This window comes from Pseudomonas sp. NFPP07, assembly GCF_900115645.1.
Taxonomy (GTDB): Bacteria; Pseudomonadota; Gammaproteobacteria; order Pseudomonadales; family Pseudomonadaceae; genus Aquipseudomonas; species Aquipseudomonas chlororaphis.
The window spans coordinates 471460-529130 of record NZ_FOXG01000005.1; the positions used below are offsets into that span (position 1 = coordinate 471460).

General features: G+C 60.2%; 44 protein-coding genes and 1 pseudogene (2 of these 45 only partly in view). 24 read left to right on the forward strand and 21 right to left on the reverse strand.

Features of this window, described 5'->3' with window-relative positions:
• The 6 genes from BM019_RS15625 to BM019_RS15650 form a co-directional block, all read right to left on the reverse strand.
• Nucleotides 1-431, reverse strand: the 5' portion of a protein-coding gene (locus tag BM019_RS15625) for a c-type cytochrome (protein WP_092418827.1). It extends 244 nt beyond the left edge of the window; the window shows 431 of its 675 coding nt (coding positions 1-431); it begins with the start codon at nt 429-431; the stop codon falls past the left edge of the window.
• On the reverse strand, nt 431-1918 hold the full coding sequence (locus tag BM019_RS15630; protein ID WP_092418828.1) for a flavin monoamine oxidase family protein: 1488 nt from the start codon (nt 1916-1918) through the stop codon (nt 431-433). The genes BM019_RS15625 and BM019_RS15630 overlap by 1 nt, the downstream gene beginning before the upstream one ends.
• 292 nt (nt 1919-2210) lie before the next feature.
• Nucleotides 2211-2909 (reverse strand): TetR/AcrR family transcriptional regulator, encoded by a 699-nt coding sequence (locus tag BM019_RS15635; protein ID WP_092418829.1) that lies wholly within the window; start codon nt 2907-2909, stop codon nt 2211-2213.
• A gap of 145 nt (nt 2910-3054) precedes the next feature.
• Nucleotides 3055-3354 carry an EthD family reductase gene (locus tag BM019_RS15640; protein WP_092418830.1) on the reverse strand — a complete coding sequence of 100 codons (300 nt, stop codon included), beginning with the start codon at nt 3352-3354 and terminating at the stop codon, nt 3055-3057.
• A gap of 103 nt (nt 3355-3457) precedes the next feature.
• Nucleotides 3458-3874: a RidA family protein gene (locus tag BM019_RS15645; RefSeq protein WP_092418831.1), complete on the reverse strand. Its 417-nt coding sequence runs from the start codon at nt 3872-3874 to the stop codon at nt 3458-3460.
• A 20-nt stretch (nt 3875-3894) separates the two neighbouring features.
• Nucleotides 3895-4728, reverse strand: coding sequence for a phytanoyl-CoA dioxygenase family protein (locus BM019_RS15650; RefSeq protein ID WP_092418832.1), 834 nt, complete (start codon nt 4726-4728; stop codon nt 3895-3897).
• Between the two features lie 358 nt (nt 4729-5086).
• On the opposite strand from BM019_RS15650, the gene BM019_RS15655 reads away from it, so the two are divergent.
• Entirely contained in the window at nt 5087-5794 is a 708-nt protein-coding gene (locus BM019_RS15655) for a response regulator (RefSeq protein WP_092418833.1), read from the forward strand.
• A 479-nt stretch (nt 5795-6273) separates the two neighbouring features.
• Nucleotides 6274-7011, forward strand: a complete 738-nt coding sequence (locus BM019_RS15665; protein ID WP_139217378.1) for a hypothetical protein — start codon at nt 6274-6276, stop codon at nt 7009-7011.
• Nucleotides 7012-7051: 40 nt separating this feature from the next.
• Here the strand turns inward: BM019_RS15665 and BM019_RS15670 are convergent, their stop codons facing one another.
• Nucleotides 7052-10018, reverse strand: a complete 2967-nt coding sequence (locus BM019_RS15670; RefSeq protein ID WP_092418836.1) for a DEAD/DEAH box helicase — start codon at nt 10016-10018, stop codon at nt 7052-7054.
• A gap of 90 nt (nt 10019-10108) precedes the next feature.
• Here BM019_RS15670 and BM019_RS15675 point away from each other — a divergent pair, with 90 nt between their 5' ends.
• Nucleotides 10109-10315 (forward strand): hypothetical protein, encoded by a 207-nt coding sequence (locus BM019_RS15675; RefSeq protein WP_239691078.1) that lies wholly within the window; start codon nt 10109-10111, stop codon nt 10313-10315.
• A 501-nt stretch (nt 10316-10816) separates the two neighbouring features.
• Here BM019_RS15675 and BM019_RS15680 read toward each other — a convergent pair.
• Nucleotides 10817-12382, reverse strand: coding sequence for a carbohydrate porin (locus BM019_RS15680; RefSeq protein ID WP_092418837.1), 1566 nt, complete (start codon nt 12380-12382; stop codon nt 10817-10819).
• A gap of 166 nt (nt 12383-12548) precedes the next feature.
• On the opposite strand from BM019_RS15680, the gene BM019_RS15685 reads away from it, so the two are divergent.
• From BM019_RS15685 to BM019_RS15710, 6 genes are all read left to right on the forward strand, one after another.
• A complete protein-coding gene (locus BM019_RS15685) occupies nt 12549-13823 on the forward strand; it encodes an ABC transporter substrate-binding protein (RefSeq protein ID WP_092418838.1) in 1275 nt (424 codons plus the stop codon).
• Nucleotides 13824-13844: 21 nt separating this feature from the next.
• Nucleotides 13845-14807, forward strand: a complete 963-nt coding sequence (locus tag BM019_RS15690; protein ID WP_092418839.1) for a carbohydrate ABC transporter permease — start codon at nt 13845-13847, stop codon at nt 14805-14807.
• A complete protein-coding gene (locus BM019_RS15695) occupies nt 14804-15646 on the forward strand; it encodes a carbohydrate ABC transporter permease (protein WP_062825894.1) in 843 nt (280 codons plus the stop codon). The genes BM019_RS15690 and BM019_RS15695 overlap by 4 nt, the downstream gene beginning before the upstream one ends.
• Nucleotides 15647-15673: 27 nt before the next feature.
• Entirely contained in the window at nt 15674-16819 is a 1146-nt protein-coding gene (ugpC, locus tag BM019_RS15700) for an ABC transporter ATP-binding protein (RefSeq protein ID WP_092418840.1), read from the forward strand.
• Complete coding sequence (locus BM019_RS15705; protein ID WP_092418841.1) at nt 16816-18318, forward strand: glycoside hydrolase family 32 protein; 1503 nt, start codon at nt 16816-16818, stop codon at nt 18316-18318. Before ugpC ends, BM019_RS15705 begins: the two co-directional genes overlap by 4 nt.
• A 76-nt stretch (nt 18319-18394) precedes the next feature.
• Nucleotides 18395-19387: a LacI family DNA-binding transcriptional regulator gene (locus BM019_RS15710; RefSeq protein ID WP_092418842.1), complete on the forward strand. Its 993-nt coding sequence runs from the start codon at nt 18395-18397 to the stop codon at nt 19385-19387.
• Nucleotides 19388-19808: 421 nt separating this feature from the next.
• On the opposite strand, the gene BM019_RS15715 is transcribed toward BM019_RS15710, so the two are convergent.
• Complete coding sequence (locus BM019_RS15715; RefSeq protein ID WP_062825898.1) at nt 19809-20771, reverse strand: bifunctional GNAT family N-acetyltransferase/nucleoside diphosphate kinase regulator; 963 nt, start codon at nt 20769-20771, stop codon at nt 19809-19811.
• A 290-nt stretch (nt 20772-21061) separates the two neighbouring features.
• Here BM019_RS15715 and BM019_RS15720 point away from each other — a divergent pair, with 290 nt between their 5' ends.
• From BM019_RS15720 to BM019_RS15745, 6 genes and pseudogenes are all read left to right on the forward strand, one after another.
• Entirely contained in the window at nt 21062-21997 is a 936-nt protein-coding gene (locus tag BM019_RS15720; RefSeq protein ID WP_062825899.1) for a LysR family transcriptional regulator, read from the forward strand.
• Nucleotides 21998-22170: 173 nt separating this feature from the next.
• Nucleotides 22171-23622 carry an FAD-dependent tricarballylate dehydrogenase TcuA gene (gene tcuA / locus BM019_RS15725; protein WP_009043930.1) on the forward strand — a complete coding sequence of 484 codons (1452 nt, stop codon included), beginning with the start codon at nt 22171-22173 and terminating at the stop codon, nt 23620-23622.
• On the forward strand, nt 23609-24766 hold the full coding sequence (gene tcuB / locus BM019_RS15730) for a tricarballylate utilization 4Fe-4S protein TcuB (RefSeq protein WP_009043931.1): 1158 nt from the start codon (nt 23609-23611) through the stop codon (nt 24764-24766). Before tcuA ends, tcuB begins: the two co-directional genes overlap by 14 nt.
• A gap of 486 nt (nt 24767-25252) precedes the next feature.
• A complete protein-coding gene (locus BM019_RS15735) occupies nt 25253-25822 on the forward strand; it encodes a type 1 glutamine amidotransferase family protein (protein WP_092418843.1) in 570 nt (189 codons plus the stop codon).
• Between the two features lie 144 nt (nt 25823-25966).
• A pseudogene (glyA, locus tag BM019_RS15740) lies at nt 25967-26434 on the forward strand (serine hydroxymethyltransferase); the annotation flags it as partial.
• A gap of 16 nt (nt 26435-26450) precedes the next feature.
• Nucleotides 26451-27029, forward strand: a complete 579-nt coding sequence (locus tag BM019_RS15745) for a condensation domain-containing protein (RefSeq protein ID WP_275668616.1) — start codon at nt 26451-26453, stop codon at nt 27027-27029.
• 142 nt (nt 27030-27171) lie between these two features.
• On the opposite strand, the gene pelG is transcribed toward BM019_RS15745, so the two are convergent.
• The 8 genes from pelG to BM019_RS15785 all read right to left on the reverse strand — a co-directional run bounded on the left by pelG (nt 27172) and on the right by BM019_RS15785 (nt 40353).
• Nucleotides 27172-28542: an exopolysaccharide Pel transporter PelG gene (gene pelG / locus BM019_RS15750; protein WP_092418844.1), complete on the reverse strand. Its 1371-nt coding sequence runs from the start codon at nt 28540-28542 to the stop codon at nt 27172-27174.
• A complete protein-coding gene (gene pelF / locus BM019_RS15755; RefSeq protein WP_092418845.1) occupies nt 28543-30075 on the reverse strand; it encodes a GT4 family glycosyltransferase PelF in 1533 nt (510 codons plus the stop codon). It abuts the gene before it with no gap.
• Nucleotides 30072-31061: a tetratricopeptide repeat protein gene (locus BM019_RS15760; RefSeq protein WP_092418846.1), complete on the reverse strand. Its 990-nt coding sequence runs from the start codon at nt 31059-31061 to the stop codon at nt 30072-30074. The genes pelF and BM019_RS15760 overlap by 4 nt, the downstream gene beginning before the upstream one ends.
• On the reverse strand, nt 31039-32409 hold the full coding sequence (locus tag BM019_RS15765; protein WP_092418847.1) for a PelD GGDEF domain-containing protein: 1371 nt from the start codon (nt 32407-32409) through the stop codon (nt 31039-31041). Before BM019_RS15765 ends, BM019_RS15760 begins: the two co-directional genes overlap by 23 nt.
• Before the next feature lie 5 nt (nt 32410-32414).
• The gene (locus BM019_RS15770) at nt 32415-32936 is read right to left on the reverse strand and encodes a penicillin-binding protein activator LpoB (protein WP_092418848.1); all 522 of its coding nucleotides are present in this window, start codon (nt 32934-32936) and stop codon (nt 32415-32417) included.
• Between the two features lie 28 nt (nt 32937-32964).
• Entirely contained in the window at nt 32965-36555 is a 3591-nt protein-coding gene (locus tag BM019_RS15775; protein ID WP_092418849.1) for a tetratricopeptide repeat protein, read from the reverse strand.
• A complete protein-coding gene (locus BM019_RS15780) occupies nt 36533-39343 on the reverse strand; it encodes a bifunctional glycoside hydrolase/polysaccharide deacetylase family protein (RefSeq protein WP_092418850.1) in 2811 nt (936 codons plus the stop codon). Before BM019_RS15780 ends, BM019_RS15775 begins: the two co-directional genes overlap by 23 nt.
• Before the next feature lie 77 nt (nt 39344-39420).
• Nucleotides 39421-40353 carry an NAD-dependent epimerase/dehydratase family protein gene (locus BM019_RS15785; RefSeq protein ID WP_092418851.1) on the reverse strand — a complete coding sequence of 311 codons (933 nt, stop codon included), beginning with the start codon at nt 40351-40353 and terminating at the stop codon, nt 39421-39423.
• Between the two features lie 536 nt (nt 40354-40889).
• Between BM019_RS15785 and BM019_RS15795 the strand changes: the two genes are divergently transcribed.
• The 4 genes from BM019_RS15795 to BM019_RS15810 all read left to right on the forward strand — a co-directional run bounded on the left by BM019_RS15795 (nt 40890) and on the right by BM019_RS15810 (nt 45649).
• On the forward strand, nt 40890-41729 hold the full coding sequence (locus BM019_RS15795; RefSeq protein ID WP_092418853.1) for a 5'-nucleotidase, lipoprotein e(P4) family: 840 nt from the start codon (nt 40890-40892) through the stop codon (nt 41727-41729).
• 721 nt (nt 41730-42450) lie between these two features.
• Nucleotides 42451-44088 carry a phospholipase gene (locus tag BM019_RS15800; protein ID WP_092418854.1) on the forward strand — a complete coding sequence of 546 codons (1638 nt, stop codon included), beginning with the start codon at nt 42451-42453 and terminating at the stop codon, nt 44086-44088.
• A 14-nt stretch (nt 44089-44102) separates the two neighbouring features.
• Entirely contained in the window at nt 44103-44303 is a 201-nt protein-coding gene (locus BM019_RS15805) for a hypothetical protein (protein ID WP_092418855.1), read from the forward strand.
• Entirely contained in the window at nt 44300-45649 is a 1350-nt protein-coding gene (locus BM019_RS15810; protein WP_092418856.1) for a vWA domain-containing protein, read from the forward strand. The genes BM019_RS15805 and BM019_RS15810 overlap by 4 nt, the downstream gene beginning before the upstream one ends.
• A 360-nt stretch (nt 45650-46009) precedes the next feature.
• Here the strand turns inward: BM019_RS15810 and BM019_RS15815 are convergent, their stop codons facing one another.
• On the reverse strand, nt 46010-47587 hold the full coding sequence (locus tag BM019_RS15815; RefSeq protein WP_092418877.1) for an alkaline phosphatase D family protein: 1578 nt from the start codon (nt 47585-47587) through the stop codon (nt 46010-46012).
• A complete protein-coding gene (locus tag BM019_RS15820) occupies nt 47584-48138 on the reverse strand; it encodes a GNAT family N-acetyltransferase (protein WP_092418878.1) in 555 nt (184 codons plus the stop codon). Before BM019_RS15820 ends, BM019_RS15815 begins: the two co-directional genes overlap by 4 nt.
• Before the next feature lie 188 nt (nt 48139-48326).
• On the opposite strand from BM019_RS15820, the gene BM019_RS15825 reads away from it, so the two are divergent.
• The 5 genes from BM019_RS15825 to BM019_RS15845 are packed head-to-tail and all read left to right on the forward strand — an operon-like array spanning nt 48327 to nt 53758.
• A complete protein-coding gene (locus tag BM019_RS15825) occupies nt 48327-48734 on the forward strand; it encodes an ExbD/TolR family protein (protein WP_007925526.1) in 408 nt (135 codons plus the stop codon).
• Between the two features lie 2 nt (nt 48735-48736).
• A complete protein-coding gene (locus BM019_RS15830; RefSeq protein ID WP_092418857.1) occupies nt 48737-49474 on the forward strand; it encodes an energy transducer TonB family protein in 738 nt (245 codons plus the stop codon).
• Between the two features lie 24 nt (nt 49475-49498).
• On the forward strand, nt 49499-51778 hold the full coding sequence (locus BM019_RS15835; RefSeq protein ID WP_092418858.1) for a TonB-dependent receptor: 2280 nt from the start codon (nt 49499-49501) through the stop codon (nt 51776-51778).
• A 39-nt stretch (nt 51779-51817) separates the two neighbouring features.
• A complete protein-coding gene (locus BM019_RS15840) occupies nt 51818-52468 on the forward strand; it encodes a MotA/TolQ/ExbB proton channel family protein (RefSeq protein ID WP_092418859.1) in 651 nt (216 codons plus the stop codon).
• A gap of 51 nt (nt 52469-52519) precedes the next feature.
• The gene (locus BM019_RS15845; protein WP_092418860.1) at nt 52520-53758 is read left to right on the forward strand and encodes a phospholipase D-like domain-containing protein; all 1239 of its coding nucleotides are present in this window, start codon (nt 52520-52522) and stop codon (nt 53756-53758) included.
• A gap of 49 nt (nt 53759-53807) precedes the next feature.
• Here the strand turns inward: BM019_RS15845 and BM019_RS15850 are convergent, their stop codons facing one another.
• Both BM019_RS15850 and BM019_RS15855 read right to left on the reverse strand, forming a co-directional pair.
• Complete coding sequence (locus BM019_RS15850; RefSeq protein WP_092418861.1) at nt 53808-55766, reverse strand: GMC family oxidoreductase; 1959 nt, start codon at nt 55764-55766, stop codon at nt 53808-53810.
• 10 nt (nt 55767-55776) lie between these two features.
• On the reverse strand, nt 55777-57671 hold the 3' portion of the coding sequence (locus tag BM019_RS15855; protein WP_092418862.1) for a hypothetical protein. It continues 613 nt past the right edge of the window; the window shows 1895 of its 2508 coding nt (coding positions 614-2508); its start codon lies beyond the right edge, outside the window; its stop codon occupies nt 55777-55779.

Consider the following 57671-nt stretch of genomic DNA (forward strand, 5'->3'; position numbering starts at 1 on the left):
TTGGCCTTTCCGCGTTGCTCGAGGGCCTGGTCGCTTGCCGGGGCCTCGGTCTGGCCGGCGGTCTGCCGGGAGAAATAATCCGCCAGGAACTTGATCTGCTCCTGCGTCAGATTCGCCGCAAGCGGGCTCATTTGCGCACTGTGCCGGCGCCCTTGCGCGAAGGCATGCAACTGCGCCTCGAGGTAGGCCGCGGATTGTCCGGCCAGGGAGGCATATTGGCTATTTGCCGGCTGGCCCCTCGCGCCATGGCACAGGGCGCAGGTGTCCTGAAGCTGCGGCCAGGCGCCGCCATTGGCCAGGTACTTGGCGTTGTGCTCGTCGAGGGTATTCATGAAGCGGTAGCCGGCCACCAGCTCCGGGCCGTAGAACGCACCAGCCCCAACCAATGCCGTGGCCGCCACCAGCGTCCCTATCACTATTACTCGTTTCATCAGGCGCTCCTCCGGTCTTGGACCAGGGCCTGGAGTGCTTCCAGCGCCGCCCGGTGGCCCGCACGGACCGCGCCGTCCATCGAGCCGGCCCAAAGATCCGCGGTTTCAGTGCCAGACCAGATCAAGCGCCCGGTCGCGGGGTTCAGGTGCTCGCCCCATCGCGTCCAGAAACCGGGCGGCATTGGCGAGATGCAGGTGAGGGTCCAGGGGTCGACCTTGCCCCAGTCCTGGTCGTGGAACTGGACGGGATGCAAGGCTTCGTCCCCCAGAGCCTGGGCATAGATGGCCGACAAGGTGTTCTGCGCGGTTTGCGGATCATGGGGCAGTTGCCCGGTCCTGACGAACCCGCTGAGCACGCCCAGGCTGCCATCCGGGGGCGAATTGTCATAGGCCAGGATCAGCGGCCCTTCGACCTGGATGATCTGGCCGTTCAGACCCTTGTCTCTCCAGAAGGGGCGTTCATAGACATGCACGGTCTTGCGCATGGGCGCGTGGGCCGGCCAGAGTCGCTGCAGTTGCGCACGCCCGGTGGGGAGGGGTGGGTCGAAGGTGATCTGGTTGCATAGGGCCGGGTTGACTGCCGCAATGACCTGCCGGGCGCGGATGATGCCCTGGTCCGTATGCAGTTCGACGACGTCGCGGTCCCAGCCAACGATCTTGCGCACCGGACAGGACAGCTTGAGCTTGTCCTCCAGGGCTTGCGCCATCTTGAGGCTGAGTATCTGGGAGCCACCGACAAAACGTGTCTCCTGGGCGCCACCCTTTATCCCCTCGAGTTTCTCGAGGCTGCAATCGGAAGCGTTGATGATCGACAGGTAGTGCAACAGCCCCATGCCGGCTGGGGGGGTGCCGAAGGTCAGGCTCACGGACATGTTGAACCCGATCTGGTCCTGGCTGCCGATGCCTTGCCTGGCCAGCCACTCGCCAACCGAAAGCTGGTCGAGGGCGGCGGCATTCGCTGCCTTCCAGGGCGCTTTACTGGGGACGCCCTTGGCCAGCTCGTTCAGCTTGCCGACCAGCTCGGGGTTGGAGTTCGGGCCGTCGGCGACGTCCTCTTCCACCTTGGTGTCATCCAGCAGATAGACGGTTTTGCCTTGGTAATAGGTGGGGAAGGTGCCGACCTCAAGCTGGCGTGCCAGGTCGGCGATGGCTGTTTGTCCTGGCCCGATCCACTGGCCGCCCGCTTCAGAGACCACGCCATTGCCGAGGTCATGGTTGTAGGTACGTCCGCCCACGCGATCGCGGGCCTCAAGCACGGCGAAAGACTCGCAGCCGGCGCTGAGCAGGTCCCGTGCCGAAGTCAGGCCCGCCAGGCCGCCACCGATGATCGCTACGTCCAATATGCCGTCGCGATTGTCTTGTAGCGCCTGCGCCGCGGCACGCGTGCTCAGCGCGAGCCCTCCAACCACTGCCGCGCTGCCAAGCGCTTGCAGCAGCAAGCGCCGTTGCGGTGATTGAAGGGATGATTCATTGTCGGTCGAATGCATTTTTGTCCCTGCCAGATCTGAGTTTTATTTTTAAAAACAGGTGTTATGCAAAATAACGCATAATCTGATCCGCGCAAAGGGGAAAATCGCTGCGAAGAGGGACAGGGCAAGGGGCGTCGGGCTATTGAAGCCTTGCCTGAAGAGGCGTGATGGAGCAGGGAGGAGGAGAGGGCCGCGACGACCTGGATGGCAGCGCTATTTCGTGGCGCAAAACATGCAAAAGGCCGCAAGCGTGGCGGCCTTGTGCTGGTTCTGAAGAAGCTCCGTTACCGATTCCGGCAACGCTACGGCCTTATTTCTTCCGGGGGCTTTTGCTGTTCGATGGCGCCGCCGGTGAGATCAGGGTGATGACCGCATCGAGCAGGGCCTGGCTTCTGGCCGGGGTGAACCTTTCGGGCTCGATCGGCAACATCATCATCCAGCCGTCGCTCATGGCGCTGATCTGATCGGCGAGTAGATCCGCTTCGATGTCGCTGCGGATCTTGCCTTGTTCCTGCCCTGTCTCCAGCATCGACGTGAGTACCTGGCGGAACAGTGCGTAGCGTTGCTTGATGATGCTCGCGAACGCTGGTTCGTGCCTGGCATGGGCCAGCAATTGGAACCAGGCGAGCCAGCCATTTGGTTCATCGACGCGCATCCAGCTCAGCCATTGTTCGATGAGTGACTTGATGTCGACCTGTTCCTGGTTGCCTTCCAGCAAGGTGTCGATCTGGTCGAACAGGCTCTGGGCGACAGCCGTGACCATCTCTTCCTTGTTGGCGAAGTAGTAGGTCACCGCACCCGTGGTGCATCCGGCGTGCTGCGCCACTTTGCGCATCGAAGCGCCGGCATAGCCTTCCTGGGCGATCACGGCGATCGCCGCTGTCAGCAACTCGGTTCTTTTCTCATCGCGGTTGCCGACGGGACGCCCGCGCCGTACGACAGGCTTGGCGTTGCTTGCGTCCGTTTGACGGCCGCTGCTCTTGGGTGGGGCGAGGTGAGAATCATGCATGGGAAATGGGCAACTTCGCTGGCTCGATTATCTGGAGCACCATCGGTTTGAAAGTGGTGCCTTCTGGCTGTGGAGCAGCATAGGGAATTTGTTCGCAGAAAGCACATGGGAAAGCAGCACAGCGGCCAGGGCTTGAGTCCGCCGACTATTCGTCATCCGCGCGGAAGATCGTCGGGGTGATATCGGTGAAGTTGGCGACATCGCCAATCACCCTGGCGGTCCCGGGCGAGGACAGCGCGGCATTGATATCGGCCTGCTCGCGAAAGCGCAGTATCACCATGGCCACCAGCGGCGTTGGCCCGGCTGCCGGGAACAGCACCTCTGCCGATTGCAGCCCGAATTCGCTCCAGGCAGCGCGTGCCAGCGGCAGGTGGGTTGCCAGATAGTAATCCCGGTCGAACCGCGCCCCTTTGGCAGCGGGATAACTCACGATCAGTGTCGCCATGTTGTAATCCTTGTTCCTGTAAATAAGCATTCTCGAAAGGGCGCGAAGATACTTCGCAGCCCCTTGGTATCTTGAGGCACCCGTGTGCCTCGACGTCCTCGGATCAATCCTGGCCGCAGCCGATGACCGCTACCGCGCGTATTTCCACGCGTAACGCGGGAAGGGCCAGTTGCGTCACGCCAACCGCGGTCCAGGCCGGATAACGATCGGGGAAGTACTGGTCCTTGACCTTGCCGAACGCATGGACCTCGCCCTGCAGATCGATATGGAAGGTCATCAGCTCGACCACATCGGCCAGGCTTGCGCCCGCTTCCTCGAGAATGCTGCTCAAGGCCTGGAACGCCAGGTGCGTTTGTGCCTCGATGCCTTCGGCCGGAGTCATGGTCGCGTCGACGCCAACCTGGCCGGACACCCAGATCATGTTCCCCACGCGGGTCGCCTGGGAAAAATGGAAGTTGTCGTATATGGCCTGGGTGTAGCCAGGGTTGATGGACTGTCGACGCAGGTCTTGGGTGGTCATGGACGATCTCCTTATTAGGCTTAGGCGAGTTGACGGAACGTAGTGTGGCGAAAGGAATCCCCGGCCTTCAGGTCTGCCAGCTCCTGAGTGAAGAGCACGCCTTGCTGCGGATAACCGGCAGCGCTGTGTTCCGGCAATGGGCGGAAGGTTGCGTCGTCGCCGAAGAAGCGGAAGACAAAGGTGTGACGATCGGGGAAGGTCTCATCGACCGGCGCGCCACCGTGCAGCGCGCCGGGATGGAGCACGACTATGTCTCCAGGCTCGGTCGCCCAGGAGAGGATTTCGTAAGCGTTGGGGTCGAGCTTGCGCTGGGCCTCGACATCGGGAAGCCGAGGCAAGGCATCGCCGCCATGCAGGGGCTGGGTCGGGTCGTTCGGATCGAGAAAGGTGGTGCCGTCGTAACGCGGCCCTTTGTGCGAACCGCGGACGATCTCCAGGGCGTTGCGCTTGGGCACCGACTCGAAACTGATCCAGGCATTGGCCCAATGCAGGCCAGCCCAAGGCAGGTAGGAAGTGTCCTGGTGCCAGAGCGTACGGGAGCCGTGGCCGCCCGCCTTGAGAAACACTTCCTCGGCGAAATACCAGACATGTTCAGAGCCCCAGAGCTGCGCAAACAGCTTGCCGAAGGGCAGGGCAGCGACCAATTCCTCGAGCCGGGACTTGGCCTTGGGGTTGGCATTGTCGACATGCGACTGCTGCTCGGTACCGTCGAACATCCTGAAAGCATGCGGGCCGTGATTCTCGACAGCCCAGTCGTAGGCTGCCCGACATTGGGCCAACTGTTCCTGGTTCAGGAAACCTTTGATCAGGACCGCTCCGTCCTCCAGGAACGCCTTGCGTACAGAGTCTTGCATGAGAGCTACCTCCTAGGAAATACCACTTGGCGTTCTGGATCCTAGCAAGCCGCTTTATTTTGCGCAACATGTGTTATTTTAATTTAAAAAGGCGTCGACAAGGCCAGATTTCCAGGCCTGGCTAATGCTTATCGAGTTCATCAGCCAGCTGACCTCTGGCGGTTCGGAGTACGAAACCTGCTGTGATGCTGAGCAGTAACGCAAGCGATGTCAGAGGGAAGGCGGGTTCGGCTGCAAGGTTCCGGAGACGACGCGAATTCGGAGCGGAGTAGCTGAGGGGAGTGGGCTGCATGCACTGGATGGAAGCGATAGCCCAGGCGGACAACCGTATTTTAATCAGGACTCTTACCCAGCTTTTATGGACAACTTAGATCTCATTAATGTCTTGCTCGTTGAAGACGATCGGAAGCTGGCGGCATTGATTGCACAGTTTTTGCTCCGGCATGGTTTTGAGGTGCAGGTGGTCCACCGGGGCGACCAGGCGCTGGCGGCATTTATCGAGTTCAAGCCGAACGTCGTGCTGCTTGATCAGATGCTTCCAGGCCAGAGTGGGCTGCAAGTGTGCCGTGAGATTCGCAATCTGTCCGATACTCCCATCGTCATCCTGACCGCAAAAGGGGATGACCGGGACCATGTTCTCGGCTTGGAGTCCGGTGCCGACGATTATGTGATCAAGCCTTTCAAACCCTCTGTGTTGCTGGCTCGGCTACGCGCTTTGCAACGCCGGCTGGCACAAAACTCAACGACACTCGATGTCCTGGAGTTCGGACGGTTATCGATCGACCGCGGTTGCCGGGTGGTAAGCCTGGCCGATGAAAAAATCAACCTGACCACCATGGAGTTCGAGTTGCTGTGGGTGCTGGCCAGTGCGGAGGGCAAGCTTCTTTCTCGCGACGACATCCTCAACCGTATTCGCGGGATCCCGTTCGATGGGTTCAACCGTAGTGTCGATGTCTACATCAGCAAGTTGCGCGGCAAACTCAATGACAACCCCCGGGACCCGGTATGCATCAAGACTATCTGGGGCAAGGGCTACGTTTTTAATCCACTTGCGTGGGAAGTCTAGATCGCGCTGGATTGAGATTGTTTCTACATCTATACACCAATTATGGCTCTTGGCTTGGCGAGAGAGACTCGGCCCAACACTGCTGGAAAGTGGAGAGTTGCTCGATGCGGGGGGGGGCTGAAGCAGCAGGGCTCGGCATGTTGTGTCGCAGAACCTCATCAATGATCACCTGCTTTCACGCATAACAGATCATGAGCATAATGAAGCACCCCAACGATGCAGCATGAGTTAGATCATGAGAGAAATTCAACGCTGGACAGTCAAGTGTCAAGACACTGCGGATGGAAGTGGTGACGTCATCGTCGACTTGCCATCGAAACTACTTGCAAGTTTGGGCTTAGGGCTTGGTGACGAGCTGACTATCGAGGTGATCGATAGCGCGATAGTCCTGAAGCCTAAGAGTAGTACATCCCCTGATGGCTTGGTGTAACAGAGCAGGTCTGTTTTCTGTTTGGTTATTCTAATGACAAGGAATTAGTTTGAGAAATTTTCTCACCCGGAACAAAATTTATTTTGAAACCTGTGTCTCTGTATTATTGGCAGCCATGGCAATCATTGTATCAATTAATGCAAATTATATTGCAAGTGCTCAGTTGTCCTTGGCAAATGACGCTCAACGAATTGCTACGATCCCTTATTTGCCGAATATAAAGGCGCGGATTAAATACTTATCTTCGGAGGGCGGGGCGCGAAAGGAAAGAATGGAAATTACTAACTCGGGGGATACGATGTACGAGCTACATGCTGACCCGATAGCTTTTTTAGAACTGCGAGAATGGCAGATCGTTCCAATGAACGCTACGTTTGACCAGACCGTTCATCTCAGAAAGGCCCTTGCTCCAGTGGAGAGTTATTTCCCCAGCGTGACCTGGGTTGATGGTGACGGTAAAGACTTACTACTGTCTCAAGATATAGCAAACACCAACCTAATGGATGATAGGCTGGATGCCTTTTCCAAAAAATATCACAGTGATAAAAAGATTGTTACGGGGAGGATCAAAAAGTATGTAGCTGTCTCCTACATAGACCGATTCAAAACGGAACATGTTGACTACTTTGAGTTCGTGTCGACAGGTGAAGGCGTGCTGATGGATAGTACTGAGGGCAATGAAATATTCAGCCGGCATGACGAGCTTCGACGGAGCAAAGATAAGCTCAGTTACACGAATTCTTCGCCAGATGATATTGATCGCCTTTGGATAAAGCTGAGAAAATAGATCAGTTGCTGGGCGCCTCTATCTCAAGGATCTCATGTCGCTATTCACTTACCAGCCAATAAGCCTTGGCCGCACCTTGGCGTGCGTAACCGATACAGAAGGCCATCAAATCACTAAGGCGCTCGTCAACCATGGTGCGACGTATTCCGGGCTGGACGCCGACAACTGTAAAAGTGAGCTTCGTTGCAGGTGTCGACTCTAAAAGCTGGAAGGTTTCCGCCTTGTCTCCTCTGACAAAATACGAGGGCGATGTGTGTCGCCGGTGCATGCGATCCTCCATGTGATGCACCAATGTCGAGACCTCGCAATAATAAGCGGACTTCACCAGTTGTCCGGCGACCTCATACACATCACCGACACGCCCTCCATTGGCCGGTCCTCCCGCACCTTTGCAGTGGTAAAGGGTTACATTCACGTCTAGGGCCTCATTGGCCGTGACACAGATGTAATCGGCAGCTTCACCCGATCGATGGTCGTAGTACAGGCACTGCAGATCAGGCAGCGTCAGGAGGTATTGCTCCAGATGCTCCTGTACCGTTGCATTGCCTTCCAGCTGCGCGCGGCGCTCCAAGGTTCGAGGCTCCTGATTGTTGGGCAGAAATTCGACCTCAATCGCGCAACCTGTCCAATCGATCGACTCGGCATCTCCTGGGGCGAGGGTAAGGGTTCGAAGCTGGGGGGCGGCGATCTTGTTCATCCCTTCAAAGGAAGACTTGTCGGCGGCATAAAAGATGGGAGGGTGCTCGCTTAGCCAATCGGCCAATGGCATCCACGCGTCATAACTGGACTCAACCATGATTGATGCTTGAGGATCCAGGCAATTGATGAGTTGGCCACCTTCGAGGCTGAACCTCATCCGGATCTGTCCCTCGGTGTGTACGATGGAAAAATCTAGCTGCCCAGCCTGAGTATTGCAGTCAAAGTCCTGGATATCCCATTCCACGAGCCTGGAAAGCAGGAGGCGTTGGTCCTGTGAACGTCGGAACTGGATTCGCGGATTGCTCTTGAGGCCTTGCCTAGGCCAATTTGCGGCAATCAGCGCGTCCGGCAGCTCACGAAGGGTTGTAGTAGTGCGGACTAAGTCCAGGTGAGAAGCGCTAAATTGAGCATCACCCGCGATGCGCCCGTTTAGCGTCTGAACCCAAGCGACAAAGTCCGGGACTGAAAGACGCTGGTTGCTCCAGATTCTTGAGCTGCTGCTTGCACCGATAGTTTCGCGAATTAGGCCGTTCATTCCGCTCCCGAAGTAGTGACCTTGGGCGTAAGCACGGCTATCACCTGCTGTCACAGCGCGCTCTGCTTGCGGGCCGGTCAGGGTTCTGTAGGTTTCGACCTGTGAATTGAACGTGGTGTTCTGCAGGCCGACAGCAAAGAACTTCATGCCTTCCAGTCCTGCACGCGCACGACTGGTTTCCTCGTAGCTCAGTCCGCGGCTAGCTGCCCGGCAAACGATCTCCATGATCGACAGGTACAGTTTTTCTGTTCTGAGCGTTGATCCGATATAGCAGTAGTTTGACTCAGGGAAATACATAAGCAGGAAGGCTTCGTGCCTTACGTCAGTCAACGTATTTGAAGTGGCCCAATTCGGAGGTGCTTCATCCGCCGTCAGTACGAGAGAGATCGTGCCATCTGGCGTTTCCCACTGTTTAACGATTCGAAGAAGACGACCCACCCTCTCGCCAAGAAGCCCGAAGTCCGGTTGACGGCTGCAGTGGAATACGCGGACGTGCGCATAGAGGTTGAAGGAAAGAGGGGAAACTGACTCGTAATCTGATTCGGTGATCCGACGTACCGGTAAGCTCTCGATGAGTTCTTGAGCCTCGACCGCCCCCTGGATCTGGGCGAGAGCGGCCTCATCAATCATTTGAGCTAGGTCGACACCCTCTTTGAGCAGAGTCGCCGTCGCTTCGCGAACCCTGAACGCCGGCGCTATCAATGTAGGGCGTCCGGTCGTGTCATCAATCCTCGCAAACCTGCCGATAAACTGGATGGTGGGCACCAAGGACTTGTGAGGTGCGTGCAGCGCAGCGACCTTGAGCTTTGGGAAGTCGTAACCTTCGCCGAACATGTCAATGCAAATGATTGCCTTGAGTTCGCCCGAGACAAGCTTCTCTTCGATCGCATCCTGCTGACGCTTGGTCAGTCTGCTGCTAATGGCTGCCACCGGTACACCCAACTGCTCATAGACTGGCACGAGCGCTTGTGCCGATGAAATTGTCGCGGCTCGAACAAAGAGCCGGTGGTCGAAGCCGTTGGCTAGATCTTCTTCCAGCTGTGCAACGGCAGTCTGCGCAATCACGCGATCGACATGGTCGTCATCAAGTTCGTTTTCGATCACGGCCTGCCGAAAAGTGATCGGGTCAAACGCACCTTCAGAGACCGCTCTCATCACGGGGTATCGGTAGACCAGTTTTCCTGGAATTACGCGGTTATCGCGCCTGAATGGAGTAGCCGTAAGGAAGATGAATTGAGCAGTGGCGTAGTGCTCCAAATAGGCCGCCCAGGAATCTGCGGGGGCGTGATGTGCCTCATCGAAGATCACCAAGTCGAACAGGTCAGACGCTGCTCCTTGGGCAACCATTGGTGACGAGCTGCCAGGGGTCGACACCACCACGTCGTAGTCTCGCAGCTGCTCCCAGCCCTCCGGCGTTAAGGGACGACCCGAATGAAGATGAACTGAGGGGAGGGGCCCATCTTCAGGAAGTGCACCGATGCGCCGGAGTGTCGAAAGGGCGGAAAAATGCGAATGCACCTGTTTGCGCAGCGCACTTGATGGCTCAACTATCAGAACTCGGTCTGCTCCGAGCAGAAGTGGTAGCGACATCATGAGCGATGTCTTTCCATAACCGGTAGGTAAACAGATGATTGCTGGATCAGCTTGAACCGAGAAGTGAGCCAGGGTCGCATGCATTGCGCCTAGCTGACCTGGTCTGAAGCCGTTGTTTGGGCTGTCCGACTGCTGAAAAAGTTTAAGGGTTCCAGCCTGTTCAACGAAAAATCCAGCCATGCTGTCCTTCCCTGGAAATTTAGCGCTAATCGTAATCTGCGGTGCACTTTAAACAAAAGTCGAAAGTGCAAATATTCATCGGTCGCCCAGATGCAGAACATTCTTCTGATTGAGCTCAAGAAAGGCGGCTTCAAACTCAATCGGCAGGAGGTCAATCAGGCTGACGGATACGTCCAGGACATTGCGGGTTCAGGCTTCGTCAACGGCTCGCCGTTCATTACGACCTGGGTCCTGGGGCGGTCGATCGCTGCCGGGATGAGCACCACTGAGCGCGATGGCTATTGTCTTCCTGCATGACCGCTAGGATGGAAAGAGCTTGACCTTTTAAAAAACGAAATATTGAGGTGTCCACGTTCCATGGAATGTGGACACCTCATCATAAGCTAGTCGCCCCATGTCAAGCGTTATCATGGACCGAACGTTGCGTCTCCAGCGCATGGTGAGAGGTTCAGTGCACCACAGTCGTTCGCAAATTTACTTGCGCAGCGGTGGCTTCGCATTGATCTGTAGCGCAAGTAAAATCAACTGAAGCGCTTATTTTCCAGGCTTTCGCACTTTAAGCTGAGCTTTCGCATTTTTAGTTGATCCCGACAACCAGAGCCCCCCAGTCCTGTATAGGATAGTACGCATAATGTATATTATGTTAAATCATGTATGTTCTGTTTGGTTGCTCCATCCTTCGGGCATCAGATCTGGATCAAAAAACAGATCGGCCTCATTTCCTCGTCAACCGACATCTCTATTTGCAACAACCGCCGGCAGCTACGCTGAAGGCGGTTGGCTGGACGCGTTCAAGTATTAAAACCAGGTTTCCATTTGTATCCCGTATTGCCACACTCCTCCGGCGTTGAAGTCCGTCTTGCCGAAGTTGTCTGTGGAACTGTATCTGTCCAGATCCGAAGACCAATTCATGAAGCTTGCGAACACTCGCAATTCGGGACGTGTGAGAAGGTCTCCAACGTCAGGCTTGAATGTCGGTGCGACTGTGAATTTCCAGAAGTTACCGTCGACCGCATTGCGCTGCAGGTAGCCCTTGGGGTCGAGATCCATGGTTTGCCAGCTCATTTCGTAGGCCATCTCGAAATTGCTGTTGATTGCATTGGCCAAACGCATGTTCAGGGTCATCCAGCGGTAATTGTCACCCTTGACGTATCTATCCTTGCTTTGTTCGGCCAACACGCTTGGGCCGATGCGCCAACCAGGCGCAATGGGAGTCTCGCCGTAAAGTGCCAGACGCAGAGCGCGGGAATCGTCAATCAGCTCACCATCCGAGCCGACATTCTTGACCTCTGCCCCCAGCCCTTGCCCGTAGAGCAGCGCCGTCTTGAAGAAGCCTTCCCTGCCGAAAAAGTTTTTCTGATGATTGGCGATCATGCTGTGCAAGCCGGAGTCCGCAGGCGTCAGCCTTGCTTCATTGCTGCGAGTGCCAATGTCATTTTTCTTTGAGCCAATGGCGTTGAACATCCACTGCCACTGACCACCGTCGAAGAACTGGTTCGAGGTCAGGATGTAGCTTTCCACATCGGCGTTGATACCGCCCTCACTGAAATCCCCGTAGTTACGCCCGATCAAAGAGTAATTCGAGCGCCAGTTCTTGTTCATCTGCACATCGTAGATACCACCTCCGGTGCCGGCCAGATAGACCACGTCGGAGTCCAGCCAATGGATATCGAAGTTATCCCTATCGAATCGTTTGCCGGCCCACAAGGTGGAGTTCTCGAACACTGAGTTGCCTTTGAAGGCGGCGAGATGATCGAGTTCGGCAAAGACCTGACGCACGTTCAGGTTGCTCTCGTCGGCCGTCCAGTCATTGGAGCTTTCCACACCATCGGCGATGGACACCGTGAATTTGGAACGGGTGCCATTCTGCGCATAGGTTTCTTTCGACAGGTCTATGCGCATGTAGGTGTCGTCTTCGTTACCGAGTCGCCCGACTGCACCACCGACTGAACCGGCTGGGGTTGCATAAGGGCCGCCACGACCACCCCCTAGCCCATCGTTGATCAGCAATCCGGAACGGGCATAACCCTTGAAGCTGAAGCCGTCCGTGAGGTGGCCGCTGCTGCCCTGCTTCTCCATGCTTTGCTGACGGGCTTCGAGTTTTGCCAATCGGGTGTCCAAAGCAGGCACCGAAATGGCTGCGGCAGTAGACGCAGCGGACTGCAAGGCGGGAGCAGCGAGTTTGATTTGCTGCAATTCCCTGGCAAGTGCCTGGGTCTGTTGTTCGGCTGCGGCTGCACGCTTTTCCGCTGCGCTGGCACGGGCTTCAAACGCGGCCATGCGTTCTTCCAGAGTCGCGGCCTGAGACGTCGCCGCCGATGTGCCGAGCACGCCTGCGAGTAGCCAGCTTGTTGCTTTCTGCATGTGGAATCCCTGTTTTGTTTTTATTGTTTGTCCCGCGACGGAGCCTTTTTTACGTGAGTTGCGAGTTGTCGCAATCGACGAAAAAATGGGTGCCTCATCGCAAATACGCTGCTACATTTGGCGATGTTAACGTTAACTTTTCTAAAAACAAAAATAAAGGTGCTCAATGAAACAGCTGAAATCTCTCCTGCCAACCGCGGTAATCACCCTCTGTGCCGGACTTGCATCCGTCTCCAACGCAGCCGATCTGACGATCTCGTGCGGTGCGGTGGGTGCGGAGTTACAACTGTGCAAGGAGGCCGTCGAGACATGGTCGAAGCAGACCGGCAACAACGTCGAGGTGGTTTCCACGCCTAACTCGGCGACCGAGCGGTTGTCGTTCTACCAGCAAATCCTCAGCTCGCAGTCCACTGACATCGACATCATTCAGATCGATATGGTGTGGCCGGGAATGCTGGCCAAACACCTGATGGATCTGCGTGAGATGCTTCCAGCCAACGCGACCCAAGGCTACTTCCAGGCACAGGTCGATAACGCCACGGTAAACGGACGGCTGGTGACGATGCCGTGGTTCACCGACTCGGGCCTGCTGTATTACCGCAAGGACTTGCTCGAGAAGTACAACAAGCAGGTTCCCCAGACCTGGGAGGAAATGACCGCTACCGCCAGGGATGTTCAACAGGCCGAGCGCACTGCTGGTAACCCCAATGCGTGGGGTTACATCTTTCAGGGGCGCGCCTACGAGGGGCTGACGTGTAATGCGCTGGAGTGGATCAGCAGCCAACCGGAAGGCGGACTGGTCAATCCACGAGGCGACATCGTGGTTAACAGTCAGGCCTCAAAAGCGGCTTTGACCCTGGCGAAAAGCTGGGTGGGAGACATTTCCCCGCGTGGCGTACTCAATTACACCGAGGAAGAAGGACGTGGGGTATTCCAGTCGGGCAATGCGCTGTTCATGCGTAACTGGCCTTACGTCTGGGCCCTGGTGCAAAGCCAGGACAGTGCCGTAAAAGACAAGGTCGGGGTCGCCCCCCTGCCCCGCGGCGGCGAGGCCGGCAGCCATGCATCCACCCTCGGAGGCTGGGGCCTGGCGGTATCGCGCTACAGCGCCCATCCCAAACTGGCCGCAGAGCTGGTGAGCTACCTGACCAGTGCCCAACAGCAAAAACATCGTGCCCTGATAGGCGCCTATAACCCGGTTATCGAGTCGCTGTATCAGGATCCCGAATTGCTCGCGGCCATGCCTTATTACGCTCAGCTGCACAGCATTCTCAACGATGGGGTCATGCGCCCCGCCTCTATCACCGCCGATCGCTATCCACGGGTCTCCAATGCGTTCTTCGATCGAGTGCATGGCGTGCTGGCGGGCGAGTTGTCTGTCGATCAGGCGCTGGCCGAACTGGAAAGCGAACTCACACGCATCAAACGTCGGAACTGGTAAGCCACAAGGAAGGAAATCACCATGTCTGTCTCTACTACCCATGCCTCCTGTGACGAGCGCCTGCTCACCAGGGAAACGCCCATACAGCGTCGCCGAGTACGCGCCGCCTGGCTGTTTCTGACACCGATGTTGCTGTGTCTGACCCTGGTGGCGGCCTGGCCGCTACTGCGTACATTCTGGTTCAGCCTGACCGACGCCAACCTGGCGGACACCAGTGGCGGTTCCTTCGTAGGCTTGAGCAATTACCTGTTCCACGACGGTTCCAGCTGGTCGGGCATCCTGGTCGATCCACAATGGTGGAACGCTGTGCGCAACACGTTGTATTTCACTGTGGTGTCGGTGGGACTGGAAATCGTCCTTGGGCTGTTGGTGGCGTTGCTGTTGAACATCAAGTTCACCGGCCGTTCCCTGGTGCGTGCGTTGATTCTGATTCCCTGGGCGATTCCGACCATTGTCTCGGCGAAGATATGGTCATGGATGCTGAACGACCAGTTCGGCATCATCAATCACCTGATGCTGAGCCTCGGCCTGATTGACGCTCCCCTGGCCTGGACGGCAGATGCGGATCTGTCGATGTGGGCAGTGATCATCGTCGACGTGTGGAAGACCGTCCCTTTTGTCACGCTGCTGATGCTGGCGGCCTTGCAGATGTTGCCGAGCGATTGCTACGAAGCCGCCAGGGTCGATGGCATTCATCCGCTGAACGTGTTCTGGCGCGTCACGCTTCCCCTGTTGATGCCTGCATTGTTGGTGGCGGCGATCTTTCGCATCCTCGACTCGCTGCGGGTATTCGACGTGATTTATGTGCTGACCTCGAACTCGTCGAGCACCATGAGCATGTCGGTGTATGCCCGCCAGCACCTGGTGGAATTCCAGGATGTTGGCTACGGCAGCGCGGCCTCGACGCTGCTGTTTCTGGTGGTTGCGGTAATCGCCATGCTTTATCTCTACCTCGGACGCCGTCAAATGGAGGTCCGGTCATGAGCCCGCGCCTACTGAAAAAATCGCTGTTGCGCCTCGGATTCTGGTGCCTGATCGGGGTTTTGCTGCTGTATGCGGTCTTCCCTTTCTACTACGCCATCGTGACTTCGCTAAAGCCGTCCAGTGCCTTGTTCGAGGTGAGCTACTGGATCGAAAACCCCGACTTCTCCAATTACGCGGCGGTACTTCACCAAGCCTCATTCCTGCGGGCAATTGGTAATTCGCTGGTGGTTGCGCTGTGCGTGGTGACGCTGGCGCTGTTCCTCAGCCTGACCGCTGCCTATGCCTTGGGCCGGGTGAAGTTCCGCGGGCGTGGCACGGTATTGATGATGGTTCTCGGCGTGTCGATGTTTCCCCAGGTCGCGGTGCTGTCGGGGCTGTTCGAAGTGATCCGCGCCTTGGGCCTGTACAACACGTCTTGGGCATTGATCCTGAGCTACACGATTTTCACCCTGCCCTTCACCGTCTGGGTGCTGACCACCTTCATGGGCCAACTGCCCCATGAACTGGAAGAAGCGGCAATCATGGATGGCGCTTCGCCCTGGGTCACGCTGACCCGCGTGCTGTTGCCGCTGCTCTGGCCCGCCCTGGTCACCACCGGTTTATTGGCCTTTATCGCAGCGTGGAACGAGTTCCTGTTTGCCCTGACCTTCACCCTCACCGACACCCAACGCACGGTGCCGGTCGCCATCGCCTTGATTTCCGGCGGCAGCCCCCATGAGCTGCCTTGGGGGCTGTTAATGGCCGCATCGGTGCTGGTCACCGTCCCACTGGTGATTCTGGTGCTGATCTTCCAGCGCCGAATCGTTTCCGGTCTCACTGCCGGCGCGTTAAAGGGTTGATGCCCAACCAATACAAGGAACAGCATCGTGATCAAATTGAAACTGGACAACGTGAACAAACAACTGGGCGGCGTGCGGATTCTTCGCGACATCAACCTGGAGATCGCTGCGGGTGAATTTGTGGTGTTCGTCGGCCCTTCGGGCTGCGGAAAGTCGACCCTGCTGCGACTGATCGCCGGACTGGATTCGATCTGCGCCGGCGACCTGCTGATCGACGGGCGACGGGTCAACGACCTGGAGCCGCGCGAACGTGGCGTCGGCATGGTGTTTCAGTCTTATGCGCTGTACCCGCACATGAGCGTCTACGACAACATCAGCTTTGGTCTCAAACTGGCCAAGACCGAAAAGACCAGCCTGCGCGAGCGCGTGTTGAAAACAGCGCAAATCCTGCAATTGGACAACCTGCTGCAACGCAAGCCAAAGGAACTGTCTGGCGGCCAGCGTCAGCGTGTGGCGATGGGCAGAGCCATGGCGCGGGAACCGGACATTTTGTTGTTCGATGAGCCGCTCTCCAACCTGGATGCCTCCTTGCGGGTGCAGATGCGCAACGAAATCGCCCGGCTGCATGACCGACTGGGCTCGACCATGATCTACGTCACCCATGATCAGGTGGAAGCGATGACCCTGGCCGACAAAATTGTCGTGCTCAATGGCGGTCGCGTAGAGCAGGTCGGTTCACCGCGCGAGCTCTATGAGCGCCCGGCCAGCCGCTTTGTCGCCGGTTTTCTCGGTTCGCCCAGAATGAATTTTCTACCGGCGCGCCTGCATGCCCCGGGCGAAACCAGCCTGGTCGATACGCCCGTTCTGGGTATGACCGCCCTGCCCTTCGACAGCTCGGATCTGGCGGCGGGCACGCTGCTGAGCCTGGGGATTCGCCCGGAGCACGTATCGCTCAAAGCGGCGGAAGAAACCGTCGGCATCGTGGTGACGGGGGTCGAGTACCTGGGCAGCGAAACGTATGTGCACCTCGAAACAGGTCAGGACGAGCCTCTGATTTGTCGTTGCGAGGTCAACGCCGGATGGCGGGCAGGCGATCGGGTCGAACTGCAACTGGACACCGACCACCTGCACCTGTTCGACGCCGACGGCACGGCCTTGAAGCGCCACCCACAAGCCATTGAAAACCTGCCGAATGACATTTCTCTGCGCTCAGTCCGAGCACGCGCCCTATGACTTTGTCTTTGAATACCATGAGCGACCTGATGTCTTCTTCCCTTGACCTTGCGCAACGTGCACTGAGTGACGGCGTGTCTCGCGTCATCCACGATTATCGCCCCGGCTATCATATTGCTCCGCCGGCAGGCTGGATGAACGACCCTAACGGGGTCGTGTACTTTCGTGGCGAATATCACGTGTTCTATCAGCATTACCCCTTCGACGCGAAATGGGGCCCGATGTATTGGGGCCACGCCAAGAGTGCCGATCTGGTTCATTGGCAGCACCTGCCCATTGCCCTGGCACCCGGCGATGACTTCGACCGTGACGGTTGTTTTTCCGGTAGCGCCGTGGTGTGTGGCGATACCCTGGCCCTGATCTACACCGGGCACACCTGGCTGGGGGAAGTGGGTGACGAGCGCTTCATCCGTCAAGTCCAGTGCCTGGCAACCAGTAGCGATGGCATCCATTTCGTCAAACAGGGCGCCGTCATCGACACCGCGCCGTACAACACCATCATGCACTTTCGCGACCCCAAGGTATGGCAGGAGGATGACTATTGGTACCTGATTGCCGGCGCACGTCTGGGCGATGTGCCGCTGCTGCCGTTGTACCGCTCCACGGATCTGCACGTCTGGGAGTTCCTTGACTATGTGTCCGGCGGTAGCGAGGGCGATGGCTATATGTGGGAGTGCCCGGATCTGTTTCGACTGAGTGGACGCGATGTACTGCTGTACTCGCCCCAAGGCATGCAAGCCGAAGGTTACGAGCGCCTCAACAAGTACCAGACGGGTTATCGAGTGGGCCGACTCGATAGCCAATGGCACTTCACGGGAGGGCCTTTTATCGAGCTGGATAACGGCCATGATTTCTATGCTGCGCAAACGCTACTGGCCGCTGATGGTCGGCGCCTTGTGTGGGCGTGGCTCGACATGTGGGAAAGCCCGATGCCGAGCCTGGACCATCACTGGTGCGGCATGCTCGGTTTACCGCGCGAACTTGAACTGTGCGCCGATCGCCTTTGCGTGTATCCGGCGCGGGAGCTCACCGCCCTACGCAAGGCGCCATTGCCGAATACGCCCTGGTGGGATGAGACGGGGTCCCGGTGGGTGCCGGACGTGAAAGGCGATATGCTCGAAATCCATGTGCATCTGGACTTGCTCGGCTGCACCGACGGCCACCTGGGAATTGCCTTGCGCTGCAGCGACGATGGCCATGAAGAAACCCTGCTCTACTACGATGCATCACTGCATCGCCTGCTGCTTGACCGCAGCCGCTCGGGTGCGCAAGTCACAGGCCAGCGCAGCGTATCGATAGACCCGACACAAGAGCGACTTGAACTGCGCGTGTTCCTCGATCGCTCCTCCATCGAGGTATTCGACGAAAACGGGCGCTTCAGCCTCAGCAGTCGCCTCTATCCGCGGCCCGACAGCCTGGGCGTGAAGCTTCTGGCTAGCGGGAGTGGCGGGCGTGTCTCGATTTCCAAAGCGTGGTCTCTCGGTTCTGGATGGCTATGAGGCAGCGTCATTCGGGTCGCGAGAAGTCCGGGCCATGTGTCATGATTCGGCGTCAACCTGACCGATTTCGCCTCACATGACTTCAGTGAAAGACGTTGCACAGCTGGCCGGCGTGTCCCTGATGACGGTTTCTCGAGCGCTCAACACTCCGGAAAAACTGAGCGCCGAAACCCTTCTGCGGGTGCGTCGTGCCATTGATGAACTGCAATTCGTACCGAGCCTGTCAGCGCGCAAGATGCGCGGCGACAACCTCCAGTCGCGAACCATCGGTGTGTTCGCGCTGGACACTGCGACCACACCATTCGCGGTCGAGCTGCTGCTGTCCATCGAACAGACCGCGCAGCAAGCCGGCTGGAATGTATTTATCCTCAACCTGCTAAACAACCCGCCCACCGACCAGAACATCGACCTGATGTTGTCGCACCGTCCCGACGGCTTGATCTTCAGCGCCATGGGATTGCGCCAGGTGTGCATTCCCGAGCGGTTGAAGAGCAAACCACTGGTACTCGCCAATTGCCTGACCGATGACAGTCGCCTGGTGAGTTATGTGCCAAACGACGAAAAGGGGCAGTATCGAGCCGTACATCACGCGTTAAGCCAAGGCTATCGGCGCCCGCTGTGTATCAATCTGCCAAAACAGAGTCTGGCCTGGGGCTTGCGACAAAAAGGCCTGCAACGTGCCTGTCAGGGATTCGGCCTGGCGCCTGGCGCACTCCTGCAATACGACCTTTCCGATCATGACGCCTACGGTGAAACCGCAGCCATTCTCGACCGACATATCATCGAAGGTCGCCCCCAATTCGACATTCTGATCTGTGGCAATGACCGTATTGCCTTTTGTGCCTATCAGCTGTTGTTGGGCCGTGGCCTGAAGATTCCCGCCGATGTCGCTGTGCTCGGCTATGACAACATGATCGGCATCGCCGAACTGTTCATCCCGCCGCTGACCACCGTGCAGCTGCCGTATTACGAGATCGGTCGCAATGCTGCCCAGCACCTGATCCAGGCCCTCGAGGTATCGGGAGCCCAGCCAGTTGATTGTCCGTTGGTGGTCAGGGCATCACTATAAGAATTAGTTAATTCGGTGAAGCAGTTAGCGTACCCTCCCCCTGACCTTTTTCAGTTCTTCATGAACATACATCTGTGAACATGAGGTTCCCTACAACCGCCAAAACCCCTAGCAATGATTGGAGGTTTCGGTCACTCATGAACAGTAAACATCGCCCACGTTGTTAAACCAGATGCTATGTCAGAAATGTTCATGAGGTTCATGGAGATGCGGCGCCGTTACCCATTCTCGTCACTGAAACGGCACCTTTCCCGCAGGTCGATTCGCGTACCCGGGACCAGAACCTGCGGTTGCTCAAGCAGTTCCTGTCCTGGTGTGTTACTCGTTACATCCCGCGCGCCCGTCAGAAGGTACGGAAGCGCGGCCCCGTCCTTTGGGGGATCTTCGCGCCTGATGGACGAACACTGAGCTAAAGGCGCAATTACAGGTGGAAATCACCCGCGGCCTCCGGCTGGTAAAGCACTTTCCTGATCTCAATCCGGCGGGTCCGATCAGAAATTCGCCAGTCGATGGCGTCCCCCTCCTGATAGCCCAGGATGGCAGCGCCGATGTCGGAACACACGGAATGCTTCCCGGCGCTGCTGTCCGCGTCGTCAGGGTAGACCAAGGCCACTTCGATCTCTTCGTCGTCCAACTGCAGCAAGGCCCTGGAGTTCATCGTGACGACATTGCGCGCCACCTGCTGCGGCTTGACGACAATGGCTCGCTCAAGCTCATGTTCGAGTTCAACAACGGCCGGGCCTTGCTCAAGCGCGATCAGACTCTCGAGCCTGGCCTTGTCGATTTCAGTGATGTAGATCCCCGTGGAGTCGCCAACGGCACCTTCGCGCAAAAACTGGAGATAGCGCCCCGCCGTCATGGAAAACGACTTCAATGCCGGCGTTTCGCTCTCAAGCAGAAAGCCGCTGCGCAGAAAGGCTTTCAGCGAGCGCGCGTTGTCCGGGTGGATCTTGGCGATGAGCTTCTCGGCCCGCATGTCGAGGAAGGCCAGTTTCATGCCTTCGCGGATCGTGCGGGCGCCAAGGTTTCGGCCCCATTTGTCGCTGTCTCCGATGACCAGGACTATTTCGCAATTCGAGCCGGTCTTGATGAGACGGACAAAGCCCACCGGGGCGTCATGCCGGTCATAGGCCATGAAGAATCGGCCACCCCGGTTGAATAGATGGGTCAGGATCGGTAATTGAGTCCGATCAATGACTTGCTCGATGGAGCGGGAAACGTCACGTGAATCGCTCAGATAGCAAGTGACGCGCTCATCCTCCAACCAATCCTTCAACGTCAGCGCATGTGCCCGAGTAATTTCAGGGCACAGCGAAATGAAAGGCTTGTTCATCTTCACCACACTTATTTGTAAAGGATGAAAGCCCTTCATGGCTATGGCCATGACGGTTCTTTCGGCAACCGGCCATCTTAAGGCATAACGCGAGTAATGCCGAACAGCCTGCGCACTTGTCCTTAATAAGCGGTTCAGCAGCGTCAGGAGGTACCACACCCTTCCCTGCTTCAAGGATCAAAAAAATGAAACCGGGGCCTCTAGCCGATTTTTGAAATATGAGAACAAAAACCGAAGCGCCAACCTACTTTCAGGCCCTCTCCTATATTGTCTTGCGGTTTGGTGGTCGCCGCGGTAATCGATAGGCATTCCAACAACAATTTGACGTGGAGCGGCGACGTTTGGAATTAAGACAACTGCGATATTTCGTAAAAATCCTCGAACACGGCAGCTTGGGACGCGCAGCTCTTGAACTGGATGTCGGCGTATCAGCCCTTAGCCAACAGATCGCGAAACTTGAAAGTGAGCTGTCAACCCGCCTCCTTAATCGCACCACTACTGGCGTCACACCTACCAGCTCCGGTATGGCGTTCCTGCACCATGCCCAGCTGTGTTTGCGGCAAGCCGAAAATGCGATCATGGCCGCTCACCGTGGGCGAATGAGTGGGTACGTTACCGTCGGAATGGCGCCCACGACTGCCACTGTTCTTGCCCTGCCATTGATCAACGCGATGCGAGAGCGCTACCCGGATATTCAGTTGCACCTGGTCGAGATGCTGTCCGGGCATTTGGCCACACAACTCAATGCTCGCCAGATCGACCTGGCCATTCTGTTTCAACTCGAAGGTGGCAAGCGCTGGAGCGTGACACCGCTGCTCGACGAAAAACTATTTGTCATCAGCTCACCGCAGCTGCCCCACGCACCACAAGGAACCAGCGTGCAACTGGCGGATCTGGGGCAACTTCCACTAGTAATGCCGAGCGCGCAACACGGTTTGCGTTCTACGCTGATGGTTGCGTTTGAACGTTCGGGATTGGCTCCCAACATCATCATGGAAGTGGATGGTCTTGCCGTATTGATGAACGCCGTACGCGCAGGTCATGCTGCCACCATCCAGCCCGGTGCGGCAGCGGTGCTCAAAGGTGAGTCGGGGCTTTCAGTGGTGGAAATTTCCGATGCTCACGTAGGTCGACGAAACCTGTTGGCGACACTGCCTGATGATGAGCTGTCTCCCGCTGCTCTGGCGGCGCGACTGGTCATCACCGATGTCGCTCGACAGTTGGTCGTTGATCAACAATGGCCGGGAGCGTCGTGGATTGAGGACGTCGCGTCATGATCCCGGCACACCCTCTTCCCGGTTTCCAATACTGGGGTGTCCGCGCCAAAGCCTTTAAGAAAACTAAACACCCCCACTCATTTCGCGCCTTTCGACAATAAGCTGACAGCTCTATCTTCTCCCCACTCGAGAGGAGCACTTCGTTCATGCCTCCTTGCGATTGAGGAATGATGATGATCGACGTATTAGTAATTGGCGGCGGCAATGCCGCCTTGTGTGCAGCGTTGATGGCGCGAGAGGCTGGCGCTAGCGTGATGCTGCTGGAGGGCGCACCGAAAATCTGGCGCGGTGGCAACTCGCAACACACCCGAAACCTGCGATGCATGCACGAAGCACCGCAAGATGTATTGGTCGATGCTTATCCCGAAGAAGAATACTGGCAGGATCTGCTGAAGGTCACCGGCGGGATTACCAACGAAAAGCTTGCTCGTATTGTCATCCGCACCTCGTCGAACTGCCGTGACTGGATGCGCTCCCATGGTGTGCATTTTCAGCCGTCGTTGTCTGGTGCCCTACATGTTGCGCGCACTAATGCTTTTTTTATGGGCGGCGGCAAAGCGTTGGTTAATTCGTACTTCCGTAGCGCCGAGCGGCTGGGCGTCAAGATCCGCTACAACGCTCAAGTTACTGATATTGAGATGAAGGGCGGAGAGTTCGTCGCGGCGTACATCGGTGAACGTGAGGTCGATGGTCAGCGTTTACCCGCCGAGCGTATTCAGGCCAAAGCCTGCGTTCTGGCGGCTGGCGGTTTCGAGTCGAACCGCGAATGGCTCCGCGAAGCTTGGGGCCAAAACGAGCGCGGAGAATGGCCCTCAGACAACTTTCTGATTCGCGGGACGCGCTTCAATACCGGCGTACTGCTTCGGCGCATGCAGAGCCTGGGCGCCGATTTTATCGGCGACCCAACCCAAGCGCACATGGTGGCCATCGACGCCCGAGCCCCCCTGTATGACGGTGGTATCTGCACCCGTATCGATTGCGTATCGCTGGGCGTGGTGGTTAATCGCGACGGCGAACGCTTCTATGACGAGGGCGAAGATTTCTGGCCCAAGCGCTATGCGATCTGGGGCCGCCTGGTGGCCGGTCAACCCGGTCAACAGGCCTACTCGATCATCGACCAACAAGCCCTCGGCCGTTTCATGCCTCCGGTGTTTGCGGGTACTAAAGCCAACTCCCTGCAAGACCTGGCCCGCCAGTTGAAGCTTCCCGTTACGCAATTCGTCAAAACCATCGAGCAATACAACGCGGCCTGCCGCATCGGCACGTTCGACCACACCGCGCTGGACGATTGCCACACCGAAGGTTTGACACCCGCCAAAACCCATTGGGCCCGCCCATTGGTAAAGCCTCCCTTCTGTGCCTACCCACTTAAACCTGGCGTGACCTTCACCTATCTAGGCCTCGCTACCGACGATACCGCCGCCGTTCACTTCAACGGCGAGGCTAGCCCCAACCTGTTTGTCGCAGGAGAAATGATGGCGGGAAACGTATTGGGCAAGGGCTATACCGCCGGCATCGGTATGGCCATTGGTACCGCATTCGGTCGCATCGCCGGTGTGCAAGCCGCGGCTGCGGCTGGCTTCCTGACTCCTTCCTCCACGGAGCCCCAACATGCAGCTGTTTGATCCCAAGGCACCGGGTAATTTGATTCCCGTACTCAACCTTGATGAAAGCGAAGTTCAGCGACAAATGACCGTTTGCAATGCCTGCCGTTACTGCGAGGGCTTCTGCGCTGTATTTCCGGCCATGACACGACGTCTGGAGTTTTCCCAGGCCGATATCCATTACCTGGCGAACCTTTGCCATAACTGCGGCGCATGCCTGCATGCCTGCCAGTACGCCGCACCTCATGAATTCGAAATCAATGTGCCCAAGGCCATGGCCAAAGTCCGCCTCGACACTTACGCCGAGTACGCCTGGCCACAGGTGATGGGCACGCTATACCGGCGCAACGGACTGACTCTGGCACTGTCAGCCGGTGCCGGGCTGGCACTGTTCCTGTGTCTCACGTTGATGGTGATGGGCAACCTGTTCACGGCGATGCCCGGGGGAAATTTCTACGGGATCTTCCCGCACAACACCCTGGCCGTAATGTTCGGTACAGTTTTCGGATTCGCGGTACTCGCGTTAACCCTTGGCGCGCGGCGCTTCTGGCGCAATGTTTCACCGGCCGACGCGCCCGCGCAGGAAAAAACCGCTGCTGCGCTGGAAGCCACGGCCAACGTCGCCCGGCTCAAATTTCTGGACGGTGGCCATGGCGAGGGCTGCAATAACGCTGATGATCGATTCACCTTGTGGCGGCGGCGCTTCCACCACTTCACCTTCTACGGATTCATGCTGTGCTTCGCAGCTACTGGGGTCGCCACGCTCTACCATTTCCTTCTGGACTGGTCGGCGCCCTACCCCGTCTTGAGCTTGCCGGTGATGCTGGGCATCAGCGGTGGGCTCGGGTTGCTGGTCGGCCCTGCGGGTCTGTTGTGGTTGAACCTGCGTCGCAACCCCGAACACGGCGACGAAAACCAGAAACCCATGGATCGCGGCTTTATCGCACTGCTGTTCCTGGTCAGCGCCAGCGGCCTGGCACTCCTGGCGTTCCGTGAAACCGCAGCCTTGGGCCTGTTGTTGGCAATCCATCTCGGCCTGGTCATGGCGTTTTTCCTGACAATGCCTTACAGCAAATTCGCCCATGGCATCTTCCGTAGCGCCGCACTGCTCAAGTACTCCATCGAAAAACGCCAACCCAACCCGATTAACGCCGGAAGCGATTGATCGTAGAACCACTCATTCCAATAACAATATTGAGCACCTGGGTAATTGCACTGACTTGACCACCCATTTGCATTCGACCTAATCAGCCATGTGCATCGGACTTGACCAGCACATTTCGTATCCATGGCCGGCAGAGAGCGACCCAGGTTGTGTGAAAACACCTGCAATTTACGCGAGGGTATGGCGCTGCTAGCTATGAGGCGTTCGCAGCTGGGCCTAAAAGCTGCTGCGTCCTTAAGTTCGCCCCAACCGCCCTCATTACCGCAACCTGCACACAACACCACCGAAGCCCCCCCCCCTCGCTGATTTCAATCCTCAACCCGCCGCCCCTTTGACCACTGTCATTGTCGAATCCGATGCATCCCGCCGATACTCAGCCCCGTCATTCAGCGACGCGCCAGCGCCTACACTCGACGGCAACCGGCCAGGACCCGCATTCTGGATCATTGCCGTCGATCATCATGGATACTTGAGAAGGACACTCAAATGGTACGTGCCGTCACTATTCTCACTGAGAATTTCTCCGACTGGGAACCCGCGCTCATCAACTCCACGGGGCGAGCCTACTATGGCTTCGACACTCGTTTTGCAGCCCCCGGTGGCCAGCAAGTGACTTCATCCGGAGGAATGACCATCATCCCGAACCTGGCCATCGAAGCCATCGAGCTGGACGATGTCGACTTGCTGATCGTGACGGGAGGCCCTGTGTGGAAAACAGACAAGGCACCGGCAATCGAGGCGCTGGTTCGTGCGGCTCACGCCAGGAAAATCGTCGTTGCCGGCATCTGTGACGGCACCCGCGTCCTGGCCCAGGCCGGAGTGCTGGATCACGTGCAGCATACGTCCAACTCCGCCGAGAACCTGAAGCAGGTGCATTATCGCGGAGCGGATTATTACCAGGATGTGCCCTATGCCGTTGCTGACCAGGGTGTGGTCACCGCCCCTGGTAGCGCGCCTGTCAGCTTCATGGCGCAAATTCTCAGCACCTTGGGTTTGCACGACAAGAAGCTCGATGCCTACCTGGCCATGCATGCGGCTGAACACATTCACGGCTGAGCCCCCTTCCCTCTATCTCTCCCCTCTCCCTGGTGCTGCGGCCTGTTACTCGGCCGTAGCACCGCCGGCTTTGACCCATTCCACGACTGCCGCGCTGATGGCCGGCTCACTCTGTTTTCCACGGCTGAACCGCAGCCTGGACACGACGCCGAACTGGCGCAGATCCTGGACGCCGAGGTCGCTCGCCAGCAACGCACCCTCTCGCTGGTCGCCTCTTGCTGCGCGGTCAAGCCCCACACTCTGGCGGCTTAGTCCTCCGCGCTGGTCAATGTCACCGCCGAAGGCGTTCCCGGACGCCGCTATCACGCCGGCTGCGAAAACGTGGACCTGGTCGAGTCCCTGGCGATCCACCGTGCCCGGGAGCTGTTCGGTGCGCAATATGCCGGTGTCCAGTCGCACTCGGCCTCCAGCGCCAACTACCAGGTGCTCGCCGCCCTGCTCGAACCTGGCGACACGCTACTGGGCATGGCCCTGGATAACGGTGGCCACCTGACCTATGGCAGCCCCGTGACGTTCTCGGGCACCTACTACAAGGCCATCGGCTATGGCACCACCAAGGAAGGCCTGATCGACTACGACGAAGTCCTCAGGCTGGCCCTCAAGCATCGGCCGTGACTGATCATCTGCGGTGCCACGGTATGCCAGAGCCCAGCGCGTGACGCCGTTTGTGCTGCTGTTGGCCATCTACCAACGCGCAATCAGTGCCGTCAGCGGCGTCGCCACGGTGGTGACCGGCGTCCCCTTCGCCAATCGCCCGGGCGCCGCGGCCCAGAAGTTGGTGGGGCCGTTGTCCAATACCATCCCGGTCAGTACCCGGCATGAGCCCGGCGAGCCATTGGCCGCGGTGATCAAACGCGTGCAGCGGACGGTGATCAATGCCGCGGCTCGCCAGGACATGGAACCGGCAGCCTTGTATCCCGAGGGCATGTCTACCCGCACCGCCGGCTTCGAACTGCCGTTTCCCCAGCTGTTCAACGCCTGGAACTCACGCAGCGCAGGCAGCCGCATCGCTCTGGGCGACAACCAGTGGATGAGCCTGCGGCTATTGCCCAACGATACCTGCCGCGTGGCTTTCGAAATCACCCTGGATGAGCACACCGAGCATATTTCGGGGCGGATCGACATGGACGCCGCAGCCTATGGCGACCATGCGGGACAGGTCATCGAACAGATGCTCAGCGATCTGCAAGGCATCCCCGGCGACTGATCCGCAAAGCGTGTAGACCGCCGACAAGAGCGTCGTTCACACCGTCCTGCGCTCTTGGCGGATGGCCTGGTTGCAACGAGCCGGGTATCGCTCCTGGCGATAACGCGTGGGGGTGTTCAATCCTCACTGACCGGCTTGAATTTCAACGAGACAACATGAAGGTTTCGTACTCCAGGTCATCCAGCGCCGTCGATAACCGCGCCAGCCCCAGCAGCACACAGAGCAGCAGCGAGAAGGTGAAGCCATAGCCGAAGAAACTCGGCCCCAGGTACAGGCTCAGCAGGGTCAAGGCGCCGTTGAGTGCCACGAACAAGAGGCACAGTTCCAGCACGATCATCCGTTTATCGAGGTAGAAAAACACGTTAAGGATCGCCATGAACACCACCTGGATGCTCACCCCGATCAAGTCGATATAGAACAGTGGCAGGTAGTAGCTGGACATCCCCAGCCACTCCAGTATGCGCGGGCCAAAGAGAAACAGCAGAACCACCGTCAGCCCCTGGACCTTGCAGATTTCCAGCAGGCCCTGACGGATCGAGAAGGTCATCTCGGCTTTCAACGAACCGATATGCTGCAGGGTCTCGCCGTCGCGCACCGCCCGGAACAGGCGCTCGTACCATTCGGCGAAGTCGGTTTCGATCCTGACCAGGAACACCGCCATGCCAGGAATGATCGCCAGGTAGGCGAGGAAGATCGGCAAGTCATAAAGAATCGAGGCGCGCATCGGCCCGATCACCTGGCTCGAGGTCTGCGGGTTGAACCAGAAGATGAACTTGTCGATCCAGATTCCCAGGTTGTAGCAAAGCCCGGTCAACAGCAGGCTGACAAACACCTGGCGCCGGTCCAGAAAATCGAAGGCCACCAGTTTCTCGGCCCGGTACTCGCGCAGGATGTCGTAGAGAAACAGGAACAATAGGCTGCTGTGCCCCAGCAGCAACGCCAGCAGCAGCCCTTCCATGCCCAGGTGCCTGAGGAAGAATGCGCTGCCGACCATCAGTCCATAGCCCACCAGCATCACCAGCAGGATGCGGTTATAGGCCTTCATCCCCGAGAGGAATATGATCACCAGCCACAGGTTGCAGAGCACCACGAAGTTGGCCAGGGTCAGCAGGCGGTAGATCAGCCCCTGGTCGAACAAGGTGATCAACAGGAGGATGCCCAGCACCCCGGAACCCAGGGTCACCAGCAGCAGCATGCCCACCAGGTTCGGCAGGATTTGCTCGTACTTGCGCTCGAACAGGCGGTCGGAGACAAAACGTGTGAAGAAGAGCTGTAAGCCGCCGGTGAGGATCAGCGACGTGGCCATCAGGTAGGTCACGGTGATCAGGAACTGGCGGATCACCACCTCCGGGACCACCAGCCCAAGGCTGATGACCCCCACCAGCATCACGCTGAGAATCGACAGGACCCAGGGCCCGGAGCTGATCAGGCCGGCATAGACATAGGCATGCAGCGTCGCCGTGTAGGAGTCGCGCGAGAGAATCTTGCGCAGTTCGAAACCGATACCGGCCATTTACACAGCCTCCTTTTGCAGGGTGCCCATGGCGTTGTGATAAAGCCTGCGATAGCGCTCGATCATCAAGGTTTCGCTGTAGTAGCGGTGAACCCGCGACAGGCCGGCAGCCTGGGCGGACTTCCAGCGCTCGGGGCTGCGCAGCAGGTCGATGATTGCCTGGGACGTGGCCTGGGGATCGGCGATCGCCACCACCTCCCCGGCCAGCCCGAGATCGCGGTCGGGCGCTTCGCCGCCCTCGATCAGCTCACGGCAGGAGCCCACGTCGCTGCTCACCACTGGAGTGCCGGCGGCCCAGGCTTCGAGAATCACCAGGGGCTGGGCCTCGCTGATGGAAGTCAGCACCATCAGGCCCAGTTGCGGCAGGATGTCCTGGATCTTTTGGAACCCGAGGAACAGCACCTTTTGCTCCAGCCCGAGGCTGGCCACCAGGCTGCGACACTCGGCGACGTACTCGGGATCTTCCTCTTGCGGCCCGACGATCCAGCCTTCGACCTGCGGCATCACACTGACCACTCCCCGCATCGCCCGCAGGAAGGTCTTCACGTCCTTGATCGGCACCACCCGGCCGATCAGTCCGACCACGGGGGCGATGCCTTCGGCCCGGGACTCAAGAGCCTGGGTCCAGAGCTGCAGGTCGATGCCATTGGGAATCACTTGGGTGCGCTCGGCCGGTGCGCCGTCCTTGATCTGTCGCTGGCGGTTGCCGTCGTACAAGGCAATGATCTGGTCGGCGCTGTCGTAGACCAGATGACCGATGCGCTCGAAAAAGCGCACCCAGAGCATACGGATGTAACCGGAACCGGTGTCCATGCTGTCGTTGAGCGCCTGGTTGCTGGTTTCGGCGATCCAGCTGGCCTGAGCCAGGTCGATCTTGCGCTCCTTGGTGTAGATCCCGTGCTCGCTGAGCAGTAACTGGCACCCCCACAGCTGCTTGAGGATGCAGCCCGCCAGCCCGGCATAGCCGGTTGAAATCGAGTGCAGGACCCGCGCCCGCGGCATGCGTCGGGCGGCATCTGCGAGCATCAGCAACGGCGACTGCATGGTGCGCAGGGTCCAGAAATAATTGACGAAGGAAGGATCGGCGCAATGCTGCTCGTACCCTTCGGTCAGCGCCTCCCAGCTGGGGCGACTGTAGAGCACGTCATCCAGGGTGATCCGCGCCTGGGCCAGAGAGTCGAGCACGCCAATGCCCAGCTCGGCGGCCGGTTTTTCCGGGTTGTGCAGGTAACGGTAAAAGTTGCTCAATTCTTCCTGGGACGCGGTGTGGGCGACTCGCCTGTGCTTCGGGTTGCGCCAGGCTTGCTCCAGATACACCTCTTCGATGTGCACGACGTTGGCTGGAATCTCATAGCGGCGCTGACCGTAGGCTTCACGCTGGCCACCAATGAACAGCACCGAAAAGGTCAGTTGCGGCAGCCCGAGGATCATCTGGTGAATCCAGCTGGACACACCGCCGCGCACATAAGGCCAGGTGCCCTCGAGCAGCAGGCAGACATCGGCGATGGGCGTTGGGTTGACGGTTCTCTTCATGTCCAGGTCCTTATCAGCCCGGCAAAGGGCGGACGTTGTTGCATCTGCGGCGGCAAGCTGCTCAACAGCGCGGGAATCTCCGCATAGTTTCCGGTTTCAAAGGCAATTTCGGCACGGAACGGCAAGACCTTGGCCGGGTCCATGCCCGCTTCCTGGGCCTGGTGCATATGCAGCCGCGCCTTGTCGATATCGCCACGTTCAAGGGCGATACGCCCGGCCAGCAACAGCAGCTCGCCGCCCTCTCCCGCCTCCAGCGCCAGCCTGGCATGCTCGCCGGCTTGCCCCAGCACGTGCAGCTGGACGCTGCCCTGGGCCAGGCCCAGGTAGGCCAGTTCCCAGTACCAGCGCGCCAGGGTGGCGTGCAGGGCACCGGCCTTCCTGGGCGCGGCACCGGGCAACTGTTCGAGGGAAGACTGGATCCGCTGGTTGATATCGGTTTCCTGCTTGTCGAGCATCGAATATGCCAGGAGACGGACATCGTCGCTCGGATCGCCCAGGGCCAGCTTCAGAATCGGCACCGCTTCCTTGCCCGGCATCCTGCGGGTGGCGAGCAACGCGGCCAGGCGCTGGTCGGGGTCCGGCGCGTGGCGCAACACATCCTGCAAGCCACTGTCACCGAAGGTCGGCGAATGCAAGTGGGACTGTGCGCGAAACGGCAGGCCGGGAATGCCGACGGCCTGCCACATCTGCGTATCGCGCTTGCGGGGCAGATACAGCGCCGGAAAGATCGCCGCAATCACCCCCACCGAGCCCAGCAACGGGACAAAGAACGCCAGGCTGAAAATGAACAGCGGACTCCATGGCAGCGGCGTGCGATAGCGCGCCGGCAGCAGCCGCCAGACCGCCGCCGTCAGCAGGCCGCAGGCGATCCCGTGGGTCATTGCATACAGCAGCGCGATCTGCGGGTCGGGCAACTGCGCCGTCAGGCTGGCCCAGCTCCCCGCCTCGAAAAACAACGCTGCGCTAAACAGCCACTTGCTGATCATTCAGGCCACACTCGTTGTACAGGAAGTTACGCAGCCCATCCCGTTGCCGGGCCGACTCCAGGTCGTAAGGCAGCACGGTGACCCCCAGGCTGGCCAGTTCCACGCTCATGCCGAAATGCTCGTGAATCAGCTTGCCCAGGCGCGCCAGATAGCCTTGGGCGCCCTCGGCACTGGTCAGTGGCAACAGCACCAGCAACAGCCCGTTCCCGCGGTTGTTGGCGAGGCCCAGGTGCAGGTCCAGTCCGCGCTGGCTGCGTTCGAAAAGCCGCGTCAGTTCATCGTTGGCCTGGGTCAATTCAAATCCATAGAGGCAACCGGACAGGCCGTGCTGCTCGACATCCACCAGCGAACGCTTGAGCTGGCGCGTGAAGTGCTGGGCATCGTCGCTTTCCAGTTGCAGCACCTGCAAGTCAGAGCGCAGCAGGTCGGCGATATGCCCGGCCAGCAGCGCCAGCAGGCTGAGGGTGCGCTCCTGGAAGGCGAAGAACGGCATCTGCCGTACCGCGAGGATCGCCAGCACCTGTCCCTGGGTGTCCACCAAGGGAATACAGGCCTGCAGGGACGACACCGAAGCCTGCCCGCCGCTATCGAGCAGCTCTTCACGCACACTCACCAGTTCCTCGCGCTCCAGGCACAGGCGCACCAGCAGGTCGTTGGGGTCCAGGGGCCCCATGGTCCCGGTGGCGGCCAGCAGGGTCAGGTTCGGCGACGCATGGCCAGCCTGCTCCACACGGTACAACGCGGCTACCCGCAACGAGCCGTACTGGCCAAGCAGGGTCAGCACAGGCTCGGCCAGCAGGCTCAGCGGATCATCGCCATTGGGCAGCACGCGCAGGCGATCGCGCAGGCCCAGCAACGAACTGCGCAGGCTCTGGTCGCTACCGGCCAGGCGCTGCTCCAGGCGATCATGGGACACCCGCAGAATCTGGTGCGCCCGGGTGAAATCGTCGAGCCGGTACTGGCGATACTCGTTGGCCATCTGCAAGCGCAACAGTCGCCGTTCCCACAGGTCTCGAACTTCGCCCACGAGCATGCCGCAGACCAGTACGCCGACAATGTAGGAGGGAGCGATCTGCTCGTAACCGGGCAGCCCCGACTGGCGCAGGATGAAGAACGCCGCCACCAGCAGGCTGGCGCTGATCAGGCCGCGGACAAACCCGTAGCGCACGCCCAGCAACAGTGGCGCCAGCACCGACCAGGGAAACTCACCCTGCACCTGCAGCGGGTCTTGTGGCGCAAGCCACATACCCACGCCGATGACCAGGGCCGTCACCAGGAAAGTTTCCAGCCATGACGCCGGACCGCTGGCGCGGGGCGCCAGCGCGTAGTCCATGTGTGGAGATCTCATGACAGTCACTCGATCCTGAGGCCACCGACAAGCTTGTCGAGCACCTTCTGCGCCGCGCCGGCCAGGCTTTCGCGGGACCAGCCGGCACGGGCGCCGCTATTGCTCCAGAGCACCTTGCCGGTGCCCGCTTCGACCACCCGCAGGCTGATGCCCACCGCCGGCTCGCCATCCAGGCCATTCTTGTACTGCCACTCTTCAATGCTGCCGGACACCACATAGTCGAGATTCTGCTCGCGAGCCCAATCCATGGCCCCAGCCAGGCGCTCGTTATCGTCAAGCAGGGCTTGTTCGCCCTGCACCGCAGCGCCGTTGTAGACCTGGGGTTGCAGGCCCCGGCTGCTCAGTACGCTAAGCAGAATCTGCTCACTGCGCTCGCCGGCCTGGGGCGTCTGGGAATAGTTGACCAGCGGCAACACGCCCCAGCGGGCGGATTTCGACAGCTCGGGGCTGTCCTGACCGGTAAAACTGCTGCAGCCGGCCATCAGCAAGGCGACCATCGCCAGACTCACGCAACGAATGGATTGCATAAGGTTCACTCCTCTTTGAATTCCATGATCAGCGTCCAAAACGTACGCTGTAGCTGACACCTGCCGTGCCCCCGGACTTGCCCGTTCCGCCTTGTGGGGCCGACTGGTAGCCGAAGGTCACTGCCAATTCGTCATCCCCTATCACCTCGGTGCCGACACCGGTACTGACGGCGTAGTTGATGGTGTTGTCGGTCCACTGCCAGCCTGAGCTGACGTCCACCAGCCAGGTGTACTGCCCGCGCGTGCGGTTCAGTGCCCCCGGGAAACCACGCCGCCACGAACTGCCGAAGAACAGCTGGCCGTAGCGCTTTTGCAGCAGGGTCTGGCTGGTGATCTGGTTCGGATCCTCGAGGCCGGCCCCCGCCAGGTCGATGCCCCCGCCCAGGGTATTGGCCAGGTTGGGCAGCGAACGGTGGTCCAGGCTGTTTTGCTGATAGTCGATGCCGCTGCGCAATGCCCAGTTCGGCCCTTCGAACTGCAAGGTGTGGTCGAACTCGATCTTCAACGCCTGGCCACTGCCCAGGTCATCGCCGCTGCGGGTCGAGAACCAGCGCTGGGCCAGGCTCCAGGACAACTGGTCACGGGCCGAATAGCGATGCCGCCCGCCGACCCAGACATCGTCCTGCTGGCCGAAGGCACGCATCAGCCCGCTGTCCTCGTTCCTGCGGTGCCAGTCGGCACCGACATCCAGTTCGTTGCCGCTGTCCACCCGCCAAGTGCGGCTGGCGCCCAGGCCGTTGCGGTCATCGTCCTTGCGCAGGCTGCTGTCGAGGATCAGTTTGTAGTCGCCGTCCTCCAACTGCCGCTGCAAGGTCAATCCGGTATTGGTCTCGTTGCCCAGGCGTGATTCATCGAGGGTGTCGCCGCTGTATCGGCCCTGCTCCACCACGAGCCTGGCGTACCAGTCGTCATTCAGGTAACGCGCGGTGCTCAGGCGCGGGCCGTTGAACGCCAGTCCGCCATAGTCCTGGCGTTCCCAGGCGATTTGTACGCCCTGGGGTGTGCGCTCGGTCATCTCGATGGCCTGGCGCCGCAATTGCTCACGGATCGCGGGAGGCTGGTCCTCGCCCAGCGCCGACAGGTCGACGGCCAGCGCTTCGCCGCCACGGCCCAGGCTGTTGAGGGCCTCGACCTGCTGCGCCGGGTCCAGGCCAGCGCTGGCCACCAGGCGTTCCAGGGCTTGGCGGTCGTTGCCGCGCAGGGCTTGCTGGATCTGTTCGTAGCGACTGACCTTAAGGCCACGGGCACGGGCCCAGGCCAGCCACTCATCCTTCTGCGCCGACTGGTTGACGTCATCCAGGCGCACCAGCATTTGCTCGAACCACAGCTGCAGCATCGGCCTGGAGCCGTCCAGCCACTGCATCGCCTTGTTCTGCGCCTTGCGCGACGAGTAGCTGCTGGCCACCAGGCGCAGCCAGGTCGCATAGCCCTGGGGCGTGGCGCGGATCTGCTCGGGCGTCACCTGACGATTGAGCTTGAGCCGCAGGCGCTGGGCCGAGTCGGCATAACCGGCGCCTTCCAGCGCATCGGCGTAGGCCGCCTGGACCATCCAGTCCCGAGGATTGGCTTGCAGGTACAGGCGGTACCAGGCCAGGGCCTCGGTATTGCGCCCCAGCAACTGGCTGGCGGCGGCAAACGGCAGCCAAAGCGTGCTGTCACCGCGCGCCAGGGAACGCCATTGCTGCAGCAGCGGCTTGATCTCGCCCGTGCGCCCCAGGTCGACATACAGCCACATCAGGCGTTCGCGGAAGGTGTTGTCCTCCGGGAAGCGGCTCAAGCCCAGGCGATACAGGCGCAGGGCCTCGTCGTGATGACCCTGCTGGACCTGCAGCGCCCCGCGGGCTGCCAGTACCTGGGAATAGTCGGCGGCTTCCGGGTACTGGTCAGCCTCCTTGAGCAGGTCGATCACCAATGGCCAGTCCTGAAGCTCCTGGGCCAATTGCAGGGCCGCGACCAGGCGCCGCGGATTGTGCCCCTGGCGCCAGCTGTCGACGGTCAACTGCAAGGCCTTGCGCGGATCGCGGGTGCGATAGAGGGCGATCAGCTCACTCTCGTCACCGGTATTGAGCGAGCCCTTGATGGCCAGCATCTTCTCCAGTGCGAGCTGCAGCTCATCGTCCGACTCCAGGTCCCAGGCGAGCGCGGCACGGGACTGCCAGTAGTCGAGGTCGTTGATTTTGTTGCCGTCGACCGCGGTGATCACCTTCCAGGCCGACTGGCTGTCAAACAGCTTGAGGTGGTTGTTGGCCCAGTCCACCCGCTCGGCGCTGGTCAACGGATAACGGCTGGCGAAGTTCTTCCAGACCGCCAGCCGCTGTGGGTACTGCTCGGTGTTTTCCAGGTTCTGCAACAGGCGGACCCAGGCCAGGCGGTGCTTCGGGTATTTGGCAACATAGCGGCGCAGCCATTTTTCCGCCTGCTCGGGCGTGCCCCGGGATTCTTCGGCGTACACCAGGGCATCGAGTTCGACATTGCTCAGGGCCCGGCTGTCCATGATCCCCGCCAGCAGCGGAATGCCCCGGTCGAAATCGTAGCTCTGCATCGCCAGGCGCCAGGTGTGCTCGAACTCGGCCGGGTTGTCCCGCAGCTTGCTCAGGCTGATCCAGTAGCCCAGCGCCGAGGCCGAGTCGCCCCGCCATTCGGCGAGATGGGCCATCTGTTCCAGCAGCAACGGATCCTCCGGATGTTGCTCCAGCAGTTGCGAGCCCGCCGCATGAGCGCCCTTGAGGTCACCGAAGGCCAGTCGCTGCCTGAACTCCTTGGCCAGGATTTCCGGGTTGTCGGGCTGCAACTTGCGCCATGCGATAAAAAATGACTCGGCCAGGTCCGGACGCTTGTGCGCTACCGCCACATCGACGCCCCGGTCAAGCAGCGCAGCATCGAATTGCGCATCCGGCTGCGCGGCCAGTTCCCGGGCCAACAGCTCGGCCGCCTGAGCGCCGCGATCCGCCGCCACCAGGGTGTTGAAGGCTTGCTGCAGGAACTGGCGACGCGCTTCAGGCGTCTGGCTGGCATCGAGCAACTGCACATAAAGGTCGGCGGCGCGTCCGGGTTGCTCGCTGGCCTGGTACCACTTCGCCGCCTCGGGCAGCCAATGCTCACGCTGCCCTGGATCGCGACGCGCCAGCTCGGCATAGGCGTCCGCGGCCAGCCCCGGGGCCTGGACGCTCAAGGCCAGCGTGGCCAGGCGCTCAAGCTGAGGGGATGGCAGCGTATTGTACTCAAAGGCCTTGAAACGTTCGGCCAGGGCCTGCAAGGCTGCGCTGTCGGTGCTGTTGGTCAGCGCCAGGGCATCCAGTTGCAGGCGGTAATAGGACTTCAGCGCTGGATCGGCCTGTGGCCATTCGGCCAGGTGCTTTTCCGCCCTCGGGTAATCGCCCAGCTGAATCAGCAGGTCGAGCAGCTGGGTGCGCAATTCGTTGTTTTCCGGGTGGGCCGCCAGCAGCACCCCGGCATAGCTGGCGGACACTTCGTCCGGGGGGCCGAGCGTGGGACGGAACGTATCTTCGTTGCGATAGGTCGCCCACAGCAGCACGCCGACGACCATCGCCACCAGCAGCAATGCCCAGGGGTTGAGCAGCCGTGCGCGTGGCGCCTTAGTTGCAGAAGAGTTGGGCATCACTCACCTGCTTCATGGGAAGTTGGAAATGCCACAGGCCCTGCTCGGACTTGCCGGCATAACGTTGGCCCCGGACCTCGACCCGACAGGCGCTGGCCGAACGCACCGAAAACTCCAGGTCGAATTGGCCGGCAAAAGAGAAGCTCACCTGTCGGTCACTCACATAACGCCAGTCACGCAAGGGAATATTCGCCAGCTCCAATGCCGGACGCGGGTCACGCTCGGGCCGCAGGGCCAGCAGCGCATGGTCGCCGCTCAAGGCCACATAACGGCCCTGGGGCAGATCGCGGACACCGGCCACGTTCCGCGAACGCCCCAGATCCGGCCAGCCCAGCTCCGGGTCCAGGCGCAGGGTGCGCAAGCCGTCCATGCCGCGGACCTGCCAGTCGCCATTGGCGGTGCGGGCCAGGCTGGCCTGGTACAGTCCATGGACCCGATCGAGGTAGTCGCTCATCCACAACGACAAGGGCTGCTGGCCGCGCATGAACCGGTAGATATCGGCCATGGCCTTGATCGACGCCTGCTTGGTGCCCGAATAGAAGTGGTAGTACAGGTGAATCCCGCGCAGGCGCCGTGGGCTGTCGGTCAGCTCGAACGTATCGATGACGTCGCGAAAGCCGTAATACGGGCCTTTCCAGAGGTTGGTGTACATGTTCTCGTTGATCACCGGGGCGTAGTACTGCAAGCCGCCTTCGGTGGGACGCAACAAGGGGTACAGGCCGGTCAGCGACGAATTGGCTTTGGTCAGGATGGTCTGCCCGCCGTTGACGTTTTTCAGCCCGGCGTCGTAGGCCATCTTGATGGTCTCGGCGCTGGGCAGTGCATCCCCCGGCCAGAAGAGCAGCTTCACCGGCTTCTGCGCAGTGGTCAGGCGGCTGTTGATGTAGTCCCGCGAACCGACGATCTCGCGCTTGAAGTCGAGGGTCTTGTAGCCCTGGATGTTCAGGCGCAATCCGTATTCGGCGTGGAAGTCCTCGTCCTGCCTGGCCTTTTCCGGCTGCAGGTAGAACGGGTGGCTGTAGGTGTGGCTGGCAACCTCGACTTTGGGATCGGCAAAGATCTCCTGGGCGAGGGGCTCCAGCTCCCTGGCGAGGAACGGCGACATGCCCTTGGGCCCGACCTCCCCTTCGATGATCGAAACCGAGGTCAGGTACGGGTTGGGACGAATGTAGTCATCCAGCACCTGGCGCCCGGAATAAGGGGTGCCGCGCACTTCGGCATGAGATGGGAAGCCATCCCCGTCGATATGCACTGTGGCGATCCGCCGGCCGTTCTCGGTGGTGGTGTCCGGGCGCGGTTGCGCCGGCAGGCGCAGGGCTTTCTGGATAAAGGCAAAGGGGTCGAGAATCCAGCGGCTGCGCTCGACATTGGTCTCTACCACATAAGGCGCCAGGGCCATGCCACCCCAGCTGCCGATGGCCACGGGGGCGTACTTGCCGCCCTGGTCATCCCCCAGCAACAGGGCCGGTTGCGGCCCATCGGGCAGCAGCGTCACACGGGTCAGCTCTCGGGTGCGCGCCACTACCGGCGCTTCGAAGCCACCGATCAGGGCCTTGTCCTGGCTCAGCACTCGCAGTGCGCCGCGAGCCCCCGGCGCCGCGAGGTTCAGCCCCAGGCGCTTGAGCAATGCGCGATCCTCGATCGGCAGGCCGGCCATGATGGCCAGCGGCACCTGTTCGTCCAGGCGTTGGCCAATCCAGCCATTAAAGGCACGGCTGTCCTGGGGTGGGCCGCTGGTCATCCACACCACCACCCCGGCGTACAGGCCGGCGAAGCTGTGGGACGGCAAACTGGCATCGGCCGGCAGATAGTCCACCCGATAGCCCAGGTATTCCAGTAGACCGCCAAGCATCCGGTGCCCGGCGTGATCATAGAGTTCGCCTTCGCGCGGGTCATAGAGCATGGCGATGCGCCGCGGCTGTACTTCCACGGTGCTCATGCCGATGGCGTTGAGGTCCGGGGTAGTGACCACCGGGATAAAGCCTTCCTGGCTCAATTGGCGAACCAGCTTGCGCGCTTCTTCACGACGGTCGGGCGGCAAGTAGTCGATGGCCACCAACGGCATGTTTTTCGCGCGAAGTGGCTTGAGCTCACCTTCAAGCCAGTTGCGGTCGGACTCGGAAACCGGGCGATAACGCTTGGCTGAGGCATCCCAGCCGGCATGGATCGATTCGACGGCGACGGCCGAGGCAACGCCATCGAGCTCGCCCAGCACTTCGAAGCCCCGGTTGAAGAACAGCTTGAGGTTCGGCTGGCGGCTGTGCAGTTCCCGCAGAAACGACGCCAGGGCTTTGCGTTGCGGTTCGCGATGAGCCTCGGGGAGCAATTGAAAGCTGTCGAGCGTATCGAGGAACAGACCGGCATAACCCTGCCCTTGCAACGCCTTGGCACGCTTGAACAGATGTTCGCGCCAGGCCGGCGTCGAAATATCCATGACCTGGCTATTCCAGGCCTTGTTACGCGTAGCGCTTGCGCTGCGGGTCAGCGACGCTTTGTCCAGGGCGACGCGGTCGCCATCGAACTCACCCACCGACAGGTAGGCGAACGGCTGGCTGCCAAGTTCGCGCAAGGTGGCAACATTGGCGGTGCTCATATGGCCCGGCTCGACCACAACCCATTCGAACTGCGCCAACTCTTGAAGCGGTGGCCGATCGGCGTACCAGAACCCGACACTGGCGGGCGCCGCCGGCGAGGCTTGCACCACCGAGTGGGTCGCACACAACGCCAGCGCGGTAAACAGCCGCCGTACCCCTTTGCAAACACGCCCCCTGCGAAACTCGATGTCCATAAATCACTCTTGAGTAGATCAATCCGCGCGATACCGGACCCGCGAGCCCTCTGCGACCGGGCCCGCAAGGCGTGGCATTAAAGACTGTGGTAAAGCCGTGCCAGGCCTTCAGCCACGGTGGTTGACGACCCCAGGTCAAAGCGTTCGCGCAAGCGGCGATTGTCGGCCTTGGAATGCCGGATATCGCCGGAGCGGGCAGCGGCATGACTCACGCTTAGCGGTTTGCCGCTGATCCGTTCCAGGGCCGTAATCAGGTCATTGAGCGTGGTAACCCCGCCGAGACCGACATTGGTGGCATCAGCCGCGGGCTGGGGGTGTTCCAGGCCCTGAAGCAGGATCTTCACCAGGTCTTCGACATAGACGAAATCGCGGGTTTGCTGGCCATCGCCGAACACCACGATCGGCCGTCCGCTTTTCGCTCGCTCGCTGAAAATGCTGATCACCCCGGAGTACGGCGACAATGGGTCCTGGCGGGGCCCGAAGATATTGAAGAAGCGCAGGATCACCGGCTCCAGTCCATGCTGGCGACGATAGAAATTCAGGTAGTGCTCGCTGGAAAGCTTGTCCGCGGCATAAGGCGTCAGGGGGGACGTGGGCGTGTCTTCATCAATCGCGGTGCCCTCCCCGTTATTGCCGTAAACCGCGGCACTGGAGGCAAAGACCACTCGACGGATGCCCGCGGCGATCATCGCCTCGCATACCCGCAGCGTGCCGATAAAATTACTCCGATGAGTAGCTGCCGGGTGTTCGACCGAGGCGTGGACCGAAGCGACAGCTGCCAGGTGCACCACCGCGCTGCACCCCTGCATGGCTTCAGTGAGGGTCGCGGCATCGGCGACATCGCCGACCACCAGTTTCAAGGCCGCACTGTCCATCGGCAGGTTGCTGACCTTGCCGGTAGAGAGATCGTCCAGGACCCGGACGGCATAGCCTCTCGCCAACAGCGCATCCACTAAGTGGGAACCAATGAAGCCAGCCCCCCCGGTTACCAGTACTCGTTTGGCAGACATAGATCATCCCTAAAAAATATCGCATCCCCCATCGTCTAAAGCCGGCACCCCACGGATATGAGCCATGGCTGTTGACCTTATGGCTGATATTTCCCTGGATACCTGCTCTCTAACAAAGGCTGTATCGCCTTTTTCTGGAGGGTTTCAGAAGTCAGGCGTCAAAAAAACATCAGTTAAATGACGCAAAACAGAAGCGAATACTGGGAGAGGAATGCCATCATGTCAATAATCCGTCTAAATTTTAAATCCATGCTTTGATCGCCAAAAAAAGTCAGTATATTGACGCCGGTACCCCTGGAGCTCTGGGCTGCCCTTGCCCCTGGCAATGGAAAACTCATCTTCAAGGCGACGCGGGCGCCTTGAACCTCTGCACGCGGGACCTGAGTCGGAATCACGCCTCATTGATCTCAAAACACGACACCCGTATTGAGCGGGGCACCCGACTGCTATAGAACCCCTTGGCGGTATTAATCAGCGCGGCGCCATCTTTGCCCCGCTGCGTATTTACCCGCTCCGTTTCCATTCAGGTATCGAGTATGAAATCAACAATAAACAAAGCCTTGATTACCCCTGCGCTCTTCTCGCTTCTGATGTTCCAGTGGACGCCTGTCTTTGCCGAACAGGCTGCCAGTTCCCCCTCCAATCTCTTGACCGCGGCGGTTGCCTGGAAGCAGACGGCGGCTGAGTTCGAGGCGCTTTATTACCAAGGCTTCAACATCGCCAGGATGCGTCTGGACCAAGCCCTGCAAGCCCGCAAGGACGGTGACCGACCGTTGGCCGTCATCAGCGATGTCGACGATACCGTGCTGGGTAGCAACAGCTACTGGGGCTACATGATCAATTCGGGGAAAGAGTTTTTCGATGACGGCGCCTGGGACCAGTGGGTCGCCGACAATGGCCCGGTCGCCACGCCCGGGGCAGTGGAGTTCTTGAAGTACGCCCAATCGAAAGGGGTCGAGGTGTTCTACGTCACCAGCCGCGACCAGGGCGAAAAAACCAAGGAATATGCCCTGGCCAACTTGCGCAAGAACAAGCTGCCGTTTGCCGATGAACAACACCTGACGGTCTATCGCGACAGCTCCAACAAAGAGCCACGGCAAACGGAAATCGCCAAGGACTACGAAGTGGTGGTCATGCTGGGCGACAACCTCAATGACTTCAAACGCAAGTACTACGTCGCGGACGTCAAGCAACGCAGCAGCCTGATGACGGAAGACAAAGAGCAGCTCGGCCGCAAGTTCGTCCTCTTCCCCAACCCTACCGACGGCCATTGGCTCAAGGCGATCTTCGGTGACTCGGAGCCCCCGGCCACCCCGGAAAACCGCGCCAGGTTCAAGGCGGCGGCCGAATCGACGGCCTGGCAGCCAAAGCAGTAATCCTGGGCCACCTGCCCTGCCCTCGCCGTTCGAAAAACGGCGCTTGCCATGCCTTGTGAACGCGGCCTATCCACTCAAATTTCCGCGAGCACACAATCGAGCACCGTAACTGCCAACGGCAAGCCTGGGCTCGATGCCCCTGGAGCTTGCGCCACGACATCAACGATTAAACTGGCTGGTCTACCAGTGATACGCAGATGAACGGTACTTACTTTGGCGATGATGGCCTCTGCCCAGCCTGAAACGATGCCTTGGCACACCGCTATATCTTCACCCCCTACGCATTGGCCGCACCCAGGCTCGAGGTGTGTGTGGGGCGACGAATGGAAGCGCTTTGGTATCAACGGTGTTTGACTGCACTCCGCCCTTGGCTAAGATCCAGGTGATCTCTATTCGCAGTGTTGTCAATCAGTATCGCGATAGGCACTCGCAAATGTGACAAGTGCTCGCCATGCCATGGAGGCAAGGTCATGTCAAAACTCAAGGTTGAGTTCCCCCCCTCGGTTGAGGCCGCCTCAGCACGACGTCCCCACCGTTCCTTCCGACATTACAAGGTTGCGTGTTACTGGCCGTAAGTGTGGCCGCGGCCGTTTTGTAACTGTTGCCGAAGCTTGGTTTTATCCCCAGAGCAGCAAGTGCAGTGTGCTTTGTAGCGTCTGCACACTGGTGGCGTTCATACGCCATTTTTTAGCGTTATAACCTTCACGCAGGAGACAAGGACATGTCAAAAGTACGCGCACCACAAAGCGTTGCTCCCGATGGCAAGATTCACGACAGACTGGACTATCTGTTCACCGAAGAAGGTATTCCCGTGCCTGGTGACGGTGCCGAACTGGTGTTGGTGGATCTGGGCGACCACACCATCAAGTACCACAAAATGGTCACACCACCGGTACAAGTGGCTACCAGGAGAGGCGATGGTCCTCGCGAGCTATTCGAGGGCGGCGAACATATGGCGATCGGAGACAGTGTAACGTTGTACTTTTCCGGTAGCGACACGGGTACCCCCGCCTGGCAGGTCCCATTGAATCTACCCAATGGCTTGGCCCTGACCTACGGTCAGATCGTCGCATTGGGAGGGGACTTCTATGGCATTCCCGATAAGCCGATCTCCGACGGTGCAACCGCTGCGGAACGGATAGCGCGCTTTAGCGCGGCGTTCAACTCCCTGGCGACGTTACCGGCCTCCAATAAGGAGGCGCATGAAATTCTACAAGTAATGCAGGTGGAAATTGATGCCGCCAACCAGGCGATCAACGATGGTTTGCCCGCGCACGAAGCCTATGACAAGTTGGGCGATACGCTCTCGCTGAAATGGAACGTGATCACCGGTGGGGGGCCTACCGGCATCCCTCTGGGTCGTTATCTCAAGCTGGCAGCCGTAAACTGGGACCACTTCGGCAGTTGGGCGGTTCTCGCTTATAAGGCTGGCCACACCGCTGCACTGCAACAGGCAATCAAAGCGGGAAAAAGCGGGCAACGCCAGGATCTTGAGCTGGCCTACGCAATGAACGCCTTCGCTGACCATTTCCTATCAGACCTGTTTTCCGGCGGACACATGCGCACGCCACGCAAGCAGCTGCACGACACTGTCACGTCCGGCTTTGTCAGCTCTTTTCTGTCGCGCTATATGCATGATGAGGACTGTAAGTTTGGCCTCAATGTGAACAACACTCAGGACGATAACTGGCATGCCTATGGCGACAAGCGCTACTTCGATACCGTCGATGTCGGTAACCGCAACCGCGTTGGATTTATCGTTCAAAGTTCAGTGGACGAGGTCTTTGAAAGTTTCCTCTATGGCACCGCGCCGACACCCGACGAGTACGCCGCAAACTCATTGTTACCCGACCTGCAAGCGGTGCAGAACCATCTGAGCACGGCCAACTATTCCCCCTTGTTCGTGGCTCAAGGTTCGACGGTACTTCGCCGCCAAAACATCAACGACCTCAACGACCGTCACTGGACGGCAGACTGGTGGGGCGCCACCACCCTGGCCTTGTTAAAAGCCAGTTACAACCCGAACAAACCAATCGGCTATCTGGAGCCGCCAACGGTATCGCCGGTGCTTCAGCCCAATGGCTGGCAAAGCCATACCCCCAGCCCCCCCAACTGGGTGGACGGCAACGCCGTGCGTTACGCCTTCAGTTATACCAGCGGCCTGAACGAATCCTACGCCGGGCCCTGGTCAGCCTTCGTTGAGTTGCAAGGCAGTTACTTTCCGACCTTAAACGTGCCAGAAGATCCATCGGGTAAAGCCAGCGGGCGAAATATCTTTCGGCAATTTCGCAATACCCCGCCGACGCTCGTGGGATCTGTTGCCCGTGGTGTCACCTCGTTCATCGATCGTCAGAACTGAGCAGGAGCCTGATTATGTCAATCACTATCAAAATCACTTTGGCCACTGGCGAATCGGCCCAAGGACTTGACCTTGAGTTGCTATCTGACGGCGCACCCGTCGCAAGGGCGACCATCGACGAACAAGGACGGGCCTTGTTCGATGCGCCGTCAGCGCTCGGCCAGCTGGCTGTACGCGTCGACCGCTCGGGGTTGAAAAAGGAGCAAAGAGCATGACCAGTGTTTCAGTCGTTCCTATTGTCGACACTTCCTACAGCATGACCTCCGAAGGTTACGTGGCGCAAACCGTCATCGATACCAAGGCCTTCCTGCGTTTGCTCAAGCCTGGAGATAAGCTTGCTGTCGTCGCTTATGACACCACGGCAAGAAATGTCTATACCAGCAATGGTAGCTTGGCCACCGTCGACTTGGCACTGACGGTCACCGCCAACGCAGCCGGTGAGGTCGATAAACTATCGTTCACCGGCGGCAGCACAGCCATAGGTCTGGGGTTACAACAGACACGCACTTTCCTTGACTCAGCCAGTCTTCCGAAGGTTTGTGTGCTCTTGACCGATGGTTTCCAGAATGAGGGGCCACCTCCCCTGGACGTGCTGCCCAGCTATCCGGTCATGGCCTGCGCCATGGGACCGCATTCTGACCAAGACCTGCTGAAACTAATCGCCCAGCGCACCGGCGGAGAGTTTTTCTATGCTCCGCGCGCTGCCGACATGATGAAGGTCTATAACAAGATCCGCTCGAACACAGCCTCGGCTGCGCTACTGGCGAACCAGCTCGTAGACATTCCCACAAACGACTACCGTTTAATCCCGGCGACGGTATCTCAACGTCCCGGTGGCGCGCAGATCTCGGCAGTCTGGTCCAACGCCGAGGTCACCTACACACGTGGCAGCCCTTCCGGCAATCAGCTGTCAGTGACTCTGGTCGACCCTTCAGGCTCCACCAGCCCGTTGAATCCGACCATCATCGGCAACGGTTTTGTCATCTACAACGTCGACAACCCGGCCCCGGGGGAGTGGCAGGTCCAGCTGGAATTCGCTGGCGCAGGTCAAACGATCAACTGCACGGGGGGCGCACTGCAGTACCCGTCGTCAACACGCAATGCAATCGCGGAGCTAAAACTCAACGTCGATATTGCCCGGACTCACAATGTCGGTCGGCCGCTGGAGCTAAAACTCAATCTGAACGAGGGCGGCGAGCCCCTGACGAATGTCCGAGCCCATGCCTCCGTGATTCGGCCGACCATCAGTCTGGCCAATGCCTTGATCAAGTATCACGATCAACTCGGTTCGGTGCGGGCGAACCCTGCTCACATCTCACGAGGCGTCCCTGAGTCGCAGGCGAAACTCGCGGCACTGCGTCAACAGCTATTACCAGAACGGGACATTCTGGCGCATCAACAGTCGGTAGTGCACTTTCAACAAGGCGCAAGACAACTGACATCGCAACTCGATACTCCGGTGTCAGGTTCGTACACCATACAAGTGGAGGTCACGGGCGAAAGCCCGGTGACAGGCCCCTTTTCGCGTAGCGAACTGGTTAGTGTGCTAGTGACTGACTAGAGCGCTTAGGGGCTTGTCGTGTTGTAAAAAAAACACCGTGTACGCTGGGCATTGACCTTGTATAGGGTTAATGCCTGGCCGCGGCCATTCCATCCAAAGCACTTTACCCGCTCTGAAGATCGACCAATCTCCCAGCGGGCGGGCATGAACAAAAGCGTACTGCCTGCCGATCGATAAGATGTCGGCCGACCCACGCAACCGTTCTGTTTCCGAATGCTGATGCTGGATTATTCGAAGGTCGTTGTACCCTCGGCAGCGAGAAGGCCGAGCCTCTCGATAGCTCGGCCTTCTCCACTCATTCGGCGCCTGGGCGCAACCATCCAAAATGATTGGCCCGGCCAGCATTTTGAGTGGAACTGACTAGACCTCAATCGCCCCCGCCCGCCCCGACTCCACCACAAATGACTTGAGGGTCGAGACACTGGCATGCGGATCCCGGGGATCGGAAATGATCCGCAGGTGGGTCAGCATCTTCCGTTCTTCCAGTTCCACCGCCACATATCCCCGCCAGCGGCTCTCGAAAAACCTTACATGGGGATTGAAGGGCAGGATGGCGTCGAACGACTGGCCGTCGGACGTGACCGAGGTGCCGACGAATTCAGTGGCGACGATCCGCGAGTCAGGGTCATGGGCGCGCACATGCAGGTCCGTGACCCAGAACGAATGAATGTCGCCGCCCCAGAACACCGGGTTACTGGCTCGCCGGCGTTCGATGGACGCCAGCACCCGTTCGCGAGTCGCCCTGTAGCCGTCCCAACCGTCGGTCCAGTGCCCCAGCGCCTGGCTCGCCGGGACGTGCTGGAGCAGCGGCGCCACCAGCAGGTCCTGGGCGATCACATTCCATTGCGCCCGGGACTGGGCCAGGCCCTGGTCCAGCCAGGCTTCCTGCTGCCAGCCCAGCATGGTGCGCCTGGGGTCGCGCAAATCCAGGCAACTGTCTTCGGCGATATGCCCCTGGTGGCTGCCATTGGGCGCAATGCACGGTTGCTCGGAGCGGTACTGCCGGCCGTCCAATACATGGAAGCGGGCCAGTCGCCCATAGTCCAGGTTCCGATAAATGCGCATGTCCGGCCCCCGCGGCAGGCTGGTGGCGCGCAATGGCATATGTTCGTAGAAGGCCTGATAGGCCGCCGCTCGCCGCTTGAGGAACGCGGTTACCGGAGTCCCCGGATCCTGGGACCATTGGTTGGCGTAGTCGTTTTGTACCTCGTGATCGTCCCAGGTTGCCACGCTGGGCGCGCTGGCGTGAAGCGCCTGCAAGTCGGGATCGGTCTTGTACTGGGCATAGCGGTTGCGATAGCCCGCCAGGTCCAGCGCCTCGTCACTGCTGTGGGGGCGAATGATCTTGCCGGAGTCGGGTGCATAGGATTTTTCGTAAATGTAATCGCCGAGGAAAAATACCAGGTCAGGTTGTTCCGCGGCCAGGTGACGGTAGGCGCTGAAGTAGCCGCGCTCCCAGTGAGAACAGGAGACAAAGCCCAGCCGTGCCGACGCCATCGCGTGCACAGGCGGAGCCGTGCGCGACTGCCCTGCCGGACTCTGCGCCCCGAGGCTTTCAAACTGGTACCAATAGGGCCGCCCAGCCTCCAGCCCCGCGACCTCGACGTGGACGGAATGGGCGAAACGCTCAGTGGCCATGACTTCGCCTTGTTTCACGATCCGCCTCATCGCCGCGTCACTGGCCACCCGCCAGCGTACCGGCACGGAACGGTTCAAGCCGCCACGCCCATCGGCCGCGTTGAACAGTGGCGCCAGGCGGGTCCAGATGACAAAGCCATCCGGCAGCGGATCGCCCGAGGCCACGCCCAGGGTGAACGGGTAGTCGATGCCGGCACTGCGGGCGAAAGGGCTGAGGATCGAAAAAGCCGTCGCCACCGCCAGGCCCGACAGCACCCGGCGACGGCCCGGATCCACCGGCTTGCGGATATCGTCGCTCATGACGCGGGCCGCCAATCGGCGCGCAACAGCCCGTACAGCAACATGTCCTCATGAATCCCGTTCTTGAGGAAGACACCTTGCATGCAGCCTTCGTAACCCAGGCCGACTTTTTCCATCACCCGTGCCGAGCCTTGGTTACGGGCGAAACACTGACTGCCAACGCGGTGCAGCATCAGTTCGGTAAAGCCGAACGCCATGATTGCGCCGGCCGCCTCGGCGGCGTAGCCCTGGTTGCGGCGGTGAGCGGCGACCCAATATCCCAAGTGACCGCTGCGATGAGCCGCGGACAACCTGAGGCTGATCACGCCGATCAATTCGTCGGTCTCTCGCAGATGAACACCCAGTGCGAGGGATTGCCCGGAACGGAAATTCGCCTCCTGGCCAGCAATAAAAGTCAGCGCCGTTTCCAGGGTGTAAGGCGATGGAATCGCTGCGGTGTTGTCAGCGATCCCGGGGCCGTTGGCCAGCTCGAACAGTGTCTCGGCCTGGTGTTTTTGCAGCGCTTTGAGCGCCAGTCGTGGGGTAAGTAACGAAGGAAGTACAGCGCTCATGTCGGGGGGCTCGCCGGATAAATGCGCAAAAATGCGCCCCCGGCATGTCAATTTCATGACCGTCAAAAAATGACTGGTGATTCTTCTGAAAACCGTGTCCTAGACACCTAAAAGCTTAAATTAAAGTTAACCAATCGGTCATTTTTCGTTGCTAGCGTGGCGCCCCTAATCAATGACGGGGTAACGGAATGAGAACCTGGGACGAACCGAAAAAACGCAAGGCGCACATCGAACTGATCCCGATGATCGACGTGATGATGTTCCTGTTGGTGTTTTTCGTACTGGTGAGCCTGAACGTGATTCCGGCACTGGGCATGAAGACCCAGTTGCCCAGCGCCAGCAGTTCGCAACAGCTCAAGCCGCAGAACAAGTTCATCCTCACCCTGGGCCTGGAAGGCCAGTTGCAGCTCGATGGCAAGGACCTGAGCGTCGAGGCCCTGGTGCCGGCGCTCAAGGCCGCGCAAAAGCCTGACAGCAAGTCGACCATCATCGTCAACAGCGACAAGGGCGTGGAAGTCTCCCGCCTGGTCGAGGTCATGGACACCCTGCGCCTGGGTGGCTTTACCTCGGTCTCCATCGCTACGCGCAAGTCCTGATCATGTACGCCCTGTTTCGTGCGCGTCAGCTGCTGGGCAGTGTCCCGGCCCTGATCGCCCTGGTGCTGATTGCACTGGGTATCCAGTCGCAAACCCTGAAAGTGCAGCCGGTGTATGACGAGTCGGCGGTTGAAATCGCCCTGGTCGAACCAGAGCCGGAGGCAGTCCCCGAGCCCGTGGTGGAACAGGAACCACCGCCGCCGGTCATCGAAGACGAAGAAGCCGAGCCGGCCCCTCCTCCGCCGCCCAAGCCACAACCAAAGCCACTGCCGAAACCTGAACCCAAGCCCAAACCGCTGCCCAAGCCAGCGCCCGTGGCCGCCAAGGCAACGCCGACACCCACGCCGCCGGCCACCGCCAAACCCGTGCAGCCCGCCGTCGCCCCGACACCGACACCGACGCCTGCGCCACCCGCCCCGCCGAAAGTCGACGGCCAGGCCCTGGAAGGCGGCTATCTCAAAGGTTTGCGCAACGAACTGGACACCTACAAGCAGTACCCCACCGGACGCCAGGCGTCCCTCGAACGCCCCAGTGGCGAGGTGGTGGTCTGGTTGCTGGTGGATCGCCAGGGCCGCGTCCTCGACTCCGGGATCCAGACCCAGGCGTCAAGCATGCTGCTGAACCGGGCCGCTACCAACAGCCTGCGCCGTATCAAGCAGGTCAAGCCGTTCCCCGAGCAAGCCTTCGGTGGGCGCAACGAGCAACGTTTCACCGCCACCTTCAACTACAGCGTGCAGTAAGCACCCAACAGCAGGACGACAGTGATGAAGTTCACCCGGATTCATCTGGCACTCGTTGCCGCGAGCATGGGCCATGGGATCGCCATGGCAGACACCAGCGACAGCGACGTCGGCACCATTGGCGTGCAAGGCAAGGCCACGGCGGGCGGTGGCTACATGGTCCAGGAGGAGAGCGTCAAGGCGCGCTCCACGGTGACCAAGGAGGCGCTGGATAAACAGACCGCCACCGGCAACGCCGTCGACAAACTCAAATACACCCCGGGCCTGAACATCTCCAGCGAAGATGCCACCGGGCTTTCGGGTTTCCGCTTCACCATGCGCGGGCTCAACTCCGACCAGGTGGGGATGTCGGTGGACGGCATGCCGATCAACGACTCCGGCAACTACGCGCTGTACTCCAACCTGCTGGGCGACCCGGAAAATATCGAGCAGATCTTCGTCACCCAGGGCGCGGCCGAAGCCGATGGCCCGCACATCGGCTCCAGCGGTGGCAACATCGGCATCGTGACCATCCGCCCGACCAAGGAAACCGGCGCTTTTGTCAAGCAGGTGGCCGGCAGCAACGGCACCTTCAAGACCTTCGCCCGGCTCAATACCGGCGAAGTCAACGGCCTGAGCAACTGGCTCTCGCTGTCCCACACCGAAGGCGAGAAATGGCGCGGCGACGGCGCGGTGCGGGCGGACAAGGTGGAATGGAACAGCTTCTTCGACATGGGCGGCGGCAACACGGCCAACCTGATCCTCAAGTACCACGAGCAGGACAACAACAGTTACAGCCAGTTGACCAAGACCCAGTTCCAGCAGAACGGTCGCAAGTACGACCCCTACCCTTCGACGCCGGCCCTGGGCAGCAACGGCAAGGTCAGCAGCTACTACGCTCTGGCGCAGAACCCGTTCCAGACCTTTACCGCGGTGCTCAACACGCAATTCAAACTGGCCGACAACCTGGCCCTGTCGGTCATCCCGTATTACTACTGGGGTAATGGCAGCGGCGTGGGCGCCTCCAGCTATGCGCTGAACAGCGGTTCGAACCGGGGCGGCGTGTTCGACCTCAGCAACCTGCAGACCGCCGCCCAGTACAACGCCGACGGCTCCTCCACCAGCGGCGTCTATTACCGCCCTTCGCGCACCCAGACCTGGCGCCCGGGCATCACCACCAAGCTGAACTGGGACCTGGGCGACCACAGCCTGCAATTCGGCTACTGGTATGAGCGCGCGCGCCAGAGCCAGACTCAGCCGTTCATTCCACTCAAGAGCAGCGGCAAGCCGGAGAGTACCTGGCCGGATTCGGATAACGTGGTGGACGCCAATGGCAACAAGGTCCAGGGCCGCGACCGCTTCACCATCACCCCGGCGCAGAAAGTCTGGGCCCAGGACACCTGGTATTTCGCCCCGGACTGGACCCTGGTGGCCGGGCTGGCCTACATGAACGTCAAGCGTGACGGCAACAACCACGGCAGCCTCACCGAACAGCCGGAGAAGCGTCACCAGACCTATAACAAGTTGCTGCCCAACGTCGGCCTGAAATACCAGCTCGACGAGCACGACCAGGTGTTCTACAGCCTGTCGCGCAACATGCGCATCCCGCAGAACTACGTGCTCTACGACCAGGGTGTCGGCTCCATCGACTCCAAGCCGGAAACCAGCTGGAACCATGAGCTGGGCTGGCGCTACAGCGGCGACGACATGACCCTGGCCGCCACCTTGTTCTACATGCAGTTCAAGGACCGCCAGGTCTCGTCCAGGGACATCAACGGCGACTTCGCCGACATCAACGCCGGCGCTGTCGACAACAGCGGCCTGGAACTGGAATGGAGTGGCCTGCTGCCCCACCACTTCAACTACTACACCTCCTACACCTACACCCGCGCCGAGCAGCAGGACGACCTGACCGTCTACAACGCCGGCAAGGCCATTGTCCTGCCCACCAGCGGCAAGCAGTTCGCCAACGTGCCGAAGAACATGCTGGCGGCCAACATCGGCTACGACGACGGGCGCTTCTACGGCACCTTCGGCGGCAAATACACCAGCAAGCTGTATGGCGACCTGACCAACGACGAAGCCATTTCCGGACGCACCGTGTTCAACCTCGGCGCCGGTATCTACCTGCCGGTGGACAAGAAAGTGGTCAAGGACGCGACCCTGCGCCTGAACGTCGACAACCTGTTCGACAAGAAGTACCTGGACGGCGTGTACACCACCAAGACCAACGCCGCGCCCTACGGCGGTTTCCGTGACGGCGACCCGGCCTACATCGTGGGCCTGGAACGGACCGTGACCGTCTCCCTGGAAGCGAATTTCTGATCGTCATCCGCCATTTATCGAAGAATGAGGTAAAGCATCATGGACATGAACCTGCTTCACGACATCACCTTCTATGTGATGTATGCCGCGGTGGCCATCGCGATCTTCATCGCCATCGAGCGCGGTCTCTACTTCGCCTATGTGCGGCGCCAGGCCAGGGCGTTGATGGAGGCCCTGGGCGGTCACGTGCACAGTGAGCGGGACCTGCCGCAAGGCGTGACCCGCCGCGACAGCCTGCCCTTGAGCATGGTCCTGCCGGTGCTGGCGCAAAAGGCTGCCCACGGTTCGCGCAAGGACCTGGACGACGTGATCGAGAGCCAGTACCTGTCGACCCGCGCGCCACTGGCTCGCAGCCTGTGGATCATCGAGACCATCACCACCGCCGCCCCCTTGCTAGGCTTGCTGGGGACCATCCTGGGGATCATCGACACCTTCAAGGCCCTGGCCAGCGCCGGGGTGTCCGATCCGGGCCAGATTTCCGGCGGTATCGGCACGGCGTTGTTCGCCACCGGCCTGGGGATCGCCATCGCCCTGTTCTGCGTGGTATTCCATAATTTTTTCCAGGACAGCCTGGAGCGCATCAACGATCAACTGAAGATGCTGCTGATCCGCGCGGCCACCGGTGCCCGTGTGCAGGATGAGGTGCCGCAGCGGGTACCGACCCCGTTGCACAGCCGTACTACCGCGTAACCACCAGGGCGGGCGCAGGCTGCGTCCGCCTTTTTCCGACATGAGACGCCTATGTCCGTATGCATGAAGTTTCCACGAGCGCTGCTCAGCGTTCGGATCGCAGGCCTGGCTGGCTTGCTCGTCAGTCCGCTGGTCCAGGCGGACTTTGCCATTGCGGGGTTCGAGTTGGTGCATACGGTGCCGGTGGACACTGCGCTTGGCACGGCGGATCTGCGGCAACCCGGCCCCGTGTGGATCGAGCTGTTCGATGGCGCGAAAAGCCGGATCGACATCGGCCAGTTTTATGCGGCGGACCATCCCGGGTCGGTGCTCGGCACGGTGATCGAACACCTTGAGGCGGCCGGCAAACGCGGCGTGAAGATTCGCTTCCTGCTGGAAGAAAAGGGCCTGAAGCTGTCAGACCCCGCCACCCTGGAGCGCCTGCGGGCGATTCCCAACCTGACCTTCCGGGTACTGCCCTATGCCCAGGTGAGCGGCGGGATCATCCATGCCAAGTACATGGTGGTGGATGGCAAACAGGCATTCATCGGCAGCCAGAACTTCGACTGGCGCTCGCTCGAGCATATCCACGAAACCGGGTTGCGCATCAGCGATGCAACCACCGTGGCCCAGGTGCAGGCGATCTTCGAACAGGATTGGCAGGCCCAGGCGGCCGTGGCGGCAAACCAGCCGGTGCCCCAGCCCGCCCACGGCCAGCCGCCGCTACGCCGCGGCAATTACCTGGTGGCCAGCCCGCAACGCTACAACCCGCCCGGCGTGGGCGACTCGCAACAGGAGTTGCCGCGCCTGCTGGCCGAAGCGAAGAACGAAGTGCGGGTGCAACTGCTGGACTATGCGCCGCTGTCCTACGGGCCTGACCGGACCCGGCCCTATTACCCGCTGATCGACAATGCCGTGCGGGCAGCCGCGGCGCGAGGTGTGTCGATCAAGTTGATGGTGTCCAACTGGAACACCGACAAGCTGGAACTGCCCTACCTGAAAAGCCTGGCGGTGCTGCCCAATGTCCAGGTCAGGATCGTCACTCTGCCCCAGGCGCCCCAGGGGTTCATTCCCTATGCCCGGGTGATTCACAGCAAGACCATGGAGATCGATGGGCAGGTGGCCTGGATCGGCACCAGCAACTGGCTCGGCGGTTACCTGGACAATTCGCGCAACCTGGAAGTGGTGATGCACGACAGCGCGATGGCCAGGCGCATCGGTGAGCTGCACGCGCAATTGTGGGATGGGCCTTATGCAAAGCCGCTGGAGGTGATGGCTGAGTATCCGGATCCGCATCCGGGCACGCCGTGAGGACAAAAAAAGGCCGAGCCTTTCAACGGCCCGGCCTCCTGTCCAGCGTTCAGCGTTTTGACGCAACCATCGCCTCCACCGTGGTCGCTCTGTCCGCACTGGCCGTAGCCTGCCCTGCCCCCCGCACTGCCTGCGCCCGTACCGCGGCCGCATCCTGCAGGATCACCTGCGCCGCTTTCTCCGCCGCGACATAGATCGAGGTGACGATGAAGAACCCGGGGATTTTCGGGAAGATCGAGGCGTCCACCACCCGCAGGTTGCCCACACCGCGCACGCGGAAGGCGCTGTCGAGCACGGCCATCGGGTCGTCGTCGGCGCCGATCGGGCAGGTGCAGGAGGCGTGGTGGCCCCAGGCCTGGTTCATGACGAAGGTCTTGAGCTGTTCGTCGGTCTGCACTTCATCGCCGGGCAGTTCCTCGCTGGCGATCAGCCCGGCGTCTTTCAACGGCTGGGCCAGGTTGCGCACGAACTTGATGCCCTCCACCACCGATTGCAGGTCTTCGCCCTGGGTGTCGCTGCCCTCCTCGAAGTAATGAAAGTTGATCAGCGGGGTGTCGGCCGGGTCTTTCGAACGCAGGGTGACGTAGCCGGCGTTGTTGTTGGTATGGGCCTTGAGTATGGCCCAGGTCAGGTAGTTCAGGTGCTCGACGATCAGCTTCGAGTAGCCGGGGAAATAGCCGCGAAACAGCGCCAGCAGGGAGAAGCAGAACAGGTCCGGCAGCGGCCGTTGCTTCAGGGATTTCTTGATGATCGCCAGGACCGCGCCGTTGGTGCTGTAGACCCCGACCTTGCCCTTGGCCCACTCCTCGTACTGCGGATCGCCCTTGGCGTAGCGCGCGTCCTTGAGCACTTCCCAGTGCTCGAAGTTCATCCGGTTGACCACCCCGACCTCGTAGCGGTCCTGCAGGTTGCGCCCGACGCCCGGCAACTCGACCCGCACCGGGATATCCTTGGCTTCCAGGGTTTCGCGCGGGCCTATCCCTGAGAGCATCAGCAGTTGCGGGGTGTTGAAGGCGCCGCCAGCGAGTATCACTTCGCGGCTGGCGTGCACCTGGCGCAGTTCACCGGCGGCATTGCGCGGCAAGGTGCAGGCCCGGTACAGCCGCGCGCCCTTGATGTACTCCACGCCATAGGCGCGCTGCTGGTCATCGAGCAGCACCCGGGTCACCAGCGCATCCAGCTCGATGTGCAGGTTGTCCGGGTGGCGCTTTTGCACATCCAGCAGGCGTTCGCGGGTCCCGTGGCGATGGTGGTGCCGGGTGGTCAGCGGCGGATAGCGCAGGCCGATGGCTTCCTCGCGCACCAGCCGCCAGTCGTTGGGGTCGCCCACGCCCTGCAATTGCCAGCCGATGCGCTTGAGGGTTTCGCCCAGGGTCTTGAACGCCTGCTCGGCGGACTTGACGATCGAGCGCACCAGCGACAGGTCGTCGATCACCGCTTCCGGCACGGCCTTTTCCACGTGCAGCCAGCCCTTGAAGCCATGCCGCGACGGGTTGATGCCGAACCAGGAGAGAAACCGCTGGAACGGCCGGTGATGGCAGTTCTCCAGGCGCTGGAAGTGCTCGCGCATGGCACTGGCCTTCCACGACGGGTCGCCGGTGATCTGCGCGATATGGTCCCAGTCCTGGTTGTGCGGGTAGACGGTGATCATCGCGTTGTGCGCGGTGCAGCCGCCCAGGCAACTGGCCCGCGGGTACAGCACCCCGTCGACGTTCTCGCCCTGGAAGGTCCGGGTGAACTTGGGGTCCTGCAACTGGCGGGCGTCGTTGCTGTAGTGGCGGACGAAGAAGTCCCAGCGCATCGCATCGTTCTCGGTGGAGCGCGGGTGGAACGCCGGCACTTCGTACTCCTCCGGCAGCCGCGGGGCGGTGGTGTCCGCCGCCGCCGGGTCGCTGCCAGACTCCAGCACCAGCACCTTGCGGCCCTGTTCGGCCAGGCGTGCGGCGACGGTGCCGCCCCCTGCCCCGGAGCCCACCACGATGTACTCGTAATCCATTTCGTTGTTCATCGCTGGCCACCTAGAAAGTTTTCAGCAGGGCGATCAAGGCCCGTTTGTCTGCATCACTCAGGGGCGCTTCTTCCTTGAGGAAGCTGGTGCCGAAGTAATGCCCCTTGTCCACCACGAAGTCCGGGCACTTGCTCACCTGCAGCAGCGGCTTGACCAGGCCGGCGAAGACCTTGCGGGCTTCCTCGTCGGTGGCACCGGCCGGCAGTTGCTTGAGGTCGTGCTTGATCTTCAGCAGCAGGTCCAGCACCTGGTCGCGTTTCTCCAGGTCGATATTGGACAGCAGGCTCACCGGCGTGCCTTGCGGGATCGGCCCGAGCTGGATGCCATCCTCGCCGAACAGCCACGGCAGCCAGCGGCCGAACAGGCCTTCGAGTTTTTGCAGGAAGGTCGGCAGATAGCCGCTGCTGACCCGCAGGTAGCTGGTCTCACTGGTGACGTCGACGGTGCCCATGTGAGTCTTGCCGGAGCGGGTCATGACCTGGAAGTCGCCGGTGCGGTGTTCCGGCCACAGCAACATCTCGATCGCGCTGTCGAAGGACGCCATGCGGTCTTCCACCCCACCCTTCCAGTGGAATTGCCCCAGGCGGTTGTTCAGCAGCAGCGGCGCGGTGGACCACACGCTGACCAGCGAGGCCGGCCGCGTATAACCGCGTCCGCCCGCCGGCATCGCGTATTCCCAGGGCTCGCCGGTGTACGGGTTCTGCACCAGCACCGAGCCTACCGCCGGCAATTGCTTGTACGACTCCGACGAGAAGTTGTCCCAGATATTGCCGCCCAGGGCGTTGGTCGCCAGCGGGCTGCAGGCGTTGGTTTCGGTCAGGGTGACCGGCACCCGCAGTTCGGTGGAGAGGAAGTTGTCGGTCAGGAACTTCTCATCCTTGACGATGGCGCGCATCGCCGTCTTGAACTCCGGCGTCTTGCTCCAGGTCCAGTAATTGTTCCAGCACTTGAGGTAACCGTCGTTCACGCAGCCATGGTCGGGAAAGAAGGTCCAGGCCTTTTCCGGCAGTTTGCTGGAGTGGCAACGGGCGCAGGTGTCGGCGAACACTTCCTTGCCGCGCTCCAGTACCGCCGCCGGTTCGCTCAGGTGTGCCGTGCCACCGGGGGCGTTCTTCAGGTAGTCCGGGGTCGCCGAGGCCAGGAAGAACAACGCCAGGTCCGGGGTCTGCGCCTCGTTGGCGTTCCAGTAGGAGGAGTTCTTGCGTGCCACGTCGATACGGAACGGGGTGATCGGCTTGCCGCCGATCAGCGGCCGGAAGTGGGTGGTCCATTCCTCGCTGTACAGGCCGATATTGATGAACACCCGGTTCAAGGCTCCGAGCGCGCCCACCGAGTCGGCGCCGTCCTTGAGCACCCGCGGGGTGAATACGGTGTCAGGCTTTTTGTAGAACTGCGCCAGCGGGCTGTCCGGCGGCACGCCGGGCACCTCGTTGAACTGGCGGTTGTCCAGCCCGCCGCCGGCGAGTTTTTCCTTGCCCAGGTTCGAGGCCAGTTCGATGCGCGCCTTGAGGTTGTAGACCGCGTTCATGGTGCGCGGGTTGTTGATGTAGTCGGTGGAGACGAACGAGGTGTCCAGCGCTCCCGGTTTCGAGGTGTGGAACAGCTGGTACGGGAAGCTGCTCGGGTCCTGGTTCCACATGAAGATCCGGTCGACCCAGAAGTACTGCGCGCCGGGGTTGGAGTTGAGGTTGGACCAGGCCGGATGTTCAGGGTCGGCCGGCGGGTTGGTCGGGTTCGGCCCGACATGGCAGAAGCCGCAGGACATGCCGACCCGGTAAGGTTTCACCAGCTTGCTGTCGTTGTAATAAGCCGGGTCTTCGTAATAGCGCTTGGCGTCCCACTTCTTCTGCGCGTGCTCGTCGAAGTCCGGGTTGGGGAACAGCCGCAGGCCGACGATCCCGGTGC

Coding starts and splice junctions, on each gene's coding strand:
- BM019_RS15800 (WP_092418854.1), top strand. CDS start 42,451: ATGTCAAAAGTACGCGCACCACAAAGCGTTGCTCCCGATGGCAAGATT.
- BM019_RS15680 (WP_092418837.1), bottom strand. CDS start 12,382: ATGCAGAAAGCAACAAGCTGGCTACTCGCAGGCGTGCTCGGCACATCG.
- BM019_RS15780 (WP_092418850.1), bottom strand. CDS start 39,343: ATGGACATCGAGTTTCGCAGGGGGCGTGTTTGCAAAGGGGTACGGCGG.
- pelG (WP_092418844.1), bottom strand. CDS start 28,542: ATGGCCGGTATCGGTTTCGAACTGCGCAAGATTCTCTCGCGCGACTCC.
- BM019_RS15795 (WP_092418853.1), top strand. CDS start 40,890: ATGAAATCAACAATAAACAAAGCCTTGATTACCCCTGCGCTCTTCTCG.
- BM019_RS15765 (WP_092418847.1), bottom strand. CDS start 32,409: ATGAGATCTCCACACATGGACTACGCGCTGGCGCCCCGCGCCAGCGGT.
- BM019_RS15850 (WP_092418861.1), bottom strand. CDS start 55,766: ATGAACAACGAAATGGATTACGAGTACATCGTGGTGGGCTCCGGGGCA.
- BM019_RS15630 (WP_092418828.1), bottom strand. CDS start 1,918: ATGCATTCGACCGACAATGAATCATCCCTTCAATCACCGCAACGGCGC.
- BM019_RS15670 (WP_092418836.1), bottom strand. CDS start 10,018: ATGGCTGGATTTTTCGTTGAACAGGCTGGAACCCTTAAACTTTTTCAG.
- BM019_RS15655 (WP_092418833.1), top strand. CDS start 5,087: ATGGACAACTTAGATCTCATTAATGTCTTGCTCGTTGAAGACGATCGG.
- BM019_RS15770 (WP_092418848.1), bottom strand. CDS start 32,936: ATGCAATCCATTCGTTGCGTGAGTCTGGCGATGGTCGCCTTGCTGATG.
- BM019_RS15635 (WP_092418829.1), bottom strand. CDS start 2,909: ATGCATGATTCTCACCTCGCCCCACCCAAGAGCAGCGGCCGTCAAACG.
- BM019_RS15645 (WP_092418831.1), bottom strand. CDS start 3,874: ATGACCACCCAAGACCTGCGTCGACAGTCCATCAACCCTGGCTACACC.
- BM019_RS15845 (WP_092418860.1), top strand. CDS start 52,520: ATGTCCGTATGCATGAAGTTTCCACGAGCGCTGCTCAGCGTTCGGATC.
- BM019_RS15820 (WP_092418878.1), bottom strand. CDS start 48,138: ATGAGCGCTGTACTTCCTTCGTTACTTACCCCACGACTGGCGCTCAAA.
- tcuB (WP_009043931.1), top strand. CDS start 23,609: ATGCAGCTGTTTGATCCCAAGGCACCGGGTAATTTGATTCCCGTACTC.
- BM019_RS15815 (WP_092418877.1), bottom strand. CDS start 47,587: ATGAGCGACGATATCCGCAAGCCGGTGGATCCGGGCCGTCGCCGGGTG.
- tcuA (WP_009043930.1), top strand. CDS start 22,171: ATGATCGACGTATTAGTAATTGGCGGCGGCAATGCCGCCTTGTGTGCA.
- BM019_RS15805 (WP_092418855.1), top strand. CDS start 44,103: ATGTCAATCACTATCAAAATCACTTTGGCCACTGGCGAATCGGCCCAA.
- BM019_RS15785 (WP_092418851.1), bottom strand. CDS start 40,353: ATGTCTGCCAAACGAGTACTGGTAACCGGGGGGGCTGGCTTCATTGGT.
- BM019_RS15695 (WP_062825894.1), top strand. CDS start 14,804: ATGAGCCCGCGCCTACTGAAAAAATCGCTGTTGCGCCTCGGATTCTGG.
- BM019_RS15640 (WP_092418830.1), bottom strand. CDS start 3,354: ATGGCGACACTGATCGTGAGTTATCCCGCTGCCAAAGGGGCGCGGTTC.
- BM019_RS15825 (WP_007925526.1), top strand. CDS start 48,327: ATGAGAACCTGGGACGAACCGAAAAAACGCAAGGCGCACATCGAACTG.
- BM019_RS15840 (WP_092418859.1), top strand. CDS start 51,818: ATGGACATGAACCTGCTTCACGACATCACCTTCTATGTGATGTATGCC.
- BM019_RS15690 (WP_092418839.1), top strand. CDS start 13,845: ATGTCTGTCTCTACTACCCATGCCTCCTGTGACGAGCGCCTGCTCACC.
- BM019_RS15835 (WP_092418858.1), top strand. CDS start 49,499: ATGAAGTTCACCCGGATTCATCTGGCACTCGTTGCCGCGAGCATGGGC.
- BM019_RS15810 (WP_092418856.1), top strand. CDS start 44,300: ATGACCAGTGTTTCAGTCGTTCCTATTGTCGACACTTCCTACAGCATG.
- BM019_RS15830 (WP_092418857.1), top strand. CDS start 48,737: ATGTACGCCCTGTTTCGTGCGCGTCAGCTGCTGGGCAGTGTCCCGGCC.
- BM019_RS15685 (WP_092418838.1), top strand. CDS start 12,549: ATGAAACAGCTGAAATCTCTCCTGCCAACCGCGGTAATCACCCTCTGT.
- BM019_RS15760 (WP_092418846.1), bottom strand. CDS start 31,061: ATGATCAGCAAGTGGCTGTTTAGCGCAGCGTTGTTTTTCGAGGCGGGG.
- BM019_RS15775 (WP_092418849.1), bottom strand. CDS start 36,555: ATGCCCAACTCTTCTGCAACTAAGGCGCCACGCGCACGGCTGCTCAAC.
- BM019_RS15650 (WP_092418832.1), bottom strand. CDS start 4,728: ATGCAAGACTCTGTACGCAAGGCGTTCCTGGAGGACGGAGCGGTCCTG.
- BM019_RS15705 (WP_092418841.1), top strand. CDS start 16,816: ATGACTTTGTCTTTGAATACCATGAGCGACCTGATGTCTTCTTCCCTT.
- BM019_RS15710 (WP_092418842.1), top strand. CDS start 18,395: ATGACTTCAGTGAAAGACGTTGCACAGCTGGCCGGCGTGTCCCTGATG.
- pelF (WP_092418845.1), bottom strand. CDS start 30,075: ATGAAGAGAACCGTCAACCCAACGCCCATCGCCGATGTCTGCCTGCTG.
- BM019_RS15715 (WP_062825898.1), bottom strand. CDS start 20,771: ATGGCCATAGCCATGAAGGGCTTTCATCCTTTACAAATAAGTGTGGTG.
- BM019_RS15675 (WP_239691078.1), top strand. CDS start 10,109: ATGCAGAACATTCTTCTGATTGAGCTCAAGAAAGGCGGCTTCAAACTC.
- BM019_RS15735 (WP_092418843.1), top strand. CDS start 25,253: ATGGTACGTGCCGTCACTATTCTCACTGAGAATTTCTCCGACTGGGAA.